This window comes from Streptosporangium sp. NPDC053982, from assembly GCF_055585205.1.
The window spans coordinates 240,037-297,707 of the sequence record NZ_JBVJKQ010000010.1 but is presented as its reverse complement, the minus strand read 5'-3'; the positions used below and the strand labels follow the sequence as shown (position 1 = coordinate 297,707).

The following is a 57,671-nucleotide window of genomic DNA, read 5'->3' as shown; positions in this document are numbered from 1 at the left end:
GCCTGCGTCTGCCCCTGCCTCGACGGAGCCTGCCCGCCTCGCTCCGGCCGCTCCGCGCGCCTCGACGCCGTCGGCCGTCCCAGCCGGCTGCGGTTCGTGGCCTCCCGCCCGGCGAACCGTCCCCGCCCCTTGCCCGCCGCCTCCTCGGAGGAGGACGCGTCCTCGCCCTGCGCCGGCGCGGCGGCCTGCCGCCCCGGTACGGCGTGCCGCCGCGCCGCGTCCCGCCGCTCGGCCGAGGCCCCGCCCCGCCGCTCGGAGAGGGTCTCACCCTGCCGTCCGGGGACCGCCCTGTCCTGCCGGAACCCGGCGTCGTCCCGTCGTGCGCCGGAGTCCCGCCGTACACCGGAGTCCCGCCGTACACCGGAGCCGCGGGCGCCGGGGTCGCGGGCGCTCGACCGCCGGACGCCGGGGCCGTGGACGCCGGGCGCCCGGACGCCGGTGACCGGATCCCCGGCAGTGGAGCCGGAGGCGAACCCGAAGGCGGACCCGGAGGTGTCCGCCTGGCAGACGCCCCCCGGCACGGCGAGGAGGGCGGTGCCCAGGGCGGCGAGCGAAAGCTTCGCCATTGTGCCCACCGAAGAACTCATAATTAGCCCTTTCCGGACATTTCATCCTATTAATGCGCCACACATCTTCTAAACCGCCGGTCACCAGATACCCGGTCACTTTCTGCGATAACGAGAAATAGTTAATCGTGGCATTTGATTTATGGATGGAGCCGGAAATTTACCGGTGGAATCAACGGCGATACCGCGCTGTGGCCGTCGCCCTCCGACGCCCAAGGCCGCGCAACGCGCCGGAAGCGGCCCGCCCAAGGCCGCACGGCACCACGGAGACGGCCCGTCCTTCGGCCTCCCCCTCGAAGGCGGCGTGCTTCAGCCCTTCAGCGCGGCGGGAAGCCGCTCCAGCAGGCCCTTCAGGTCGTTGGCGTGCTCCTCCTCCTGGGCGAGGAGGTCCTCGAAGACGCGGCGGGTCGTCACGTCTCGGTCGCCGAGCCACTGGACGATCTCGGTGTAGGAGGCGATGGCGACCCGCTCGGCCACCAGGTCCTCCTTGATCATCTCGACGAGGTCGAGGCTGTCGTCGTACTCGGCGTGCGAGCGCAGGGTCAGCGTCTCGGGGTTGAAGTCCGGTTCGCCGCCGAGCTGCGTGATGCGCTCGGCGAGGCGGTCGGCGTGCTCCTGCTCCTCCGCCGCGTGCTCCAGGAACTCCGCGGCCACCGGCTCCGCGTGGATCCCGGTGGCGGTGTAGTAGTGCCGCTTGTACCGGAGTACGCAGACCAGCTCCGTGGCCAGCGCCTCGTTGCACACCTGGATCACCCGCGGAAGGTCGGCGCCGTAGGCCGACGTGATCGGCCCCTTGTCGATCTCCTGGCGGGCCCGGGCGCGGATCTCCTTGATGTCGGTGAGAAATTCAGCCATGGGCTTCCTCTAACCGGTATCGCACCTTTCATTCGGATTTTTACTATTATCCGGGCGGCTCCTGACCCGGAACGGCGACCCCGCCCCGGCACCCGCGGCCCGGCATCCGAGCCGTGTTCCGGACACCGAAGCGACGGCCCGGACGTCCCGGGCGCCGGCCTCCGGCCCTCCCCGCGGGTTCCCCCGGCGGTGTCAGGACCGTTACCGGCGGGCCGGTTCGCCGTACGGCTCCCCGGGTAGTCGAACCCGACCATGGGAACAGCGACGGAAGTGCCGCAGACACGGAGCATGAGCGGTGAGGAACTGTCGGCCGACCACGCCTGGGTCACCCTGCGCAGGTACGGCCGCTGGCACCTCGTGCGCGACTCCTTCGCCAGGTTCAGGTACGGCGAGGGCATGACGAACTCACGGGCGCTGGCCTTCCAGGTCTGCCTGTCGATCATCCCCGGCGCCATCGCGCTGGTGGGCCTGAGCTCGGTGGTCAACCAGGAGCACCTCGGCCAGGTGCTGGAGCTCACCCTGAGCCGGATCGCACCCGGGGCCGGGGCGGACGCGGTCCGGGACGTGCTCGCCGACAGCCACCGGAAGGCCGGCCAGGCCGGGGGCACCCTGGCGCTGTGGCTCGGACTGGGCACCGCGCTGGTCTCGCTGACCAGCGCCATGGCCCAGGTGGAACGGGGCGCCAACCGCATCTACGGCGTGGAGCGCGACCGCCCGTTCTTCCGCAAGTACGGCAGGGCCCTGGTGATGGCGCTGACCGCGGGCGCCTTCATGACCGCGGGCTTCGTGGTGATGGTGGGCGGCGGCGCGATCGGCCGGGCGCTCGCCCAGGTCTACGGCTGGAGCGAGGCCGGGCTGGAGGCGTTCACGCTGGTGCGCTGGCCGGTGGGGTTCCTGCTGGCGGTCATGTCGGCCTCGGTGCTGTTCCGCGCCGCGCCGCGGCGCAGGCAGCCGGGCCACACCTGGCTCGCGTTCGGCGCGCTGGTCTCGATCGTCCTGTGGACCGCCCTGACGCTGCTGCTGGCGTTCTACGTCGAGGGCAGCGGCACCTTCGGCTCCACCTACGGCCCGCTCACCGCCGTCATGGCGCTGATGCTGTGGTCGTTCCTCAGCTCGATGGCGCTCTTCCTCGGGCTGGCCTTCGCCGCGCAGATGGAGGCGTGCCGGGCCGGGAACGCCCGGCCGACCGGGCCGGACCCCGGGCCCACGGCCGAGGAGGAGCGCGAGCCGCTGGTGGGCGCCGCCGGGACCGCCGTGGCGGACACCGTACGGCGGGTCACCGGGCTGCTGCGGGAGACCGTGGAGAGCGGGGCCCCGAAGAAGTCCGGGCGGCGCGCGTCCCGGGGATGAGACCCCGGACGCCCTCGGGCCGCACATGCCCCGGAGACGCCGGAGAACGGGACCCGGACCGCCCCGGACCGCGCCTCCCGGGGATGGGTCCACGGCTCAGCCGGGTCCCGCCGCGTCGTCCCCGCGCAGGAGCGACCACACCGTCTGAGGGGTGAGCGGGGTGGTGGCGACCCCGGCGGCGATCCCGGGCACGGCCGCCGCCACCGCGTTGCCGATCGCCGCGGGCGGGCCGATCGTGCCGGCCTCCCCCGCGCCCTTCATCCCGCCCGGCGTGATCGGCGAGGGCGTCTGGGTCAGGACGACCTCGATGTCCGGCACCTCCCGCGTCGTCGGCGGGAAGTAGTCGGCGGCCGGCTGCCCGTCGGCGGAGTACACGACCTCCTCGGTCAGCGCCATGCCGATCCCCTGGGCGATCGCGCCGCGCAGCTGGCCCTCGACGATCGCCGGGTTGACCAGCGTCCCGGAGTCGCCGACCGCCCAGTACCCCTCGACCTCGATCTCGCCGGTCTCCACGTCGACGGCCACCGCCGCCGCGTGCGCCCCGTAGGCGTAGGTGTAGTCGGCCGGGTCGTGGGTGACGCGCTCCTCCAGCCCCGGCGGCACGCCCTCGGGCAGGTCCCAGCCGCGCCACGCCGACAGGGCGATCTCCCGCAGGGTCAGGCGCGAGGCCGGGTCGCCCTTCACCCGGACGGCCCCGTCGGCGATCTCCAGGTCCTCGCCGGAGACCTCCAGCCGGTGGGCGGCGATGGCGACGATCCGGTCGCGCAGCAGCCGGGCGGCGCGGTTCAGGGCGCCGCCGCCGACCACCAGGGAGCGGCTGGCGATGGAGCCGATCGAGGAGTACGGCGTGGCCGCGGTGTCGCCGAGGACCACCTGGACCCGGTCCAGCGGCACGCCCACGCCGTCCGCGGCGAGCTGGGCCAGCGTCGTCTCGATGCCCTGCCCCATCCCCGCCACCCCGGCGTGCACGACGAGGGAGGCGTCGGGCTCCATCCGCACGATCGCGGTCTCGAACCCGCCCGCGGCCTGACCCGCCGCCTTGAGCCCCATGGACGGCCCCATGCCGGTGGCCTCCACGTGGCAGGAGAACCCGACGCCGCGCCTGCGCCCGTCGCGCGGCGACCCGACGCGCGCCAGCTCCCGCACCCGGCGCAGGGCGGCGGGGTAGTCGCCGCTGTCGTAGGTCTGCCAGGTGCGGGTGGCGGCGGGCAGCTCGCCGGGGCCGATCATGTTGCGCAGCCGCAGCTCGACGGGGTCCTCGCCCAGCAGCCGGGCCGCCTCGTCCACCAGCCGCTCCCTGGTCCAGGTCGCCTCGGGCTGGCCGAAGCCCCGGTAGGAGCCGGTCGGCGTGGTGGTGGTGACGGCGGCCCGCACCCTCGCGCCGGCCCGCTCGAACCGGTAGGGGCCGGGCAGCATGATGGCGGTCACGGCGAGCGGGCTGATCCCGACGTTCGACGGGTGGGCTCCCAGGTCGCCGAGGATGTCGCAGTGCAGGGCGACGAACCGGCCGTCCGCGGTGAACGCGAGGCGTCCCCGGTGGACGGCGTCGCGGGCCGGCAGGGTGGCGGACAGGTGCTCGGCACGCGTCTCCGACCACCGCACCGGGCGGCCGATCCGCAGGGCGGCCAGGCAGACGAGCGCCTCGTCGGGGTAGAGGTGCTCCTTGCCGCCGAACCCTCCCCCGACGTCGCAGCCGATCACCCGCACCGCGTTGAGGGGCAGTCCCAGGGCCTCTGCCGCGTGGTCGCGCACGTGGTGCGGGGCCTGCGTCGCGGCCCAGACCGTGAGCGTGCCGTCGGAGAAGCCGGCCACGATCCCACGCGGCTCGACCGGGCTCGGCGCGGCCCGGCCCAGGCGGAACGTCATCTCCACGACGTGGTCGGCGGCGGCGATCGCCTCCTCGCAGTCGGGGTCGCCGACCTCGAAATCGGTCACCACGTTGGTGCCCCAGCCGGGGTACAGCAGCGGGGCGCCGTCACGGGCGGCGTTCTCCACGCCGACCACGGCGGGCAGTTCCTCGAAGGTGAGGCGGATCAGGTCGGCGGCGTCCCCGGCCGCCTCCGGGGTCCGCGCCACGACGGCGGCGAGCGGCTGCCCGGCGTAGCGGATCTCCTCGTCCAGTACCGGGTAGGAGGACTCGCGCTGCCCCGGAGCGACCGTCACGCACGGCAGTCGCGCGCCCGCCGCGTCGGCGGGGACGATGACGTCGAGCACCCCCGCGGCGGAGCGGGCGGCTCCGGTGTCGCACCTGGTGAGCCGCCCGTGCGCGACGGGGCTGCGCACGATCACCGCGTGGGCGGCGTCCGGCGGACCGACGCCGCCGACGTACCTTCCGCGCCCGGTGAGCAGCCGCCCGTCCTCGCGGCGGGGGGCCCGCGCTCCGACGTAGGGATGACGATCGGTCATGGACCCGATTCTGCGCGCCGCCCGCCCCCTCGCCAAGACCGCCCTGCCGTACGGCGGCGCGTTCACCCTTCGGCGGCGGGACGTCCGGCGGTCAGCCGGCGGGACTGTCGGTCTGGCGGCCCACCTGCGTGGCCAGCTTCTCCAGGCTCTCGTCGAGGGCGCGGTCGATCTCCCCGGCGGGCGGGGCGTGCTCCTCGTCGAAGAACGACAGGTGGATGGTCACCTCGCTCCCCCCGGCACCGCTGTCGGCGACCTGGAGCCAGCCACTGTAGCTGGCGTCGTCGCGGGTGCCCCACTCCAGCCGGAGCTGCTCCGGGACGGCCCGGAACAGGCCCCGGGAGTCCTGCCCGGTGTCGTCCTCGTGGACCGTCACGGCCGGCGGCTCCTCAGCACGCACGTGCAGCTCGCGCGGCAGCCAGTCGTCGAGCCGGTCCAGGTCGCTCACCTGGTCGAACACGATCTCCGAGGTCGCGGGCATGGTGCGGGAACGCTCGTACTCACTCATCGCAATCGTCACTCCCTGTCACGGAAACATCGAACGGCCCTTACCCGTCGGCGGCCCGTCCATCCCTGGACCGCCCCTCCCCCGCGGTCTCCGTCCCAGGGGTCTCCGGGCCGCGCCGCCCGTCCGGGGCATGGCGCGCCGTGGGCGCCGGATCCCCGGGGTGGCGATCGGGAGCGGATACCGCGATCATGGGCCTTTCCGACGGCGCAGACGGCGAGGTTGACGATGACGGCGGAGCAGGCACCCCCCGGAGTGAATCCGCAGATCCCGAACGCGGCCCGGATGTACGACTACTTCCTCGGCGGGAAGGACAACTTCCAGGCCGACCGGGAACTCGCCGAGCTGGTCCTCTCGGTGCTGCCCGAGACCAGGCAGGGCACCAGGGAGAACCGGCTGCTGATCGGCCGGATCGTGGAGTACCTCGCCAAGCGGGGGATCACCCAGTTCCTCGACCTCGGCTCGGGGTTGCCGGCCCAGCAGAACGTGCACGAGGTGGCCCTGCGGTTCGCCCCGGACGCCCGGGTCGCCTACGTCGACAGCGACCCGGTGGTCTGCGCGCACGGCAATGCCCTGCTGGCCAAACACGACAACGTGATCATGGCGCGGGCGGACGCGACCGACCCGCGGAGCGTCCTCGCCGACCCGCGGATACGGAGGCTCATCGACTTCGACCGGCCGGTCGCGGTCCTGATGATGTTCTTCCTGCACCTGGTCCCCGAGGAGGCCGGCCCCCAGGGGTTCGTCGCGGCCTACCGCGACGCGCTGCCGTCCGGCGGTCACCTGGCGATCTCGCATGTCGCCGGGGACGCCGCCCCCGAACGCACCGCCCAGGTCGCCGAGCTGTACCGGCGGTCGAACGCGGCGTTCGTCCCCCGGTCGCGCGAGGAGGTCGCCCGGTTCTTCGGTGACTTCGAACTGGTCCCGCCCGGCCTGGCCGACGGCGTCAACGCGGTGGGCGTGTGGCCGTTCTCCGATCCGGACGTGCCGCCGTCGGCCTACGCCGACATGGCGGGCCTGGCGTACGTGGGCATCGGCCGCAAGCCCTGACGCACCCGGAACGCGTCCGGAATCGCGCCCGGAACGCGTTCTGAACTCGGGGGCGCGGGGCGTGTAACGGACGGCGCGGTCGCGGAACGGTACAGGTGCGGGCGGTACGGGCGGAGCCGGCGGGGCCTCGCCGGCTCCGTACCGGTCCCCGCGGCACCGGCGGGCGTCGTCCTCCGGCCGCGCCCGGCAGGTGTCGGCTCCGCCGGGGACGGGAATCCTCCTGTCCGGGTCGTTCGCTCTCTTCGGAAGAACGCCTCGGACGCCGGAGCGGGAGGAGAGGGTCGTGGAGTCCTTCGCGGACGGCGGGCTGCCTCCCGACGACGTGATGGTGGCGGCGCTGCGGGCCGGGGACGAGGCGATGTTCGCGGCGCTGCTGGACACCTGGTCACGCGGGATGCTGTGGCTGGCCCGCTCGCACGTGTCCACCAACGACTCGGCGCAGGAGGTCGTCCAGGACACCTGGCTGGCGGTCATCCGGGGCATCGACGCCTTCGAGGGCCGCTCGTCGGTCAAGACGTGGGTCTACCGGATCCTGGTCAACACGGCCAGGAAGCGCGGCGTCCGGGAGAACCGCGTGGTCCCGTGGAGCAGCGCGTTCGAGCACGAGAGCCCGACCGTCGAGCACGCGCGCTTCCAGGGCGCCGACGACCCCTTCCCCGGTTTCTGGAAGGAGGCCCCGGCTGCCTGGCCCACCCCCGAGGGCGAGGCCCTGGCCGCCGAGGTGCGCGGCCTGATCGGCAAGGCCCTGGCGGAGCTGCCTCCCCGGCAGCGGGTCGTGATCACCCTTCGCGACGTCGAGGGGTGCACCTCCGAGGAGGTGTGCGAGATCCTGGGGATCTCCCCCGCCAACCAGCGGGTCCTGTTGCACCGCGCCCGGGCGGCCGTGCGCGGGCGGCTGGAGGAGTATTTCGAGACGGCGGGACGGTCGGCGTAGTGAAAACGGTTCAGGTTCGAGACGGTGAGGCGGTCGGCGCTGTGAAGCGGTTCAGCTGCGACGAGGTGGTGGAACTCGTCACCGCCTACCTGGAGGGCGAGCTCGACGAGACCACTCGGAGCCTGTTCTCCGAGCACCTGTCCGGGTGCGAGGGCTGCACGCGCTACCTCGGCCAGATCCGCGCCACCGTGGGCGTCCTGGGCTCCCTCGGCGCCTCCGGTCCCGGCTCCGAGCCGCCCCGCGCGCCGTCCGACGGGCTTCCGGAGAGCACGCGCGAGCGGCTGCTGGCGGCCTTCCGCGAGCACCGGCGCCCCTGACTCCACGAACACCGGTGGATCCTCCGCGAGCGACGGCGTTCTGAGATTTTCCGCGTTCCCGGTGTAACGTCCGCGCCCCTGCCGGGTCTGTAGTCCCGTACCCGTCAGGCGGGAGGGGCGGCCGATGAACGGTGTGGTGACCGGGGAGACCCCGATCCGGGACGCCGCGGAGGTGGAGGACTTCGCGCGCCGATGCTTCGGCGCCGGCCCCGGCGACCGGCTGGGGATAGAGCTGGAGTTCCTGGTCTTCGACCTCCGGGACCCCGTACGCCAGGTCCCCCTGGACAGGGTCGCCGCCGCGTTGCCGCCGATGCCCGGCGGGAGCAGGGTGACGTTCGAGCCGGGCGGGCAGCTGGAGCTCTCCGGACCGGCGGGCCCGCTGCCGGAGGCCGTCGCCCGGGTGGCCGCGGACGTCGACGCGGCGCGCGGGGCGCTGCGGGAGGCCGGCCTGGTGCTGGCCGGGGCGGGCCTCGACCCGGTACGGCCCGCCCGGCGGCAGCTCCGCCTGCCCCGCTACGACGCGATGGCCGCGTTCTTCGGCTCGCCGTACGGGCCGCTGATGATGTGCTCGACGGCGTCGGTCCAGGTGAATGTGGACCTGGGCGAGCGGCCGGGGGAGCGCTGGCAGCGGGCGCACCTGCTGGGGCCGGTCCTGACGGCGTCCTTCGCCAACTCGCCGCTGCTGGAGGGCGGGCCGTGCGGGTGGATGTCGGGCCGCCAGGTGGTGTGGGAGCGCCTCGACCCGACGCGGACGGCACCCGTCCCCTGGCGGGGGGATCCGGTGGCGGCGTGGCGGGACTACCTCCTCGACGCCCGGGTCATGCTCGTCCGCGAGGAAGCCGGGGAAGGCGGGGAACGCGGGGACGGCGCGGAGGGCGGGGACGGCGGGCGGTGCCGCCCGGTCCACGACGGGTCGTCCCTGCGCGACTGGCTGGCCGCGGCCCCCGCCGTCCACGCCCGCCCGCCACTGGTCGCCCAGCCCCGTCCCGCGCCCGGGTCGCCGGGCCCGGCGCGTGACCTGCCCGCGCGCCCGCCCACCCTGGCGGACCTGGCCTACCACGCCACCACGGTCTTCCCCCCGGTCAGGCCGCGCGGCTGGCTGGAGATCCGCTACCTCGACGCGCAGCACCCGGCGTGGTGGCCGGTGTGCGCAGCGGTGACCCACGCGCTCGTGACGGACGACCGGGCGGCCGGCGCGGCGCTGGCCGCGGTGGAGCCGTACGCGGCGAGCTGGGCGCGGGCTGCGCGGCACGGCCTGGCGGACCCGGGGCTGCGCGCGGCGGCCGACGCCTGCTTCCGGGCCGCCCTCGGCGCGCTGCCCCGGCTGGGCGCGCCGCCCGCGCTGGTCCGCAGGACGGAGGCGTTCGCCGACCGGTACGTGACGCCCGGCAGGTCTCCGGCCGCCGACCTGCTCGACCTGTTCGGGGCGGCCGGTACGGCGGGCCGGGCGGTGGAGCCGGAGCGGCGCCTGGCGGCCTGGCTGGCCGGCCAGGAGGGGTAGGCGCGCGCACGGCATGACGGCCGGAGCCACGAGCGCGCACGGGCGGCGAAGGCCGCCGTACGGGCGGCCACGCGGCACGGACGGCGAGGAGGACGCGGAGTGACGAAGGGAATGAGCGGGTTGAGCGAGATGATCGTCGACGGGACCGGCGCGGACCGCCTCAAGGAGCGGATCGCCGCCGAGCTGATCGCGGTGCGGGGCCGGTCGCTGGCCTACACCGACGCCGAGGACGACCTCCTGGTGCGGCAGCACTCGCCGCTGATGTCGCCGCTGGTGTGGGACCTGGCGCACGTCGGCAACTACGAGGAGCTGTGGGTGCTGCGCGAGGCCGGCGGGATCACCCCGCTGCGGCCGGAGATCGACGACCTGTACGACGCGTTCAGGCATCCGCGCCGGGACCGGCCGTCCCTGCCGATCCTGGGGCCGGCCGAGGCGCGCCGCTACATCGAGGGCGTGCGCGGCCGGGTGCTGGACGTCCTGGACGGCTTCGACCCGCACGACCCCGACCCGCTGCGCCGCGACGGCTTCGTCTTCGGCCTGGTCATCCAGCACGAGCACCAGCACGACGAGACGATGCTCGCCACCCTCCAGCTCTCCGGCGAGCCGGGCCTGGTGCGCGACGCCGAGCTGCCGCCCGGCCGCGCCGGCGGGCCGCAGGAGGTGTTCGTGCCCGCGGGCCCCTTCCTGATGGGCACCTCCACGCTGCCGTGGGCCTACGACAACGAGCGGCCCGCCCACCCGGTGGACCTGCCCGCCTACTGGATCGACCGGTTCCCCGTCGGCAACGCCGCCTACGCCGCGTTCGTCGAGGACGGCGGCTACGACGACCCCCGGTGGTGGAGCGAGGAGGGCGTGCGCTGGCTGCGGGAGAGCCGGGCCCGCGCGCCGCTGTTCTGGGTCCGGGACGGCGGCGCCTGGTGGCGTACCCGCTTCGGCCGGACCGAGCCGGTCCCCATGGACGAGCCGGTGCAGCACGTGTGCTGGTACGAGGCCGAGGCGTACGCCCGCTGGGCCGGCAGGAGGCTGCCCACCGAGGCCGAGTGGGAGAAGGCGTGCGGGTGGGACCCGGCGGCCGGGCGGGCGCGGACCTACCCGTGGGGCGACGACGATCCGGGGCCCGGCCGGGCGAACCTGGGGCACCGGGCGGCGCGACCGGCGCCGCTGGGGGCCTACCCCGCGGGGGCGAGCGCGTACGGCGCCGAGCAGATGGTCGGGGACGTGTGGGAGTGGACCGCCTCGCACTTCCTGCCCTACCCGGGTTTCCGCAGCTTCCCCTACCGGGAGTACAGCGAGGTCTTCTTCGGTCCCGGCCACCGGGTGCTGCGCGGCGGCTCCTGGGCGGCCGACCCGGCGGCGGTCCGCACCACGTTCCGCAACTGGGATCTGCCGATCCGGCGGCAGATCTTCTCCGGGTTCCGCTGCGCCCGGTCGGCGTCCCCCGAGGAGTCCTGACATGGCTGCGCGAGTCCCCGGGGCGTCCCCGCCGCGAAGGAGTACTTACATGCCGGATATTTCGGCATACGTCCGCGGAGCGGGCCCGACCCGCCGGCCCACGGCCCTGGAGGACGCCTGATGTGCCGGCACGCGGCCTGGCTGGGCGCCCCCCGGTCCCTGGCCTCGCTGATCCACGAGCCGGAGCACGGGCTGCTCCGGCAGTCCTACGCGCCCCGCATGCAACGCCACGGCCGGGTCAACGCCGACGGCTTCGGAATGGGCTGGTACGACGGGTCCCTTCCCGAACCGGTCCGCTACCGCCGCGCCGTCCCGATGTGGACCGACGCCAACCTGCCCGCCCTGGCCCGGGCCGCCCGTTCGGGGTGCCTGCTGGCCGCGGTGCGCACGGCCACCGTGGGCATGCCGATCGAGGAGACCGCGACCGCGCCCTTCACCGACGGGCGGTGGCTGCTCAGCCACAACGGCCGCGTCGCCCGGGACGCCCTGCGGGACCTGGCCGACGACGCGCCGAGCTCCTGCGACTCCGCCTGGGTGGCCGCGGCGGTGTTCACCCGGAGGCGGGAGGGCCGGCCGCTCGGCGAGTCCCTCGCGGAGGTCGTCGTCCACGCCGGGGCCAAGGACCCCGGGGCCCGCCTGAACCTGCTGGCCTGCGACGGCGCCGTACTCGCCGCGACCACCTGGGGGGACACGCTCTTCCTGCGCACGGATCCGCCCGGCCCGGACCTCGCCGCCCCGGACTCGCCGCGGGCCCCCTCTCTCCCGGGTTCCCCGCGCGCCGGAGAGGGCTCCCCGCACGCCGGAGGGGGCGTGCTCGTGGCGAGCGAGCCGCTGGACGACCGCCCCGGCTGGCGGGCCGTGCCGGACCGGCACCTCCTCCTCGTCTCCGCCGGCGGCGTGGAACTCCAGCCGCTGTGACCGGCGTCCGGTACGGCCGGCACACCGGCCGGCCGCCGTAGCCGCGTCCCGGAGACCCGGCCGCCGTAGCCGCGTCCCGGAGACCCGGCCCCCGGCCCCGGACCCGGACCCCGAAGCCCGGAAACCCGGAACCCGACGACCGCCACCCCGTCCACCGAACCAGGGAGGTTCCCGTGACAGTCACCCGGCACGCCGTGGAGCTGATCGACCATCTCGACCGCGGCTACCTGCGCCAGTCCCTCGAGCACGACGTCCGCACCGGCCTGACGGCCTCGGCCAAGTGGCTGCCGCCCAAGTGGTTCTACGACGCGGCGGGCAGCGAGCTGTTCTCGCGCATCACCCGGCTGCCGGAGTACTACCCCACGCGCCGGGAGCTGGCCATCCTGCGTGGGCACGCCGACGAGATCGCCCGGCTGAGCGGGGCCGACACGCTGGTCGAGCTGGGCTCGGGCACCAGTGAGAAGACGGTCCTGCTGCTGGACGCCATGGAGCGGGCGGGCGCGCTGCGCGCCTACACGCCGGTGGACGTGGACGCCGTCACGCTGGGCGACGCCGCGCGCCGGCTCGCCACCCGCTACCCGGGGGTGACGGTGCGGCCGGTGCGCGCCGACTTCGAGCGGCACCTGGCGCTGCTGCCCAGGGCCGGGCGGCGGATGACGGCCTTCCTCGGCGGCACGATCGGCAACCTCGACCCGGTGGCGCGCGAGGCGTTCCTCACCGGGCTGCGCGCCACGCTGGCGCCGGGCGACACCCTGCTGCTCGGGGCCGACCTGGTCAAGGACGCCGGGAGGCTGGTGCGCGCCTACGACGACGCGGCCGGGGTGACGGCCGCCTTCAACCGCAACGTGCTGCACGTGCTCAACCGGGAGCTGGGGGCGGACTTCGACCCGGAGGCGTTCGCCCACGTCGCCCTCTACGACGCGCGCAACGACTGGATCGAGATGCGGCTGCGCGCGACCCGCGACATGCTGGTGCGGGTCGGCGACCTCGGCCTGTCGGTCCCCTTCACCGCGGGTGAGGAGACCCGCACCGAGATCAGCGCCAAGTTCCGCCCGGACGGCCTGCGCCGGGAGCTGTCCCGGGCCGGGTTCACGGTGACCCGCTTCCTGACCGACCCGGACGGGGACTTCGCCCTGGTGCTGGCCGGGGTCTGAGCCCCACGGCCGTACCGTCCCAGGCCTCGGGCCGTGCCGGCCTGAGCCTCATGACCGTACCGGCCCGAGCCTCACGGCCGTACCGGCCCGAGGCCGCGCGGCCGTACCGGCCGGGGCGGGTCTCGGCCGTCCCCCCGGAGCGGGGAGGCGGCTGGACACATCACCGCCCCGGCGTCCCCCGCCGGGCGAAACGTCCAGGGTGGGTTGCGTGAGCCCGGCGGAGCGGCACGATGCTGAGACGTGAACGACAGCGATCTCCTCAATCTCGACGGCCGCAGGTTCGTCATGGTCAGCTCGACGGCGAGCGAGGTGGACCCGGCCGGGCCCACCGAGTTCTCCTACCGGGAGTCCGGTGGGGTCATCTGGGGCGACTACACCGGTGACACGGTGGTCCACGGGCGGTTCGTCGGCACCCGGGACGGCGACCGGATCGAAATCTCCTACGTCCACCTGCTCAAGAGCGGGGAACGCGCCGGCGGGCGCAGCGGCAGCCGCATCGAGCCCCGCGAGGGCGGCCGCCTGCGCCTGGTGGAGGAGTTCACGTTCGCCGGGGAGGACACGGTGCACGTGAGCGTGTGCGACGAGGTCGTCTGACCGGTCAGCCGTCCTGCTGGAGCCGGCCGCGGCCCTCGGCCGCGCCCACGAAGCGCATCTTGCCCAGCGGCACCTCGCTTCCCGGACCCGCGGCGCTCCCGGAACCCGCGGAGACCCCGGAGCCCGCGGGCCCGGCCGGCTCCGGGGCCGCGCGGCGGGGGACGGCCCGCCCGCCCGCCCGGTCCCCCGGCAGCACATAGGGCCGCCTGATCACCTCGTCCAGGATGAAGACCGTCTCGGTCGCCTTGACCGCCGGGATGCCCGCCAGCCGTTCGGTCACCATGGCGTGCACGGCGGCGACGTCGGCCATCCGCACCTGGATCATGGCGTCGTGCTGGCCGGTGGTGATCGCGCAGTACTCCACCTCGGGCATCGCCGCGAGCTCGGCGCGGAACTGGCGCCACATCTGCTGCCGGACGGTCACGAAGATCAGCGCGGTGATGCCCAGCCCCGTGCGGACGTGGTCGATCTCGGCGGTGAACCGTCTGATCGCGCCGTCGGCGCGCAGCGCCTCGAACCGGGTGTAGGCGTTCGCCCGCGAGATGCCGACGCGCTCGGCGAGGGCCGCGACGGAGATCCTGCCGTTCTCCCGCAGCACCTCGAGGATCTTCAGGTGCGTGGCGTCGAGCTCCAGGCCGATGCCGATCCGTCCAGACTGGGCGCCTCCGCGAGCCGGATTGCTTGATGTTTCGGTCATGCCCATACCTCTCGGCCGAGATTCGTCTCGGCTTTCCGCCTCGTGCTGGACTTTCTGCCGGACAATACTGGACGATCGGCGACTAAACGTCCATATGGACCAATTTCGGAGGACATAAAATGGCGACCCGTTCTCGGCGCCCGGGGGCGAAGGCGGCCCTGCTGCCGGTGCTGCTCACCGGCGCCCTCGCCCTCGCCGCCTGCTCAGGCGGCGGCTCGTCTTCGGCCCCCGCGTCGGGAGGCGGCGGAGGCGCCGGTTCCAGGACGCTGGTGATCGACACCTCCTTCGACCTGAAGACGGCCGACCCCGGGCGCACCTACGAGCCCACCGGCCTGATCGTCGGCAAGGCGGCCTACGAGACCCTGCTCACCTTCGAGGGCTCCGACGTCACCAAGCCGGTGCCGGCCCTCGCGGAGTCGTTCGAACTGTCCGACGACGGCAGGACGCTCACCCTGAAGCTCCGCAAGGACGCCACGTTCGCCGACGGGTCCCCGGTGACCGCCGACGACGTCGTCTTCTCCCTGGACCGGGTGCGCGACATGAAGGGCACGCCGTCCTTCCTGCTCGACGGCGTCGAGGTCGCCAAGACCGACGACACGACGATCACCCTGACCTCGGAGAAGGCCAACCCGGCGCTGCCGTACATCCTGCCCAACCCCGCGCTGGGCATCCTCAACTCCAAGGTCGCCAAGGAGCACGGCGCCACCGCCGACCCGGGCGACAAGGCCGAGCAGTACCTCAACTCCGCGTCGGCGGGCTCCGGGCCGTACACCATCGAGTCGTTCAACGTCAGCAGCCAGGTGGTGCTGCGGGCCAACGCGAAGTACTGGGGCCAGGCCAAGCCGGTCTACGACAAGGTCGTGATCCGCAACGTCGAGGCGGCGACCCAGAAGCTCAACATCTCCCGCGGCGACAGCCAGGTGGCGCTGAACCTCTCCGGCGACCAGGTCGCCGGCATCACCGGCGACCTGCAGGTCACGAGGACGGCGTCGGCCAACGTCATCTTCCTGCTGGCCAACCGGGACCCCGCGGTCAGCAAGGTCACCTCCGACCCCAAGTTCGCCGAGGCCGTCCGCAAGGGCGTCGACTACGCGGGCCTGCTGGAGCTGGCCGGCGAGGGCTCGGTGCAGGCGCCCGGCGTCATCCCGTCGATGCTGCTCGGCGCGCTCCCGCCGGAGGCCGCCGCCGGCCGCGACGTGGAGGGCGCCAAGGCCGCCCTGAAGGAGAGCGGCCTGGCGAACCCGACGGTCAAGCTGGAGTACCCCAGCGAGCTGACCGTCAACGGCCTGTCCTTCCAGCCCTTCGCCGAGCGGATCCAGGCCAACCTCAAGGAGGTCGGCATCACGGTGGACCTGGCCCCCGCGCCGGTCACCACCGCCCTGGACAACTACCGCAACGGCAAGGAGGAGCTGGGCCTGTGGTACTGGGGCCCCGACTACCCCGACCCCAGCGACTACCTGTCGTTCCTGCCCGGCAAGCTGGTGGGCCTGCGGGCCGGATGGAAGGCGGGCGCCGACAAGGAGCTGGAGGCGGCGGGCGAGAAGGCCGCCGCCGCGACCGGCGACGACGCGCGCAAGCAGGCGTACTCCGACGTCCAGACGAAGCTGAACGCCTCCGGCCCGTTCATCCCGCTCATCCAGCCCGGTCAGAACATCGTGACGGCCGCCTCCGTCACCGGCCTGAAGTTCAACCCGGTGTGGACCGTCGACGTCGCCGGTCTCGGCGTCAAGTAGGGACCGTCAGTGCCGATCAAGCGTCCACCGGCGGCGGGCGACCGTCCGAGGGCGGCCCGGCGGGAGCCGGGCCGCCGCGGCGCCCGTAGCCCGCTGGCCCGCTTCCTGGTCCGCAGGGTGCTCACCGCGCTGCTGCTGGCGGTGGGCATCACGCTGGTCACCTTCGTGCTGACCAACCTGGTCCCCGGCGATCCCGTCGCGGCCAACCTCGGCCAGCGCGCCCTGGGCGACCCGGCGATCGTCGCCCAGTGGCGGGCCGAGCACGGGCTGGACAAGCCTCTCCCCGAGCAGTATCTGCTGCATCTCCAGGGGGTCGTCCAGGGCGATCTCGGGACGAGCCAGCAGAGCCACCGCCCGGTCATGGACGACCTGGCCGAGTCGGTGCCGGCCACGCTGGAGCTGGCCGGCGCCGCGATCCTGATCTCCATCGTCGTGGGCGTGGCGTTCGGCGTCGTCGCGGCGCTGCGCCGCGACCGGTTCTCCGACCACCTGCTGCGCGTCCTCAGCCTGTTCGGCATCTCGGTGCCCACGTTCTGGCTGGCGCTGACGGCGTTCTACGTCCTCTTCTACCGGCTGCGGATCGCCCCCGGCAGCGGCCGCATCGACCCGGGCCTGACCCCGCCGCCGCACGTCACCGGCCTCTACACCCTCGACGCCGCTCTGGCGGGCCAGTGGGACGTGTTCTCCTCTGCCGTCGGTCACCTCGCCACCCCGGCGCTGGTGCTCGCCCTGTACACGATCGGCCTGCTGACCCGGTTCACCCGGTCGGCCGTGCTGGAGGTGCTGGGCCAGGACCACGTGCGCGCCGGGCGGGCCAAGGGCCTGCCGCCGCGGGTGATCCTGTTCCGCTACGTGCTGCGCCCGGCGCTGGTGCCGGTCATCACGGTCGCGGGCCTGGCCTTCGGCAGCCTGCTGTCAGGCACCGTCCTGGTCGAGGCGATCTTCGCCTGGCCAGGCGTGGGGCAGTACGCCTACAAGAGCGCGACCACCCTGGACCTGCCCGCCGTGATGGGTGTCGGCCTGGTCGTGGGCGGGGTCTACCTCGTCATCAACCTGATCGTCGACGTCCTGTACGGCGTCATCGACCCCCGAGTGAGACTGTCGTGACCCCTTCCCTCTCCGGCGCCGTCTCCAGCGCCGTCCCCGGCGTCGCTCTCGACGGCCGGGGCGCCCCGCGGAGGCCGCGGTGAAGCTCCCCCGCGCGTGGCGGCAGCCGCTGGCGATCACCGGCGGGATCGTCGCGCTCGCCTGGTTCGTGATCGCGCTGTCCGCTCCGCTGCTGGCCCCGCACGACCCGCTCGCCCAGGAGCTGCCGCGGCTGGCGCCGCCGGGCCCCGGCCACTGGTTCGGCACCGACCAGCTCGGCCGCGACATCCTCAGCAGGGTCATGTACGGCGCGCGGCTGTCGATCCCCCTGACGCTGCTGCTGGTCGCGCTGTCGGTGCTGGTGGGCGGCCTCCTCGGCGCCGTTTCCGGATATTTCGGTAAATGGGTGGATGAGACGATCATGCGGTTCGCCGACCTCGTCTTCGCCTTCCCCACCGTCATCCTGGCCATGGTCGTCGCCGCCGCGCTCGGCGCGAGCCTCACCAACGCCGTGCTGGCCGTCCTCGTCGTCGCCTGGCCCGCCTACGCCCGCGTCACCCGCGGCCTGGTCCTGGGCGTACGGCAGCGCGAGTTCGTGCTGAGCGGGCGGCTGCTGGGATTCTCCGCCTGGCGCTCCCTGCGCGTGGACGTGCTGCCGAACGTCACCGGGCCGATCCTGGTGCTGGCGACCCTGGACATCGGCACCGCGCTGCTCCTGCTGTCCGGCCTGTCCTTCCTCGGGCTCGGAGCGAAGCCGCCGTCCCCCGAGTGGGGCGCCATGGTCGCCTCCGGCGTGGAGGTCTTCGACAGCTGGTGGGTGGCGGCCTTCCCCGGCCTGGCCATCCTGACCGTGGTGCTCGCCTTCAACTTCCTGGGCGACACGCTGCGCGACGCCCTCGACCCGCGGACCGCCCGGGCCATCAAGGAGCGTGCGCTGTGACCCTCGCGATCTCCGACCTGAAGGTGACCCTCGGCGGCGGGGAGATCCTGCGCGGCGTCGACCTCGAACTGCGCGCCGGCCGGGTGCACGGGCTGGCCGGCGAGAGCGGCTCGGGCAAGACGATGACGGGACTGGCCGTCCTCGGCCTGCTCCCGCACGGGGCCCGGGTGAGCGGCCGGATCGCCCTGGGCGAGCGCGACCTGCTCGCCATGACCCCCCGGCAGCTCAACGCGGTGCGCGGCGGCGAGGTCGCCATGGTCTTCCAGGACCCGGCGACCAGCCTGCACCCGATGCTCACGATCGGCCGCCAGCTCACCGAGCACATGCGCCACCACCTGCGCCTGGATCGGCGGCAGGCGCGGGCCAGGGCCGCCGACCTGCTGCGCCAGGTGCGCATCCCGGGCGTGGAGGAGGCCCTCGGCCGTTACCCGCACCAGTTCTCCGGGGGCATGCGCCAGCGCATCGCGATCGCGGTCGCGCTGGCCTGCTCGCCGAAGGTGCTCATCGCCGACGAGCCGACGACCGCGCTCGACGTGACCGTCCAGGCCGGGATCCTGCGGCTGCTGCGCGGCCTGTGCGACGACCTGGACCTGGCCGTGCTGCTCGTCACCCACGACCTCGGCGTGATGTCCGCGGTCGCCGACGAGGTGAGCGTGATGCGGGACGGCGTGGTCGTGGAGACCGGCCCGCGCGCGCAGGTGCTGCGCGACCCGGCCCACCCCTACACCCGCGCCCTGCTGGACTCGCTACCCGGGGAGACCTCATGACGCTGCTGAGCGTGAACGACCTCGTCGTCGAGCACCGCACCCCCGGCCGCCCCGTGGTGCGCGCCGTGGCGGGGGCCGGCCTGACCGTCGAGGCGGGCGAGGTCGTCGGCCTCGTCGGGGAGTCGGGATGCGGCAAGTCGACGCTGGCCCGCGCGGTGTGCGGGCTGGCCCCGGTGACCGAGGGGACGATCTCCTTCGACGGCCGTACGGTGACCCCGCTGGGCCTGCGCCGCAGGGACCGGTCGCTGACCGGGATCCAGATGGTCTTCCAGGACCCCTACTCCTCACTGAACCCGCGGCGGCGGGTGGGCGCGCAGATCGCCGACGGGCTGCGGGCGGCGGGCGACACCGCGACCACGCCCACCGACATGCTGGAGCGGGTGGGGCTGCCCGGCGACGTCGCCGGCCGTCACCCGCACGAGTTCTCCGGCGGGCAGCGGCAGCGGATCGCGATCGCCCGGGCGCTCGCCGCCCGGCCGTCGCTGCTGATCGGCGACGAGCCCATCTCGGCGCTCGACGCCTCCGCCCAGGCGCAGGTGGCCACGCTCATGCGGGACCTCGCGGTCTCCGCGGGCGCGGGGCTGCTGTTCATCAGCCACGACCTGTCGGTGGTGCGGCTGATCGCCGACCGGATCGCGGTGATGTACCTCGGGAAGATCGTGGAGGTGGGCCGGACCGCGGAGGTCTGGCGCGACCCCCGCCACCCCTACACCCGGGCGCTGCTGGGCGCGGTCCCGGCGCCCGACGGCGCGGGGGTGCTGCCCGCGGAGCTGCCCGGGGACGTGCCGGACCCGGCCGACCCTCCGTCCGGCTGCCGGTTCCACCCGCGCTGCCCGGTCGCGATGGACGTCTGCCGGGAACGCGAACCGGCGTTCGGCCCGGTCGCCTGCTGGCTGCACGAACCCCGATGATCGATGAGGTGCGCCGCCGGATGGCCGAGGAGGGGATCGACGCCCTGGTGCTGCGCTCCTCCCCCGACTTCCGCTATCTGGGCGGCCGGGACGACGGCCACGACGGGTACCTCGTCCTGACCGGCGAGGGCCCGCCCGCCGCCGCGGCCGGCCCGCGGGAGGCGGCGGCGCTCGTCCCGGCCGCCGCCCGCCGCATCGGGGTGGACCCCGAGATGCGGGCCCGGGAGCTGTTCTCGTTGCGGGTGGACGCCGAGCTGGTGCTGGCGTCGTCCGTGCTCGCCCCCTTACGGCTCCGCCGGGGGCCGGCGGAGGTCGCGGCGACCGGGCGGGCCGCCGCGGCGGCGGACGCGGTGCTGCTCGCGGCCCGCGGGCTGGCGTGGTTCGGCGCCACCGAACGCGTGATGGCGCGGCGGCTGCGGGCCGCGCTGGCCGAGGCCGGATGTGAGGAGACGCTGTCGGTGCTCGTCGCCGCGGGCGAGCACACCGCGCTCCCCCGGCATGCGGCGTGCGACCGTGTGATCAATCCCGGTGACGCGCTGCTGGTGTCGGTGTGCGGCAGATGGGACGGCCACTGCGCGGAGGTGGGCCGCGTGTTCGCGGTGGCCGAGCCGCCGGAGGACTTCGAGGCGATGTACTCGGTCGTCCTGTCCGCGCAGCGGGCCGCCCTGGACGCGGTACGGCCCGGCGTGACGGCCGCGGAGGTCGGCCGGGCCGCCCGGGAGGTGATCGACGGCAGCGGCTACGGCGAGTACGCCGGGCGGCGGCCGGGGCGTGGTGTGGGACGGAGCCACGAGGAGGGCCCGTGGCTGGTCCCCGGCGACGGGACGGTGCTCGAACCCGGCACGACGGTCTGCCTGGAACCGGCGATCTACCTGCCGGAGCTGTTCGGCGCACGGGTGGCCGACGTCGTCGTCTGCGCCCCGGAGGGCGGCCGGCGGCTCGGCTCGCTCCCCTGGGAGCTGTGCGTCCTCGACCACTGAGGAGCACCGGGAACGGCGGCGCCGGCCCGGACGAGTCCGGGGAACGGCGGTGCGGCCCGTGACGGGAGCCGGCGGCGTTCCCATGAGCACGGTCTCACGGTCTCTCCGGTGTCCCGGGGACGTCGTGCAGCAGGGCGGCCCCGAGATCGGTGATGGTGTGCAGGACCGCGCTGCCCACTCGGACGGTCGAGAGGAGTCCGGCGTCCCGCAGGACCTTCGTGTGCTGGCTCGCGGAGCCGAGGGAGACGCCGACCCGCCGCGCCAGGACGGTGGTCGTGACGGGGACGCGCACGCAGTCGAGGACCGCCGCCCTCGTACGGCCGAGCAGCGGGCCGAGGGGGTCCGCCGCCTCCGGGCGGATCGCCTCCCAGCGGTCCGCGGAGGGGACCGGGTAGATCAGCACGGCGGGCTCGCCGGGCCGCCGCACCAGGGTGGCCCCGGGTGCGAAGTACGACGGGAGCAGGATCAGCCCGTGTCCCCCCAGCGAGACATCGGCGTGGGTGACCGCCGGGACGCACAGCGTGGGCGGCCGCCAGGACCAGCCCGCGCCGAAGGACCTGAACAGGGCGGACACCCCGCCGCGAGACATCGCCTCCACACGGAGCGCGCGCTCGGCGGCGACGGTGGTCCGTATCCGCGGCCACAGCGATGTGAGGGAGGAGTCGAAGTACCCGCGCAGGTCCCGGACCAGGAGCCGTCGCGTCTCCGCGGCGCCGGCTTCGGGCTCCCGGCACCGGTTTCCCGCCCTCTGGGCGGGGGGCGGCGCCGCCGGGCCCGGAGCCCGCCGTGACGTCGGCGTCCGTCCGACCAGGTCGACCGCCGCGTCGAAATCGGCGACGTCGGGATGGAGAAGGAAGTCGGGGACCGGGCCCTCGTCTCGCGGAACGAGGGTGAGGAGCACTCCGGCGCGGTCCGCCAGCCCGTCGGCCGTCTCACGGCACCACCCGCTCAGCGCGGGCGGCGGGTCGATCCTGCCGGCGCGTGCGGCGTGGAGCCGGTGCACGCTCATCGCGGTCTCCAGCAGCCCGTTCGGAGCCGGGGCGATGGAGATCTTCTGGAGATCGGCGTCGTCGAAGCACAAACGGATCATGTTCCGCATTCTCAGACGCGCACCTTCACAGCATCTTTACATCACCTTCTTTCCATATTCAGCCATTCCGACAATTCCCCCTTAAGCCCACTTTCAGGACCTAAGGGCTCGTGACCGACGGGGCGCAGGCCGTGGGACGGACCGCGCCGCCCCGCAGCTCCCGCCGGAGGGCGCGGGCGTGGCACAGGTAGTCACGGGCCAGCCCGGTACGGCCCGCCGATCGATGCAGCTCCCCGAGCCGCTGGACCGCGGCGGCCTCCCCGCTGCGGTCGCCGAGCTGCTGGAAGATCTCCAGGGACCGCTGGAGCCGCTCCGAGGCGTGCGAGCGGTCGCCGCGCGCCACCTGCAGGCCGCCCAGGCTCTGCAGGGCGTAGGCGCCGCAGTGCCGGTCGCCGAGCCCCTCGAAGATGTCCAGGGCGTACCCCTGGAAGCGCATCGCCTCCTCGGCGTCGGCCGCCAGGTCGTGCAACCGCCCGAACTGCATCGACACGCACGCCTCCCGGTGCGGGTCGCCGATCTCCCTGGCCAGCCGCAGCGCCCCGCCCAGCCAGGCCGAGGCCCGGCCCAGATCGCGCAGGACCAGGCAGACTCGGCCGACCGCCTGCCGGACGTAGGCCTCGCCGCCACGGTCCTCCAGGGCGGTGAAGACCGCGAGCGCCCGCCGGAAGTGGCCGAGCGCCTCGACGTGACGGCCGCGGAAGTGGTTCACCGCCCCCAGCCCGCAGATGGAGGCCGCCTCCCCGCGCGCGTCGCCCAGTTCGTGGAAGATCGCCCGGGACCGGGTGAACATCTCCCCCGCCTCGGCGTAGCGGTCCTGGTAGAGACCGACCTGGGCCAGGCCGCGGAGCATGGCGGCCTCCCCGCCGCGGTCACCGGCCCGGTGGGCCGCCTCCAGCGCGGCCCGGTGCGTGCTCCGCCACTCGTCGAAGTGGCACCGCAGGTCGAAGTAGGGCACCAGGGCGGCGGCGAGGCCCCAGGCGGCCCCGGCGAGCCCGGCGTCGGCGGCCAGCCGTACGGCCTCAACCAGGGACTCCCGCTCGGCGTCGAACCACGGCAGCGGGTCGGCCGGCAGGCTCGCGGTGGTCTCACCGTCCGGCCGCCAGCGGGGCCCGCCCGCGGGGGCCAGGCTGAACAGGGTGGTCGGCAGCCGCTCCATGGCGCTCCCGGCCAGGGTCGTCCATCCGTCGAGCACCCGGGCGAGGGCGTCCGTGCCGTCCGGGCCGTCCCGGCCGCCGGCCAGCTCCCGGGCGCTGCACCGGGCGAGGCCGGGCAGCAGGTAGCGGGGCCGGCCGAGCGCGTCGGTCCCGGCGAGCCGCAGCAGGTTGGCGTCGACGAGGGCGTCGGTGACGTCGTCGGCCCGCTCCCGGCCGAGCACGGCCCCGACCACCCAGCCGGGCAGCGGCCTCGTCCCGAGGAGGCCGAGCGCCCCGAAGGCGCGGGCGGCGTCACCGGGCAGCGACCGGTAGCTGCGGTCGAAGCTGCCGCGCACCTCCAGGTCCCCGGCCCGCAGCTCGCCCAGGCGGTTCGTCTCATCCGCGAGCCGGCGCCGCAGCACGGCCAGCGGCCAGCCGGGCCGCGCGGCCAGCCGGGCCCCGGCGATCCTGACGGCGAGCGGCAGGTGGTCGCAGGACCGCAGGATCTCCGCGGCGGCCTCCCGTTCCCCGCGCACCCGGTCGGCGCCCGCGATCCTGCCCAGCAGTTCCTCGGCCTCCGCGGGGGTGAGGACGTCGAGGTCGACCTGGATCGCCCCGGGCAGCTCGGTGATGCGCCGGCGGCTCGTCACGACGACCGCGCAGCCGCTGCCGGGCAGCAGGGGCCGTACCTGCGCGGCGTCGGCGGCGTCGTCGAGCAGGACGAGCGCCTGCCGCCCGGCCAGCAGCGACCGGTACAGCGCCGAGCGCTCACGGGTGGTGGGCGGCAGGCCGGCCTCGCCGGTCCCCAGCGCGCGCAGCGCCTCGGCCAGCAGCTCGCCGGGGTCGGCGGGGCCGGACGCGGTGCCGCCGAGGTCGAGGTAGATCTGGCCCCCGGGGTAGGCGCGGCGTACGGCGTGCGCGCAGTGGACTGCCAGCGCCGTCTTGCCGGATCCGGGCGGACCGGCCACCACCGCGACGACCGGCGGCCCGTCCGGCAGCCCCTCCGGCGGTCCGTCCGGCGGCCTGCCCCCGCGGGTCAGCGCCCGCGTCAGGATCGAGACGGCTCCGTCCCGGCCGGTGAAGTCCGGGACGTCCGGGGGGAGCTGGCGGGGGACGGGGACCGGCGCATGGGAGGGGGGCGGAGCCGCCTCCGCCGCGGGCCGCCCGGCCAGGATCTCCATGTGCACCCGGCGCAGCTCCGCGCCGGGTTCGACGCCCAGCTCGGTGACCAGCTGCCGCCGGGCGGCGGCGTAGGCGTCCAGGGCCTCGGCCTGCCGTCCGCCGGCGTCCAGGGCGAGCATCAGCCGTCCCCAGAGATCCTCCCGGAAGGGGTGTTCCCTCAGCAGGCCGCGCAGCCCGGCGACCGCCTCGGCGTGCTGCCCGCGTTCCATCCGCAGGGCGGCCAGCCCCTCGGCGGCGGAGAGCCGGAGGCCGGCCAGCGACTCCAGCCGGGCGTCCCACAGGGGACTGCCGGGCAGGTCGGCCAGCGGCGCGCCGCGCCACAGCGCGAGCGCCCGGTCCAGCAGGCCGGCCGCGTCCTCCGCCCGGCCCGCCGTCTCCGGCCCGTCCCCCACCGCCGGCGCCGCGTCCCCGCGGGCCTCCGCGTGCTCCCCCGCCCGCGCCGCCGCCCGCGCCCCGGCCACGAAGTCCTCGAAGAGGAGGACGTCGAGCTGCCCGGCGGGCACCTCGAACAGGTAACCGGACGGCCGGGCCAGGATGCGGGCGCCGCCCGTCTCGCCGAGGACCATCCGCAGGGAGCTGACGTAGGTGCGGAGGTTGGCCAGGGCCGACCTCGGCCGGCTCGACGGCCACAGGATCTCGGCCAGGTGGTCCGCGGCGACCGCCCGGTTGGCGTCGAGCAGCAGCGACGCGAGCAGGATCCGGGACTTGGTGCCCGCGATGCGCAGGAGTCGTCCCGGGGGGCCGACCTCCAGGGGGCCGAGCACCCTGAACGCGGGCCGATCAACCGTCATGACCGCACCTACCTCTCGTGGGGAGGCGTCGCAACCATTCGTCGGCCGTATCTTCCCGAGCTCGACGGGTCTTTATAGGCATTTTGGATGTTTTATATGCGCCTCGTGCCGACGCTAGGTCCGCAGCGGGAGCCTTCCGGAAGATCCAACAGACAGTGCACGCCACCGGTCAAGGCTCTTCACCCCCCGCATCTCGCGGAAAGGATCGATATGCGACTCACAGGAGTGCTCAGCACGGGATTCGCCCTGCTGATCGGGTTCGCGGGCGCGACCGCGGCCGCGCCGGGCGCCGTCGCCGCGACGGGACTCACGTCCGTGACGGCCACCGCGGCCGTCACGAACGACGATCCGGAGCTCGAAGGAGCCGACCCGCCGAACGACCCGTCCGTCCAGCTGCCGCCGACGACGCTGGCGACGCCGAGCTTCCAGATGCCCTTCCCCTGCGGGCAGAGCTGGACCGGCAACTCCAGCGCGAGCAGCGCCCACCAGTCGTGGGAGATCGACTTCAACCGGGGTGGCACGGCCGACGCCGACAAGGGCGACACCGTCGTCGCCGCCGCCGCGGGCACCGTGGTGATCTCCGCCCACCAGGGATCGGCCAACGGCTACGGCAACCTGGTCAAGATCGACCACGGTGGCGGCTGGACCAGCTACTACGCGCACCTGGACACCCGGTCGGTCGGCGCGGGCGCCCAGGTCAGCCGGGGTCAGAAGATCGGCACGGTCGGCAACACCAGCAAGCCGGGCAACAACATCTCACCCCACCTGCACTACGAGGTGCGCCTCGGCACCAGCTACCCGTCCAATATCCAGAAGGCCGTCTTCAACGGCACCACGTTCGGCTACCCGGTCCAGACGCTGACGTCCAAGAACGGCTGCGGCGGGGCGACGAACCCGTACACCGCGCAGGAGGTCTGCGGCAGCGGCTACAGCGTGATCGACAGCGCCGCCCTCGGCACCGCCGGCACGGTCTACCTGCTCTACAACACCTCCAACGGCTACAACTGCGTGGCAACCCTCAAGAAGACCTCCCTGAGCACCGACACCGCGGTCAGCGCCTACCTGGAGGTCCAGGGCAAGACCCGCGTCACCGACTCCGGCAGCTACGGCTACTACGCCGGACCCGTACGGGCGGCCGCCGCCGGCAAGTGCGTCAAGTGGGGCGGCAAGGCAGGCTCCTCCACCTACGACAGCCCCTTCGAACACTGCGGCTGACGATCCTCCTCTGAGGGCCGGTCCGAGCCGGGAACGGCCCAGGACCGGAAGGCCCGGACGCCGCCGGGGAACCGGCGGCGCCGCCTGAGCCCCGGCGGGCCTCCACCCGGAACACCACCGGGACGCCGCGGGAGGACCGCCGGACGGACCGTCCCCGCCACCCGTGGCCGGGGGCGGTCCTTTCACGTCGCCGGGGACACGTCCCGGGCCCGCCGTCGCGCCCGGCTCAGCCGGGCGGGACCCGCAGGCAGTACTCGTGGACCGGCCGCTGCAGCGGGGACATGCGAGCCGAGGCGTCCCGGGCCGCCGGATGACCCGCGGCCCCCAGCTTCGCGAGGAAGGGGTCGTCCGTCTCGGCGAGGCGGGCGAACGCCCCGGCCCAGGCCGCGTAGTAGTCGTCGCCCAGGAACAGGACCGCCTCGGCGGCCGTGACCCGCGCGCACGCCGAGCCCGCATCACGGGTCCCCGGCGGCCCGGGAGGCGGCACGGCCGAGGCGGAACTCGTGAGAGGACGGTTCTCCAGCCCGGGAGCACGACCGGTCTCGGCCAGCCACACCTGGACCATCACCGCCGCCCAGGCCACGGCGCACACGGCGGCGAGCAGCGAGGCGGACCGCCGGGCCCAGGCGGCCGCCGGACGGCCGGGCCGCGCCGCCCGCCGCCGGACCAGGGCGCGCACCCCGCCGGCCATCAGGGACGCGACGGCTCCGGCGGCAGTGCCGCCCGCGGTCACCGCCAGCAGCACGGTGCCGGCGCCGCGGAGCATGACCAGGGGGTCGCAGTCCGGTGACCCCGGCACGCACGGCGGGGCCGGCCGCCCGGGGGCGCCGAAGGCCAGGACGGCGACGAGGACCGTGCCGGCGATCCCGGTCGCCAGCGCGGCGAGCATGCCGTGGGCGAGGCCGATGCCCGTTCCGCCGCCGCCGGCCAGGGCCGCCACCACGAGCGCCGCCAGGAACTGGGCCGCCCAGAAGAGGACCAGCAGCGCCGCGACCTGCGCCAGGAGGACGTCGAAGGCGTCTCCGCGCACGGTTCCGCCCACCCGGAGGAGGCCGCCGGCGAGGAACCGGTCGAGATGGAGGAGACCGTTCACCGCGCCGAGGGCGAGCACCGCCGCGGCGGGCGCCAGGGCGAGCAGAGGCCGGATCCGCACGGGCGGCAGCGCCATCGCCTCACCGGCTCCCGGACGGATGTCCCGTCCGGGTCTCCTGTGCCGCAGCCACGCCCCCAGCGGGTGGAGCAGGGCCACCCAGAGGACGGTGAGCAGCGCCGCGTCGAAGAGGTGGGCGCCCAGCATGTAGAGCCCCGCGGGGAGGTCACCGGTCTCCAGGGCGACGGACGACGCGATGACCCAGGCGCCGAGCCATGGCCCGAAGGCCGACGCGGCCGGGACGACGCCTCCGGCGAGAACGGGCAGCCACGTCCTCCCCCGGGCGACGGGCAGCCACGCCGCCGCGGCCACCGGGAGCCATCGGGTGAACGCCACGCACATCAGCAGCAGGACGGCCCCCGTCCCCGCGGCGGCGAACGGTTCCCGCACCACGGCCGCGGCCCAGGAGACGCGCATGGGAGACGGGGAGATCAGCCGGCCGAGCAGGATTCCCGCCGCCAGCGCCGCACCCTGGAGCGTTCCACGCGGACCGCGGTCCCCGGTGAGGAGCGTGAGGAGCGTCGCCCGGTAGGCGCCGGCCCCGACGACGGCCGCGGTCAGCAGCCCGTAGGGCAGCGCGGCGACGGGCAGGGCGTATCGCGAGTCGCCGCCCAGCCCCGGCCCGATGATCATCTGAAGGTGGGAGAGCCCGAGGCCGGTCACGATTCCCGCCCCCAACGCCTCCCCCGCCGCCCACCGCAGCAGGATGCCGGGGTTCCGGACGACCTCCGCCCGCCGGGAGTCGTCCGGGTGCATCGGCAGCAGTCTCTGGAGCGGCCCGGTACGGCCGCGGTCCCGGGTGACGGGCCCCCCGCCCGCGGCCGCGGCCCGCACGTCGGCGTAGTGTTCGCGCGACCTGAGCACGGCGGCCGCCAGCACCGCGATCAGCGCCGTGGCGATGAGCATCCGCAGGCCGGTGTCGAGGAGCCGTCCCGGGGCGTGCACGAGGGTGAACAGCAGCGAGGGCACGGCCACCGCGACGGGGAAGACCCACACGGCGGCCAGGGTGAGCCCGGTCAGGTCGACGTCGCGGTTCCTCAGGTGGGCCAGCTCGTGCAGGACGACCGACTCGACCGCGCCTCTCCCGACGCCCTCATGCTCCTCCCCCGGGACCGCGACCTCCCGTGCGCGGGTCTCCTCACGGCCCGCCTGGAGGACCCCGATGTTGAGCCGCAGGTGGTAGCGGGGGTAGCAGCCGAAGGCCCATCCGTCGGGCAGCTTGCGGTTGGCGTCGATCAGGATCCGCGGGACGCGCCGCAGCCCCTCGGCTCCGGCGAGCCGCCGTACGGTCTCGTGGAGGTCGGCGTGGCGGACGGGATCGGCCGGCACCAGCCCCTGGCGTCCGATGGTCAGCCGGGGCCGTACGGCGTGCAGCGCGACGATCAGGCAGCCCACGGCGGCCATGGCCACGACGCCGCCGAGCATCCGGCCCCCGCCGACGTCGTCCACGCAGCGCAGGTAGTCGGCGGCCAGGGGACCGGCGGGCAGCCGCCGGGCCGCCGCGGCGGCTGCCCGGTCGCAGCCCAGGTACGCCTCCCGCCATCCGGAGGGGCCGCCCGCCACCAGATCCCAGGTGAACCCGGTGGCGGAGAGGGTGACCGCGATCAGCAGGACGAACCGGGAGGTCGTCGCGGCGGGCAGGAGGAAGGGGCCGACCCGTCCGGCGGTCATCCCGGCGGGGTCCAGTCGCGCCGTCCCCACCTGTCGACGAACCGTTCCGCGACGGCCTCGGCCGGCGGGGACCCCGCCGGGCCCGGCCCGCGGAGTTCGCGGAGGTCGTGGGCGATCCGCTCCCGGGCGGCCGCCTCACCGCCGGGTGGCAGCTCCGGCAGGGGATCGCCGGGACCGGCCACCGGCTTCCGGCGTCGCCGCCGCAGGCGGAACCATCCCTGACGGACCGACAGGACGACCAGCTCCGTGGTGAGCCCGGCGACCACCCCCCACATGAGGTTGGTGAACGTCGGATCGCCCGGGTCGGGGAGCGCGCCGCCCGGCTGGTCACGGGGTCTGCGCGCCCGGCGGGCCGCGCCGGGCGAGGCGAAGTACGCCTCCGTCATGAGGTCGAAGTCGGGCAGCTCTTCGGGGGCGAACTCGGCGACCAGGGCGCGCACCAGCGCGCGCCGATCGCCGTCCGCGGGGAACGTCACCGGCACCTCCGGACAGGAACGGAATCGTCCCCCGAGGCGTCCCGATGATACGCCGTGAGACCCCGCCCACCCAGGGGTGAGCCCGGATCGGAGCCTGGTTTCCGGGAAATCCCTGAAATCTCCCCGCGACGATCAGCCGCCATTTCAGATATTTCCGGATATATGGATATTCGGGGTGGTCAGGCGTCCCGGTCCGGGATGCGGCCGTTCTGCAGGGCGTTGGGCGCCGCCCTGGCCACCAGGTCCGGGATCACCGCGCCCAGCTCGGCCGGCTCCCAGCGCGACCCCTTGTCCACCCCGGGCCCGGCGTGCCAGCCCTCGGCCACGCTGATCGAGCCGCCGCGCACGTTGAAGACCCGGCCGGTGACACCCGACGCCTCCGCACAGGCCAGCCACACGGCCAGCGGCGCGATGTCCTCCGGGTCCAGGTCGCCGAAGCTCTGGGTGGCGCCGCCGCCCCGGCCGGGCGCGAGGTTCTCGGTCATCCGGGTCAGCGCCGTGGGGGCGAGGGCGTTGACGGTCACGCCGTACCGGTCCAGCTCCTGGGCGGCGATGACGGTCAGCGCCGCGATGCCGGCCTTGGCGGCGCCGTAGTTGGCCTGCCCGGGGTTGCCGTAGATGCCCGACGAGGACGTGGTGTTGATGACGCGGCCGTGGACCGGGGAGCCGGACTTGGCGAGTCCGCGCCAGTGGGCGGCGGCGTGCCGCAGCGGGGCGAACGTGCCGCGCAGGTGGACCCGGACCACGGCGTCCCACTCGTCGGCGGTCATGTTGACCAGCATCCGGTCACGCAGGATGCCGGCGTTGTTGACCAGGACGTTCAGGTCGCCGAAGTGCTCGACGGCGGCCCGGACGAGCCTGCCCGCCCCGTCGAAGTCGGAGACGTCCTCGCCGTTGACGATCGCCTCGCCGCCCAGGGCGCGGATCTCCTCGGCGACCTCGTGGGCCGGTCCGGCCGACGCGCCGGTGCCGTCCACCCCGGCGCCGAGGTCGTTGACGACCACCCTGGCGCCCTCGCGGGCGAACGCGAGCGCGTGCCCGCGCCCGATGCCCCGGGCCGCCCCGGTGACGACGACCACCAGTCCCTCGACGATGCCGCTCATCCGTCCTCCGCTCGCGGAACCGCGTCCCGGCCGGTCCGGGAGGCACGTCCCGATGGGAGGGTTCCGGCGGGCGCCGCCGTTGTCAACGACGCCGGCCGGGGCGCCTGTGCCCGCCCTCCCCGGGACCGGCGGAATCACCGGCCCCATGCCGCCCGTGCCGGTGAATGTCACGATTTCGATATCACATCCGGGTCGCCCGCCCGTATCGGGTCGGTCACCGTATCCGCCATCGTCTTGATCATCCGTTTCCCCGCCGGGAGCGTGCGTACATGGGGAGGGGGCCGGTCCGGACGGGGGCCCGGACCGGCCCCGCGGGTCAGGCGGCCGAGCGGGCGGCCAGCTCGACCGTCGCCCGGCGGGTGACGCCGTTGACGGTGACCGCGACGACGACCTGCCCGGACCGCAGCGCGGTGAGCGTGCCGGTCGCCGGGTCGAGCACCGCGACGTGCCAGGGCTTGACGCCGGCGCGGGAGCCGACGTGCAGGTTCGGCGAGCCGGACCAGTCGGCCGAGACCGGGTGGGCGACGGGCACCTTCCGCCCGGCCTGCGTCACGGCCGCCGACACCTCGGCGGGACGGCCGACCTGCACCGAGGCGGGGACGGTGAGGGTCAGCTCGTCGACGTGCGGGCGGACCTGCGCGCCGATCCACTCCGGCGCGTCGGCGAACCAGTTGCGCCGCACGTGCTCGGCCTCCTTCTCCGTCACCGGGTCGACGCCCCACAGCGACCAGCCGGTGAAGCCTCCGTCATCGGCTGCGGTGGCCGGGTTCTTGCCGGAGTTGCCGTTGATGAAGTACGGCACGGCGTCGACGCGCGAGGCGTGGAAGGTGCCGACGTGCCCGCCGACGAACGCGGCCCCCTTGCCGGTGACGCGCTGGAAGTCGGCCAGCCAGCCCTCCACCAGCGCGGCCTCCTTGCGGTCGCCGAGCTGGCTGCCCTTGCCGGGCGTCGGGTCGCGCGGCGGCACGTGGAACAGCACGGTCACCGAGCCGATCGAGGGGTCCTTCGCGGCCGCGTCGAGCCGCTCGCGGAACATCGCCATCTGGTCGAACCCGCCGCCGCGCAGGTTCAGGCGCGAGGTGTCGAGGGTGATGAACCGGGTGCCCTTGTGGTCGAAGGAGGCGTGGGTGTCGCCGAAGACGGCCCTGAAGTTGTCGATCTTCCCGCCCATCACCTCGTGGTTGCCGGGCACGTAGCGGTACGGCAGCTCGCCGCCGAGCTCCTCGTCCAGGATCCGCTTGGCCAGCGCGAAGTCCTCCGGCGACGCCTCGTCCACGAGGTCGCCGTCGATGACGAGGAAGTCGGGCTTCGCCGCCTTCACCTCGCGCAGGGTGCGGCGGACGTTCGCCACGATGTCGCTGTCGGGGGACCGTCCCACGAACTGCCCGTCCGACATGACGGCGAACCGCCACGGCATCGCGGCCACCTCGGCGCCGGTGCGGACGACCGGGTCGGCGACCTTGGGGGCCGCCGGGGCGGTCACCTCCGGCGTGACCTTGGCGACGAGCCCGTCGACGGTGATCTCGCCCTTGTAGCTGTGGTCGGCCGCGGTCTCGGCGACGTAGAAGCGGCGGAGCTTCAGCGGATAGTTGACGCCGGGCGGGACGGTGAACTCGACGTACTTCCAGCCGGTCCAGGTGAGGTACGGCCCGCGCAGGATCTGCGACTGGCCCTGGGCGTCGTAGAACTCCAGGCTCGGCCACTCCCCGTTCCCCGCCGAGTTGATCCACATGCCGAACGCCTGCGGCTGGCCCGGCACGGTGATCTGCGCGGGCGGGCTCGCGTAGGCGGCGCGCGTCGCGGTGGACTGGGTGAAGTCGTAGCTCAACTTCAGCCCGCCGCCGTCGTGGCCGGGCGCCGCCGACAGCGACCCGGTGGCGCGGGCGGCGGCGAACGTCCAGGAGGCGGCGTCGTCGAAGGCGGCCACCGGGACGTCCCGGTAGCCGACGGTCACCGGCACCGCCGCGCTGATCTTGCCGACCCGTACGGTGACCAGGCCGGAGCCGGTCTCCTTCTTCGCCTTCACGGTGAACAGGCCGTTCTCGGCGGGGGTGACGTCGAACAGGGCGGTGTCGTAGTCGAGGCGCACGTCGGCGGGCTCGATGGGCGCGGAGTTGCCGTTGCGGTCGTAGCCGACCACGCCGAAGGCGCCCGTGGCCCCCTCGCCGGCGAGGCCGACCCGGTCGGCGGTGGCGCCGAGCCGAGTCAGGGGCTGCAGGACGGTGAGCCCGATCTTCCCGGTGGCGCCGCCGCGCGAGGCGGTGACGGTCGTCTGTCCGGGCACCAGGGCGTGGAAGACGCCGTCACGGCCGACGAGGCCGTGCAGGGCCGGCGTGGCCCGCCATGCCGGGTCCCCCTCGGCGGGGCCGTACGTCTCGTCGTAGCCGGCGGCGGTGAGCACGCGGGTGAGGCCGGGGAAGACGCGCTCGGTGTGGCCGCCCGCGACCGGGCCGGTGCCGGGGGCCCTGGCGGGGTCGGCGGCGGTCTCCACCCAGAAGCCCTTGAGCTTCCCGCTGCCCTCGGGGGCGTAGAGGGCCAGGCCGTTGGGGACGTGGCGCTCCTCGCCGTCGGAGGGGCTGTTCTCCACCTGGGCGTCGGCGGAGCCGGGCTCGCGGGCGAGCATCGTGGAGGAGCCGCCGCCGTCGAAGTTGATCGCGTCGTGCGCGCCGAGCTCGGTCATCATCGCGGCGAGCTCGTCGAGGGTGACGCCCCGGCTGTCGGCCTGGCGGCCGTCCACGGTGAGCAGGTACATCTTCCGGCCGTCGGCGGAGAACCCGACGGCGGTGCGGGGATGGGCGGTGTTGTCGGAGGAGTGCTGGACGACGCCGTCCCTGATGAGGATCGCGCCGCCGCCGACGGCGGTCCGCACGGCCTTGCCGTCGGACGCCTTGGGCTGGTAGCGGACGTCGACGCGGTCGCCCGGCTTCAGCGCGGCCAGCGCCGCCGCCCCGGCGTCGCGGCCGAGCAGGATCGAGGTGCCGGCCGGGATCGGGCCGCTCCCGGCGGCGGGGCGGACCTCGGCGACGGCGCCGTCGCGCAGCACGACCTCGGTGACCGAGGTGGCGCTCCCGACCGCGCGGCCGCGGTCGTAGGAGCCCCACAGCGGGGTGAACAGGCCGACGCCGCCGGTCTGGACGAGCTGGTTGAACTGGGTCAGGGTGATCGGAACGCCGCCGGCCGGGGTGGCGGTGCCGTCGAAGTTCATCTGCAGCACGCGGCCGATGCCGTCGGGGGTGACCGCGACGGCGTTGGGGTGGCCGGAGATCGGCGACTGGACCAGCTCGCCGTCGCGGACGCCGGCGCCCTGGGCCGCCCCGGTGTTGTTGATGTCGAAGAAGTCGCCGTTGACGGCGGCGACGGCGCGGGTGCGCCGTACCGGCCCGGACAGCGGCTCGGTCTTCGACACCTCCCCGGAGGAGACGTAGCCGACGCGCGCGCCGCCGGTGAGGTCGGCGGTGATCGCGTCGGCGCGCAGCCAGCCGGCGGCGTCGTAGGTGTCGAAGGAGGTCAGCGTGACGCCCGGCGCGACGGGCCTGGTCTTCCTGTCGGTCTCCAGCCGCTGCGCGCCGGGGGCGACGAGCAGGGTGGAGGTCTCCCGGGCGGAGGAGGCGGGGGGCGCGTCCTCGACGAGGGCGGGCTGCGGGGGCCGGGGGCCGGCCTGGGCGGGTCCGGGGACGCCGAACGCCAGCAGGGGGGCGATGAGGGCCACGGCCGTGAGGCGGGGGTGGTGACGTGGAGGCACGATCGAACTCAACCGTGTCATGGTTACAAGTTTCAAGACTTCAAAGTGTCTTAAAAGAAAATTTCACGATCTCCACGGCGGCGCGACCGTCCCGGACCCGCTCCCGCCTCGGGCCCGCCACCGGGCCATACGGGTCGTACAGCGAGGCGGGCAGGACGGAAGGGCGGACGGCGGAGCGAGCAGGACGGCACCGTCGGGTGACGCCGCGGAGCCGGAGCCCCCACTCCGGCGCCCTGCCCTCCACATCTCGGCACTCCGGCACTCCGGCGCTCCGGCACTCCGGCACTCCGGCACTCCGGCACTCCGCAGTCGGCACCGGTGCCGGGAACCGGCGGCCCGCGCCCATCCGGTAGCCGGCACCCCACACCGAGCACCCGAGCACCCGAGATAGCCGGATTTATCATCCTCGAACCGGCTTAACTCGCTTTTCCTGGCGACACTCATCGCACTCCCCAGACCTTTTATAGGGCCAATTTCACCGTTTTTCAGACGATGTCCCAAAGTCGTCGATGAACGCGCCGAAGGCGATTCATATCCCGGAAATCCGGCTGGACGCGGATATCCTCCGGAAGAGCCCGTGATCATCGTCCAGGATACCCGGGAGGTGATCAATTCAGTAACGCCCAGGAAAAGGAGCAGCGCGTGAAACGCTCCATCAAGTTCACACTATTGACCGCGATAGCGGGCATTTCCCTGATAACGCCCGTCGTACCGGTGGCCGCACACACCGTTCCCGGTCAGCCGCCCGTCCCCACCCCCGAGGACCCGGGCACGTCGGCGGACCGCTTCGTCCAGACGCAGCCGCCCGCCCTCCTCGCGGCCCCCACCGACCAGTTCTACCGGCAGGAGGACTTCGTGGGCGTGGGGGGCCTGCACTACATCCCCTACACCCGCACCCACGACGGCCTGCCCGTCTTCGGCGGCGACTTCGTCGTCGTCACCAACAACCAGGGCGGCCTGCTGAGCACCTCCATCGCCCAAGCCCAGCCGCTCACCCTCGACACCGTGCCGGAGATCACCCCGGCCCAGGCCGCGGCGATCTCCCGGCGGCAGATCACCGACCCCCGCCAGGTCTCCGCCCCGCGGCTGGTCGTGCTCGCCAAGGGCTCCGGACGTCTGGCCTACGAGACCGTCGTGACCGGCAGGGACCGTACCCAGGGCTTCGTCCCCACCCTGCGCAGCAAGATCCCGAGCAAGATGCACGTCTTCGTCGACGCCAAGACCGGCGAGGTCATCTTCAAGGACGACGAGGTCAAGACCGGGGACACCGTACGGCCCACCGCGAAGACCGCAGGCACCGCCGCAGGGACCGCGGGACCCACGGGCACCCCCCGGGGACCGCGCCGGGCCACGCCCGGCGACGGGACCGGCTTCTACAACGGCCCGGTCACCATCGGCACCTCCAAGTCCGGCACGACGTACTCGATGACCGACCCCACCCGCTCGGGCGTCAAATGCGGCGGCCAGAACGGCTCCGCCTACACCAAGGCCACCGACACCTGGGGCAACGGCTCGGGCACCAGCCTGGAGACCGCCTGCGTGGACAGCCTGTACGCGGTGAACAGGGAATGGGACATGCTCAGGTCCTGGCTGGGCCGCAACGGCATCAACGGCACCGGCGGCGGCTACCCGGTCCGGGTCGGCCTGAGCGACGTCAACGCCTACTGGACCGGCGACTACGCCAACTTCGGCCACACGCAGGACAACCAGCGTCAGACGACGTCGATCGACGTGGTCGCCCACGAGTTCGGGCACGCGCTCTTCCAGACCACTCCCGGCGGCTCGATCGGCGAGAACGAGAAGGGCATCCTCAACGAGTCCGCCGGCGACATCTACGCCGCGCTGACGGAGTTCTACGCCGACGGCAAGCCCCCCTACGACACACCGGACTACAGCGTCGGCGAGAAGGTGGACCTCGTCGGAGGCGGCCCGATCCGCTACATGCACAAGCCGTCGCTGATCTCCGGCAACCCCGACTGCTACTCCTCCTCGGTGCCCGACCAGGAGGTGCACGCCGGGGCCGGGGTGCAGAACCACTGGTTCTACCTCCTCGCCGAGGGCACCAACCCGACCAACGGCCAGCCGGTCAGCCCGACCTGCAACAACACCACGCTGACCGGCATCGGCATCCAGAAGGCCGGCCAGATCTTCATGAGCGCGCTGAACCGCAAGACCGACACCTGGACACACCAGCTGGTCCGCAAGGCCACCCTGCAGGCCGCGCTGGAGCTGTTCCCGAACTCCTGCACCGAGTTCAACGCGGTCAAGGCCGCCTGGAACGCCGTCAGCGTCCCGGCCGCCTCCGGTGAGCCCGCCACCTGCACGGGCGGCGGGGGCGGCAACGACTTCTCGCTGACGCTCAGTCCGCAGACGGTGAGCGTGCAACCGGGGCAGAAGACGACGGTCACGGCGAGCACGCAGACGACCTCGGGCAGCGCGCAGACCGTGACGTTCTCCGTCGCGGACCTGCCGCCGGGCGCGACGGCGTCCTTCAGCCCGGCATCGGTGACCTCGGGCGGCTCCTCCACCATGACGGTCTCGGTCCCCGCGACCACCTCCGCCGGCAGCTACAAGGCGATCGTCACCGGTGACGGCACCGCCGTGGACCGTACGGCCCCCCTCGTGGTGACGGGCGGCGTCGTCTTCGACGACACCTTCGAGACGTCCCTGGGCTGGACCGCGAACCCGAGCGGCACTGACACCGCGACCACCGGCCGGTGGGAGCGCGGCATCCCGCAGCCCACCTCCTACGGCCAGACCCCGTTGCAGCTCACCGCCTTCGCGGGTCAGAACGACCTGGTCACCGGCCGCCTGGCGGGCACCTCAGCGGGCGACTACGACGTGGACGGCGGGGTGACGTCCATCCGCTCACCGCAGATCACGCTGCCGTCCGGGAAGCTGACGCTGACGTTCTCCTGGTATCTCGCCAATCTGGACAACGCCACCAGCGCGGACTTCTTCCGGGTCCGGGTGCAGTCCGGGACGTCCAGCACGCTGGTGTTCCAGCAGCTCGGCGCGCCGGCCGTACGGCCCGGCTCCTGGCAGACCGCGACGGTCGACCTGTCCGCCTACGCCGGCAAGCCCGTCCGGCTGCTGTTCGAGGCCGCCGACAACGCGACGCCGAGCCTCATCGAGGCCGCCGTCGACAACGTGCGGATCACCAGGTCCTGAGAGGACCGGTTCCGTCCCGGCTCCTCTCCGCGGGGGCCGGGGCGGAACGCGGAGCCGCCGTCCTCCGATCCCCGTCCCGGTCGTCGCCCGAGAAGTCCTCCGCTCCCGTCCGGGCCGTCACCCGAGAAAAGGGAACCGATGAAACGCATCGCCATATCCGCGGCGGCCGTCCTGCTGGTGACGCTGCCCGCGGCCCCGGCCCGGCCTGCGGGGCAGCCCGTCCCCCCTCCCACCGGTGACGTCCCCCTGGTGGCCGCCGAGCGCCTGGTCGACGCCCGGCCGGAGGTGCTGCACGCCTCGGAGAAGGACGCCTTCTTCCACAAGGAGGCCACCGTCGGCCTGAACGGCATCCACTACATCCCCTACGAGCGCACCTACGACGGCCTGCCGGTGTACGGCGGCGACTTCGTCGTGGTCACCAACGCCAGCGGCGGCGTGCTGAGCACCTCCATCGCCCAGACCGAGACGCTGGACATCTCCACCGTGCCCAAACTCACCCGCCTCCGGGCCTCCCGGATCGCCCGCGCCCAGCTGCCCGGGGCCACCGCCGCCGGCCCCCCGAAGCTGCTCGTGATGGCCCGCGGCCCCGGGATCCTCGCCTACGAGGTCGTCGTGACCGGCCGGCGGGGAGGGCGGCCGGTCAGGCTGCACGTCTTCGTCGACGCCCGCACCGGCCAGGTCGTGGAGAAGTCCGACGAGGTCGTGGAGACCGCTCCGCCGGGGGCGGGCCCGAGAGGACGGGTCTCCCGGCCGGACCCGGCACCCGGCTGCTACTCCCCCGCGATACTCGGCCTGGAGCCGCGCGCCGCCGCCGAGGTGCAGGACCACTGGCTCCATCTCCTCACCGAGGGCGGCGGTCCCACCGGTGAGCAGCCGCGTGACCGCACCTGCAACGGCAGCCGCGTCACCGGCATCGGCACCGGCAGAGCCGGGCGGATCCTCGCTGCCACGCTGGACCGCCGGACCGTCGTCTGGACCTATCCGCTCGCCCGCAAGGCCGCCCTGGAGGCCGCCCTCCAGCTCTTCCCCGGCTCCTGCGCCGAGTTCGGCACCGTCAGGGCCGCCTGGGACGCCGTCGGCGTCCCCGCCGCGCGGGAGGAGCCCGCCACCTGCCGGCCCAGCACCGACTTCGTGCCGGCGATCGACCCGGCGGTGCTGATCCTGGACCCGGGTGAGCGGGCGGCCGTCACGATCGGCACCCGGACGCTCTCCGGCCCCCCGCAGCCGGTGACCTTCTCCGTCTACGGCCTGCCGCCCAGCGCGACCGCCTCCTTCGACCCCCCGTCGGTCGTCTCCGGCGGGTCCACTCGGCTGGCGGTCCATCTCGCGCCCGGCACCCCGTCCGGCTCCTACAGCACGCAGATCCTCGGCCACGGCAGCGGCGTCGACCGGACGGTCACGCTCGTCCTCACCGTCGGCGCGCCGAGCGGCGTCGTCTACGCCGAGCCCTTCAACATCGAACGCGGCTGGGCCCGGAACGCGGACGGCACCGACACCGCCACCTCCGGGCTGTGGGAGCGCGGCGCCCCGGAGGCCACCCGCGTGGGACGGGTGCCGATGCAGCTCGGCTCCCCCGTCGAGGGAAGGAACGACCTGTCCACCGGCCGGCTGGCGGGCGGCGGCGCGGGCGCCAACGACATCGACGGCGGGGCCACCGCCATCCGCTCACGCGAGATCAGGCTCCCTGACGGAAAGCTGACGCTGACGTTCTCCTGGTATTTCGCCCACCTGGCCAACTCCAGCGAGGACGACTTCCTCCGGGCCCGCGTGATCCTCCCCGAGGGGGAGCCCGTGGTGTTCCAGGTGCTCGGCTCCCCGACCGTACGGCCCGGCGTCTGGCGGACCGCGACGGTCGATCTGTCGGAGTTCGCCGGTCGGACGATCCGCCTGCGGTTCCGGGCCGCCGACAACGCGGCGCCCAGTCTGGTCGAGGCCGGCGTCGACAACATCCTGATCACCCGGTCATGACCGGTGGACGCCACCGCGACCCCGGCGACCCCGGCGGCCCGGGATCCGGGTCGCAGCCCGGGACGCCGTCCCGGGAAACGGCCGCCCGAGAAGCCGTCATCTGAGAACCCAAGAAAAGGAAACACGATGAGACGCTCTCTCATATCCATGTCCACCGGCCTCCTGGTCGCCCTGTCCGCCGCGCCGGCCGTACCGGCGGCTCCGGCGCTCGCCGACCCGGGTCCGAAGTCCGTCTCCGTCCGGCCCGCCTCCGACCAGCCGCTGGTCGCCGCCGAGCGCCTTATCGAGGCCCGGCCGGAGGTGCTGCACGCCTCGGAGAAGGACGAGTTCTTCCACAAGGAGGTCATCGCCGGCCTGAACAACACCTTCTACGTGCCCCACCAGCGCACCTACAACGGCCTGCCGGTCGTCGGCGGCGACTTCGTCGTCGTCACCAACGCCAGCGGCGGCGTGCTGAGCACCTCCATCGCCCAGACCGAGACGCTGAACGTCTCCACCGTGCCCAAACTCACCCGCCTCCGGGCCTCCCGGATCGCCCGCGCCCAGCTTCCCAAGGTGACGTCGTCCACCGTCCCGAAACTGGTGGTGCTGGCCCGGGGCACCGGGATCCTCGCCTATGAGGTCGTCGTCACCGGGCAGCAGTACAGGGAGGGCTTCACCGGCGCCCGCACCCTGGTCCCCAGCCGGCTGAACGTCCTCGTCGACGCCCGCACCGGCGAGGTGCTGCAGAAGTCCGACGAGGTCAGGACCGAGGTCTCGGTCCGGCCGGGCCCCCGTCCCCGGTCCGGCCCGGCTCCCACGCCCGCACCGGCGCCCACGATGCCCGTACCCATCAGCGGGACCATCCCGGCGCCCGTCCCGTTCCTCTTCGGAGTGGGGACCAGCTTCTACAACGGCCCCGTCACCGTCAGCAGCAAGCGGCTCAACACGACGTACTCGCTGACGGACGCCGTCCGCGCGGGGGTGAGCTGCGGCGGCCAGAACGGCTCCGCCTTCGTCGGCGCCGACGACAGCTGGGGCGACGGCTCGGGCACCAACCTGGAGACCGCCTGCGTGGACGCCCTGTACGCCATAGGCAAGCAGTGGGACATGCTGGGCGCCTGGCTGGGCCGCAACGGGTACAACGGCGCCGGCGGCGGCTACCCGGCCCGGGTCGGCCTGAACGAGGTCAACGCCTACTGGGCCGGCAACTACGCCAACTTCGGCCGTTCGGAGGACGGCCGGCGCCAGGCCACGTCGCTGGACATCGTGGCCCACGAGTTCGGCCACTCCGTCTTCCAGAACACCCCCGGCGGCTCGACCGGGAGCAACGAGAAGGCGATGCTCAACGAGTCCGCCGGCGACATCTTCGCCACGCTGACGAAGTTCTACGCCGACCAGCCGCCGCCCTACGACGTGCCGAAATACGTCATCGGCGAGAAGGCCGACCTGCTGGGCACCGGAGCCGTCCGCTACCTGTACAAGCCGTCGCTGATCGCCGGCCACCCCGACTGCTTCTCCCCCTCGGTGCCCGATCTGGAGTCGCACGCCGGGGCCGGGGTGCAGAACCACTGGTTCTACCTCCTCGCCGAGGGCAGCAACCCCACCGACGGCCAGCCGCCCAGCCCCACCTGCGACGGAAGCCGGGTCACCGGCATCGGCATCCAGAAGGCCGGGCAGATCTTCATGGCCTCGCTGCTGCGCAAGACCGACACCTGGACCCACCAGCTCGCCCGTAAGTCCACCCTGCAGGCCGCACTGGAACTGTTCCCCGACTCCTGCGTCGAGTTCAACGCGGTCAGGGACGCCTGGGACGCGGTGAACGTCCCGGCCGCGCCGGGCGAACCCGCCCAGTGCGTGTCGGGCAACGACTTCGACCTGTCCGTCGATCCCGCGTCGGTCGGCGTGGATCCCGGGCAGCGGGCGACCACGACGGTCACGACCCGGACCACGGCCGGCAAGCCGCAGGCCGTGGCGTTCGCGATCTCCGGGCTGCCGGAGGCGGCGACCGCCGTCTTCACCCCGCAGAAGATCACCACGGGCGAGTCCTCGACGCTGAGCGTCCTGATCCCGGTCGGCACGCCGTCCGGCTCCTACAGCGCGCAGATCCTCGCCGACGGCGTCAACGTCGACCGGACGGTCACGCTCACGCTCACCGTCGACTCCGGCAGCAACGCCGTCTTCCTCGATGACTTCTCGACCGAGCTGGGGTGGACGACGAACCCGAACGGCACCGACACCGCGACCACCGGCCGGTGGGAGCGCGGCGTTCCGCAGCCCACCTTCGCCGGAAGGATCCCGATCCAGCTCGCGCCCTTCGTGGGCAAGAACGACCTGGTCACCGGGCGGCTGGCGGGCGACCGGGTGGGCGCGAACGACGTCGACGGCGGCGTGACGACCATCCGCTCCCGGGAGATCGCGCTTCCCCCCGGCACGCTGACCATGACGTTCGCGTGGTACTTCGCCCATCTGGCCAACTCCAGCGCCAAGGACTACTTCCGGGTCCGGGTGGTCAGCCCCACCGCCAACACCGTGGTGCTCCAGCAGTTCGGGGACCCCACCGTCCGGCCCGGCGAGTGGCGGACCGCGACGGTGAACCTGTCGGAGTTCGCCGGGCAGCCGATCCGCATCGTGGTGGAGGCCGCTGACGACTCGCCCGACAGCCTCGTCGAGGCGGGGATAGACGACGTGAGGATCACCAGGTCCTGACCCGGTGAGGCGCGGCCCCGGTCCCCTCGGTGAGCGAGGGGACCGGGGCCGCGCCGCGTCCGGGACGGCGGGAAGGGGTCAGCTCACCGCCCGCAGCGCGTCGACGACGCCGTAGCCGAAGAAGCCGTTGCGGATCGAGGTGCCCTCGCACACCTGGGTCGTGGTGATCTCCCCGCCGCCGGCCAGCCGCCGGACGTAGGTGTAGGCGGGCGGGACGGGGCAGGACCGCCGGGTGGCGGTCGTCCTGAGCCTCCGCTCCACGACGTCCGGGGCGAGCGTCTTGCCGCCGTGGACCGGGTCGGGCACGCCGTACCGGCTGACGATCAGCGCCGCCACCCCGGCGGCGTGCGGGGAGGCCATGGAGGTGCCCTGGAGGTATTCGTAGTAGCCGCAGACGTGGCCCCGGCAGCTGCGCACGATGTCGGCGATCCTGGGTGTGCCGTCGGGGTTCAGCTCGCCCCGCTTCTCGGCCACCGACTTCGGGTAGGCGGCGAGCACCGCCCGGGTGATGTTCTGGGTCTTGGTCGGCGTGTCGTAGACGTCGCCGCCGGGGGCGGCCGCGAAGACGTAGCCGTCGCCGTAGTCGGAGTAGTACGCCTTGCGCCCGCTGATGCCGGTGGCCGAGATCGCGAGCACGTGGTCGCCCTCGCTCGGCAGGGACAGGCAGGACGGCGGGACGAGCCGGTTGCGGGTCCGCTGCCCGGCCACCCGGGCGAAGTCGGGACTCGAGGTGTCGAGGATCTGCTTGGTGTAGTCGCCGGCGCCGTTGCCCACGGCGGAGATCAGGGTGACGTTCCGGTCGTGGGCGTAGTCGAGGGCCCGCTGGACGGCCGTGATGACCGTCTGCTGGTCCCGGCGCTCCTCGGGGCTGTCGGCGGGGTTGTCGGTGCAGTTGAACAGCCAGGGGTCGACGTAGTAGCTCATGTTGACCACGTCGACGCCGTTGTCGGCGGCGTAGGTCAGCGCGTCCACGGTGGGCTGGAGGAAGAAGTAGCCGCTGTCCTGGCCGACCCGCAGGCTGACGATCGAGGCGCCGGGCGCGACGCCCGCGACGCCCAGCCCGTTGATCGGGGAGGCGATCGTGGACGCCACGTGCGTGCCGTGGCCGTTCTCGTCGACGGTGGCCGGGTCGGTGCAGGACTTGTCCGGTTCCTGGTCGCACGGGCCGTCGAGTTCCTTGCCGTTGGCGTCGACCGGCATGTCGACGGTGAAGTTGCGGCTCAGCCCGGCGTTGTAGTTGGCCTCGATGTCGGGGTGGGTGGCGTCCACGCCGGTGTCGAGGATGCCGACGAGCACGGCGTGGGTGCCCCGCGACCGCCGGTAGGAGCCGGTGACGGTGGCGTGGATCTGCCGCATGTCCCACTGCCGGACGGCCAGCGGCTCGGGCCGGAGCACGGACGCGCCGGAGTCCGCCGCGTCGGGATCGTCCGTCCGGGCCGCACCGGCGGGGGCGGGGAGCGCGGCGCGCGGTTCGGAGGCGGAGGCGGTTCCGACGCGAGGGGTAGGGGCGGACAGCAGCCCGCCCGTCCCGGCGGCCCCTGCGGACCCGGCGTGCCCCGGCGCGCTCCGCTGCGGGACCCGGCCGATGACCATGTCGCGGGCGACGCCCTCGATCCGGGGGTCGGCCCGGAGCGCGTCGGCGAACGCGGGACCGGTCGCGGTGACGGTGGCGACGCCGACGGCGGCGTTCTCCCTGGTGACGGTGCCGCCCGCCGCCAGGACGGCCCGCCGGGCGTCGGCGGCGCTCACGCCCCGCCGGTACAGGACCACGTACCCGCCGCCGCGCCCCTCCCCCGGCGCTGTGTCCGGCCTCCGCGCCTGCGCCGGGACCGCCAGTGTGGCCGCGGTGAGGGCGGCAGCGGCGGCGATGACGATGACGCGCTTCACGCATACCTCCGTGTCGGATTCTCCTCCCGCCGGTGCGAATTCACCGGCGGGGCGATGCATAGGCCAGGGAATTGCACCCCGGCACGGCGAAGCAAGGACCGGCGGCTTTCCGCGCCGTGTCCGGACGTTAAGCGTGCCGGAGCGTTAACCGCGCCGCCGCGCCACCACCAGCATGTTCCTTTTTCGGAAATGTTCCTCTAACGTATGGAATTCCATTGTCCGTATGGGTTCGGAGGAACGGCCGCGGGCCGGTGCGCCGGCCGTACGGTCCTTTTCCGAGGACCGCCCCGCATTCGGAAGGTGAGAAGTGAGAGCGTTCGTCATCACCGAACCGCGCCGGTGTTCGGTGCTGGACGTCGAGCCGCCGGTCCCGATGGCGGGCCAGGTCGTCGTGGACGTGGAACGGGCCGGGCTGTGCGGCACCGACGTCGAGTTCTTCACCGGCGAGATGGCCTACCTCCACCAGGGCCACGCGCGCTACCCGGTGCGTGTCGGGCACGAGTGGTGCGGGACCGTCGCCTCCGTGGGCGAGGGCGTGGACGAGCGCTGGATCGGCCGGCGCGTCACCGGCGACACCATGCTCGGCTGCGGCCGGTGCCGCCGCTGCCGCGCGGGGCGGCCGCACGTGTGCGACGCCCGCCACGAGATCGGCATCCGCGGCGGGTGGCCGGGCGCCCTGGCCGAGCAGGTGGCGGTGCCGATCACGGCGCTGCACCCGCTGCCGGATGAGGTCGACGCGGTGGCCGGGGCCATGGTGGAGCCGGGCGGCAACGCGTTGCGGGCCGTACGGGCGGCGGAGGTGGAGCCGGGCGACCGGGTGCTGGTGGCCGGCCCCGGCGCGATCGGGCTGCTCGCGGCCTCGTTCGCGCTGATCCAGGGGGCGGAGGTGCACGTCCTGGGCGTCTCGGAGCGGTCGCTGACGTTCGCCCGCGCGCTCGGGGCGCACGGGGCCTGGACGGCCGAGCGGCTGCCCGCGGCGCCGTTCGACGCGGTGATCGACGCCTCCACCTCCCCCGCCCTGCCGGCGCGGGCCCTGGACCTGGTGGAGCCGGGCGGACGGGTGGTCTGCGTCGGCCTGGCGCCGGAGCCCAGCACGGTCGACACCCGGGCGATGGTCCTCAAGGACGTGACGATGACCGGGGTGCTGAGCGGCTCCGGCGGGCTCGCCGAGACGATCGAGCACTACGCCTCCGGGGAGGTGGATCCACGCCCGCTGGTGGCCGCCACGGTCGGCCTGGAGGAGGCGGCCGGTGTGCTGGCGGGCTCGCGCCCGGCCGGTGCGGGCCAGGGCCCGAAGATCCACGTCGACCCGCGGCGGTGAGCGGCGGGCCGCCGGTTCCCGCGCCGGCGCCCCGCCCGTACGGCGGGGCGGCGGAGCGCTCCGGAGGGGCGGCGCGTCAGAGGCGCAGTGCTCCCTGGGCGGAACCGCGCCACTCCACGAGCAGGACGGTGGCGTCGTCCTTCAACGTGTGGTCGTGGTAGTCGAGCAGCTGGCGGATGAGACGTCGCAGGGTCTCCGAGATCGGCAGCCCGGCGGCGTTCTGGCGGGTGACGAAGTCGACGAAGCGCTCCAATCCGAACTCCCGCCCCTCGTCGTCGCGGGCCTCGATGATGCCGTCGGTGTAGAACAGCAGCCGGTCGCCGGGTTCCAGCTGTTCCGTGCAGATGGTCACCGGCAGGCCGAGATCGAGGCCCATGGGGTGCGCGGGAGGGCAGTTCAGGGTGCCGACCCAGCGGCCGTCCCTGATCAGCACCGGCGGGTGGTGCCCGCGGTTGATCCACGTCAGCTCGCCGGTCGAGGTGTCGAGGTGGGCCAGGATCGCGGTGGCGAACCGGTTGGCCCGGCCGAACTGCTCGACCAGGGCCCGCTCGATGTTCTCGCTCGTCCTGACCAGGTCGGCTCCCCGGCGGCGGCTGTGGCGGCAGGCGGAGACCGCGAGGCTGGCGGTGATCCCGGCGGCGGTGTCGTGCCCCATGGCGTCGAAGATCGCCAGATGCACCATGTCGCCGAAGACGGCGTAGTCGAAGGCGTCCCCACCCACCTCGTAGGCCGGCTCCTGGGCGGCGCTGACCGCCACGTCCTGGTTGGCGAACGTGTTCAGCGGCATGAGGTTCTGCTGCATCTCGGCCGCGACGTTCATCGAGCGGGTGCGCACCAGCCGGGCGTAGGAGTCGCTGGGACCGCGCTTGCTCTCGACGAGCAGGGCGACCAGCGACGCGAGGGCCTTGGCGTCGGAGAGGGCCTGGTCGTCCGTGACCCGGGCGCTGACGCGGATGACGCCGAGGCGTTCGGCACCGTCCAGCAGCGGCACCCACCACCACTCCACCTCGTCGTCGTCGCCGATCTTCGGCAGGATCCGCACCTCCTGGAAGGCCCGGCCGGCGAGGGTGCTGTCGACGCGCAGCTCCCCCGGCTCGGAGCCCTCGTTGTGCGCCGTGTCGAGGCTGTGACCGGTCATCAGGCGCAGGACCTGCTGCTGGAGATCGACGATGTAGATCTGCACGTCGAACAGGCCGGCGCGGGCGGCGTGCTCGTTGACGATGGTGGGCAGCCGTTCGAGCGCGACGAGGTGGCTGGCGGCCAGCAGGCCGGTCAGCATCCGGGCGGTGTCTCTGGGAGAGTCGGTCATCTGGCTCCCGTCTGGCGTGGGCGGTCCGCGCGTCCGCGGCCTCTCTCCGGGAGGTCGCGGCCCCGCCGACGGGCGGGTGGACGGAACACCTGACGCGAAGCTGCCCCGAAACCAGCGGGCTATGTGAAGTTCTCCTCTACCTGAAAAATAGCCGAAATCATGACATGTTTCCTCATTGGCGACATCTCACCTGGAGTCCGTCCGGAGGCGGACCCGGTGGACCCGGTGGACCCGGCCGGGAGCCCATAACACGGCGATAGGGGATTTTTGGCAGATCCCGCCGGGGCGCTCCGGCCAATACTTTGACAGCACCCCTCACAAGGAGTGCTGATGTTCAGTCGACGTACCCTCCTGACCGGAGCCACCGCCGCCCTGGCCCTCGCGGCCACCCTGTCGCCCACCGCGGCACAGGCCGCCCCCGCACCCCTCCCCCCGGCCGCCATGGACGCCCTCCAGCGCGACCTGGGCATCACCGCCGAGCAGGCCGTTCAGCGGCTCGCCAACGAGTCCCGCGCCATGGGCGTGCAGGCCAACCTGACCAAGGCGCTCGGCGCCAAGTACGCGGGGGCGTGGTTCAACGCCGACGCCTCGCAGTTCATCGTCGCCACCAGCGACGCCGCCCAGGCCCCCACCATCAAGGCCCAGGGCGCCCAGCCCGTCGTCGTCGGCCGCTCGCTGGCCGACCTCGACGCGGTCAAGGCCAAGCTCGACCAGGCCCCCGAGGCCGCCAAGGCCAAGGCCGCCCTGTGGTACGTCGACGTCCAGGCCAACAGCGTCGTGGTCCAGGCCGCCGACCAGGCCGCCGGAGAGGCCCTCGTCGCCGCGGCCGGCCTGAACCGGGACGCGGTCCAGGTCAAGGTCAGCGCCGAGCAGCCCCAGACGTTCATGGACCTCATCGGCGGCAGCGCGTACTACATCAACGGCACCAGCCGCTGCAGCATCGGCTTCGCCGTCACCCGGTCGGGCAGCCCCGGCTTCGTCAGCGCGGGCCACTGCGGCCGGACCGGCTCCACCACCACCAACCCGTCCGGCACCTTCGCCGGCTCGTCGTTCCCCGGCAACGACTACTCCTACGTCTCCACCCCGGGTCACAACCCCACGCCGTACGTGCGCGGCTCCGGCGGTTCCCTGGTCACCGTCCGCGGCTCGTCCGTGGCGGCGATCGGCGCCTCGGTCTGCCGCTCCGGCTCCACCACCGGCTGGCACTGCGGCACGATCCAGCAGTACAACTCGACCGTGAACTACGCGCAGGGCACGGTCTACGGCCTGACCCGCACCAACGTGTGCGCCGAGCCCGGTGACTCCGGCGGTTCCTTCATCTCGGGCAACCAGGCCCAGGGCATGACCTCCGGCGGCTCGGGCAACTGCTCCTCCGGCGGCACGACCTACTTCCAGCCCGTCAACGAGGTCCTCGGCGCCTACGGCCTGACCCTCAGGACCGGCTGACAGTAATACTGCGACGCTGGCGCGTCGCGGCTCGGGGGCTGGTAACCGGTGCCTTCCCTCGTCACTCCGCCGCTTCGCGGCTGCGTTCCTCAGTCCAGACACCGGCGCCCCCGAGCAGCTCATGGCGACGCTGGCGCGTCGCGGCTCGGGGGCTCTTGACCCGGTGTCTTCCCTCGTCACTCCGTCGCTTCGCTCCTCCGCTCCTCAGTCCAGACACCGGCGCCCCCTCGCGGGGCCCGGACACCGGCGCCCCCTCGCGGGGTCCGGGCAACGGCACCCCTCGTAAGTCCCCCGTCAGGGTGAGGTTTCCTCGCCCTGACGGGCACCCCCCAACGGCCGAGGAGGCCTCCCAGATGTCCAGGATCATCCGCACCCTCGCCGCCCTCCTGGTAGGGCTCGCCGCCCTGGTGGCGATCTCACCCGCCTCGTCCGCGTCATCCGCCTCGTTCGCGCGGGCGGCCGGGGCGGACGCCCGGCAGACGGTGGCCGTGCGCGTGCTGCGCTACGACGCGAGCCGGGCCGCCGAGTTCCGCTCGGCGGTCGACCAGGCCGCGCAGATCTGGAACTCCAGCGTGTCCAACGTGCGCCTGGTGGCCGGTACCCCTGCGGACTTCGTCGTCCTGGCCGACGACGGATGGCCCCGCACCCAGCCGGTCAGCCTGGGCCGGGGGACCATTTGGATGGGCAGGCAGGCCACCGCGGAGGGCCACAACCCGCTGCGGATCGCCGCCCACGAGATCGGTCACATCCTGGGCCTGCCGGACCGGCGCACCGGTCTGTGCACGGACCTGATGTCCGGCGCGAGCGCGGGCACGAGCTGCACCAACCCCTACCCGAACTCGACCGAGAAGGCCCAGGTCAACCGGAACTTCGCCGGCTTCGCCCCGGCGATCCGCTTCGGCGAGATCTACGTCGACAGCCCTGAGGCCGCCCTGAGGTAACCCTTCTCAGCCCTTCTCGGCGGCGACCCGGCATCCCCTCCCGGCGGCCGGCCCGGACGACCTGTTCGTCCGGGCCGGCCGTTCGCATGTCCGCACCCGGGAGCGCTTCGAGGCCCTCGCGGCCGTGAGCGCCTTCGGGACCTGCGACGTCCGGGCCCAGGGGATCGACATCGAGGTCCGGCTGACCAGACGCGCCGCCTGACTCATCCGGCGAGCGGCGACTAGGCCGACATATGGGTATAAACCCCCTCGAAAGCATCGACCGACATCTCGGGGGGCCTCGATGAGCACAGCGGAAACCGGCAAGAAGGCTCGGGACGTGATGCACCAGGGCTGCAAATGCGTCGGTGAGCACGAGAACCTGCGCACGGCCGCGCGGATGATGCGCGACATGGGCGTCGGCGCGTTGCCGATCTGCGGCGACGACGACCGGCTCAAGGGGATCATCACCGACCGCGACATCGTGGTGAAGTGCTGCGCCGAGGGCAGGGACCTCGAACGGACCACGGCCGGCGAACTGGCCCGCGGACTGGTGTGGGTGGACGCCGACACCAGCGTCGAGGAGGCGCTGAGCAAGATGGAGGAGCACCAGATCAAGCGGCTGCCGGTGATCGAGGACCATCGCATCATCGGCATGATCAGCGAGGCCGACCTGGCCAAGGAGCTGCCCGACGGCAAGCTGGCCGAGTTCGTCCACAGTATCTACGCACGTGCCTGACCGGGCCGCCCGGCAGGCGCGCGAGGGACCCCGGCCGGCCGGGGTCCCTCCTCGCGAGGACCACGAAGACCGGGCGAACCGGGAGATCTGACAGGTCCGGGAGATCCATGCGGACCGGATGGTGCGGGATCGGCGAGGAGAGGAAAGGGATCGCACATGCCCGAGACGAGCTCCGGGGGACTTCGCCCCGCCGGAGGTGTCCCCCGATGACCGACGGCGGCATCGGCGTGTCCGTGGAGGCCGACGCCCACCCCGAGCGGGTGTTCGCCGTACTGACCGACTGGCCGCGCCACCGGGAGTGGATGGTCCTCACCCGGGCCCGGGTGACCGGCGGCGACGGCCGGAGCGCCGGAAGCCGTCTGGCGGCCTTCACCGGCATCGGCCGTCTCGGCTTCCTCGACACCATGGAGATCACCGAGTGGGACCCGCCGCGGACCGTCGCGGTCCGGCACACGGGCGGGCTGGTGCGCGGCACCGGGGTCTTCCGGGTGCTGCCCCGCGACGGCGGGGGCAGCACGATCGTCTGGGAGGAGAAACTGGACCTGCCGCTCGGCGCGGCCGGGCGGCTGGGCTGGGCCCTGCTCAGGCCGCTGAACGCGGTGCTGTTCCGGCTCTCGCTGCGCCGCCTGGCCGCACTCAGCCGCCGATGAGGCCGCGGCGCGAGTCGCGGGCCGGGCCGGGCCGGGCGCTTCCGCCGATCCCGGCTCGGCCCGCGTCCGCCGGGTTCAGCCGCCGGTGAGGTCGCGGCGCGAGTCGCGGACCGGGCCGGGGCCCGGCTCGTCGCGGATCACCTCTCCGTGGATCACCGGGCCGGAGCCGCCCGGACCACCCGGGCCGCGCGTCCCGCCGAACGGCGAGTCCGCGCCCGTACCGAACGGTGAACCCGCGCCGAACGGCGAGCCGAGGACCGGCCCGGCGGCCGACCGGGCGAGGGTGCTGCGGACCCGGCGGGCGAAGAACCAGGCGCCCAGGCGGCGGACCAGCGGCCGGGTGAGGGGCAGCAGGCACAGGAAGCCCGCGATGTCGGTGAGGAAGCCCGGGGTGAGCAGCAGCATGCCGCCGGTGACGACCATGGCGCCGTCGGCGAGCTCACGCTCGGGCATCCGGCCGTCGCGCAGCGACTCCTGCAGGCCGCGCCACGCCCTGCGGCCCTCGCGGCGGACGATCCAGGCGCCGAGGAGGCTGTCCGCCAGCAGGAGGGCCACCGTGGGCCAGCCGCCGATGACCTGCCCCGCCTGGATCAGGACCCAGATCTCCAGGATCGGGACCACCAGGAAGAGCAGGAACAGCACTAAGCGCATCTTTTCCTCAACTCATGTGACAGCCGTACGACTGTGACAACGCGCCGGGGCGTCGCCGCGTTCCGCCGCGTTCCCCGGAGATCCTCCCGGGTCGTTCCGGGGGCCTCCCGGGGTTCCCCCGGAGTCCGGACAGGAGCGCCCGGCACCCGGCGTTCGACACTCGGCGTTCAGCGCGAGCGGCGCAGGCGGCCGGGCAGCCCGGCCAGGCCCCACTGCATGATCCGCCAGAACGCCTCGATCATGATGCCCCGGCTCATCTTGCTGACCCCGGCGGTGCGCTCCACGAACACGATGGGCACCTCGGCGACGCGCAGGCCGTGGCGGACCGTGCGCAGTGTCAGGTCCACCTGGAAGCAGTAGCCCTGCGACTCCACGTCGTCCAGGCCGATCTTCTCCAGGGTGGCGGCGCGGTAGGCGCGGAAGCCCGCGGTGGCGTCGCGGACCGGGATGCCGAGCATCATCCGGGCGTAGACGTTGGCGCCGCGCGAGAGGAACTCGCGGGAGGCGGGCCAGTTGACCACCTCGCCGCCGGGCACCCATCGCGAGCCGATCACCAGGTCGGCCCCGCCGGCCAGCCGCTCCAGCAGCTTGGGCAGTTCCTCGGGCTGGTGGGAGCCGTCGGCGTCCATCTCCACCAGGACGTCGAAGCCCTCGGCCACGCCCCAGCGGAACCCGGCGATGTAGGCGGCTCCCAGTCCCTGCTTGCCGGGCCGGTGCAGCACGTGGACGTGGTCGTCGCCGGCCGCCAGCTCGTCGGCGACCGCCCCGGTGCCGTCGGGACTGGAGTCGTCGGCCACCAGCACATGCGCCTCGGGCACCGCGGCGCGCACCCTGCCCACGATGGCCGGGAGGTTCTCCCGCTCGTTGTAGGTCGGCACGACGACGAGCACCCGGCCCGGCATCCGCTCCATCACGCGTCTCCCACCTGCTGCTCGTCCCTCCCGCCCGCGGAGTGGGCAAGGTTGCGGATCCGGCGCGCCGCGACGGCGGCCACCGCGCCCGCACCCATAAGTATCAAGACCCATTCGGGCAACGCGCCAGCCCTGGTTGCGATGGTCTGTTCACTTCTGACCGGAACAGTCAGTACGTCCATCGCGGGGACCAGCTCGCCGGTGCGCCAGGTGACCTCGCCGTCCGGGGTCACGAGGGCGGAGATCCCGGTGATCGCCGAGGTCACCACCGCCCGGTTGTGCTCGACCGCCCGCAGCTGCGACATGGCGAGCTGCTGGGGCGGCAGGTTCGTCAGCGCGTAGGTCGCGTTGTTGGTCTGCACCACCAGGGGGGTCGCCCCGGTCCTCGCGGTGTCGCCGACGACGCCGTCGTAGGCGACCTCGTAGCAGTTGATCGCCCCGACGGTCACCGGCCCCACCCGGAGGTCGCCGTCGCGGGTGCCGGGCACCGACTGCTTGCCGACCAGGGCGGCCCGCTCGAACAGGGCGAACATGAGGTCCTTGAGCGGGGTGTACTCCCCGAACGGGACCAGCTTCTGCTTGTCGTAGTACGCCCCGGGCCCGCTGACCGGGTCCCACACGATGCTGCGGGTCGCCCGGCCGTCCTCACCGATCCCGACCACCGCGCCGACCAGCACGGGCACCCCGATGTCCCTGACGGCGTCGCCGATCTGACGGCGGGCGGACTCACTGCGGTAGGGGTCGATGTCGGTGGAGTTCTCCGGCAGCACGACCAGGTCGGGTCTCGGCGTCCGGCCCTCCCGTACGGCACGGGCCATCTCGTGGAGCATCCGGGTGTGGTTGCCCAGCACCACCGCGGGCTCGTCACCCAGGAAGCCCATGCCGCGGCCGGGGACGTCGCCCTGGATGACGCCGATCCGGACCGTCCGGCCCTCGTCGCCGTGGCGGGGCACGGCGAACGCCGCGGCCGGCACGGCCAGCGCCCCGGCGAGCGCCAGCGCCAGCGGCGCCCGGACCCGGCGCCCTTCCGGCCCCTGATCAGCCTTCGGTCCCGGCCGCGTCTCCGGATCCCGTTCCGCCGGGGCGCCCCGCTCCCGGGTGCGCCCCTCCCGCGACGCCGGCCGCCACGCCGCCCGCAGCCGCAGCGCGGACAGCGCGAGCAGCCCGCCGCACAGCGCCACCGCGAAGCTCACCAGCGGCGCCCCGCCGACGGCCGCGTACGGGGTGAGGACCGACTCCCCCTGGCTGAAGGCCAGCCGTACCCAGGGGAACCCGCCGAACGGGAACGAGCCGCGGGCCTTCTCCATCGCCACCCACAGCGCGGCGCTCCACAGGGGCCACAGGGGCAGCCGGGACACCAGTGCCGACCCGGCGGCCCAGGCCGCGTAGAAGAGGCTCTCCATGGCCGTCAGGCCCAGCCAGGCGTCGGTCCCGATCGGGCTCACCCAGTGCAGCGCGGGCAGCAGGAAGGCGAGGCCGAGCAACAGGCCCGGCCACACGGCGCGGCGGGCGCGCAGGCCGTGCGCCGCGAGTACGGCGAGCGCCACGCCGAAGGGAGCCAGGAACCACAGCCCGAGCGGCGGGAAGGACAGGAACAGCAGCAGGCCGCCCGCGACGGCCGCCGCGGCGCGGCCGGACACCGGGCGGGCGAGGAGCGCGGCCCACCGGCGGGGCGGCTCCCCCGGCTCCCCCGGCGCGGCCGCCGGCGGAACGGCCGTCTTCTCCTGCACCACGGGCGCGGCTCTCCTTCGGGGCGTCGTGCGGGCACCGGACGCCCGGCCCCTCCGACCGGCCCGTCCGGCCCTTTTCCTAGCCCGAACGGTACCGCCACGGGAGCACGGCGAGGAAACCACGGTCCGGGAAACGGCCCGGAAGGTCAAAAAGGCCCGAAAGGCCCGGGACGCCTCCGGAAACGGCAACGGGGTGATCCCCGGGCGGACGGAGGCCCGCGGGATCACCCCGGCGCTTGCGACGCTCGCACGGGAGCGGGAAGAGGGCCCGGGCCGCCCTTCGGACCGGTTCCGTCCCGTCGGCGGCGGGCGCGGATTGCCGTTGTCTACTGGGTGCCCGGACCCCTCCTGGGTCCAACCCCCCGCCCGGAAGGGGTGCCCCGCCTCGACGGAACGCCGAACCTGCGCCTGGCTGTACGGACGGGGTCTCCCCCGTCACGGGCGCAGGAGGCGGCGATGTCGAAAGGCGGCCAACCGGTCAGTCCCGTGCTGGACTGGGCAGCAAACTACCGACCCCAGCGCAGATGTCAACCGTGTCCCTAACAGCGGAAACATCAAGTTTCCGCAGCTGGGACAGGATCGGCGAGAGCCGTCAATGGTCTCATGTGATCCGATGTACCTCAAGTCGAGAGAGCGCCCCGGGCAGCGGACCGTCGTGGACGACGCCAAGGCGGCGGGTCGCCCTGGTCAGCGCGACGTAAAGATCGCTGGCCCCGCGTGGCGACTCCCCCAGGATCGTCTCCGGATCCACCACGACGACCGTGTCGAACTCCAGGCCCTTGGCCTCGGCGACGGTCAGGACGGCCGCCGGGGCGTCCAGTGCGGCGGCCCCGGGCGTGGTGGCCGCGCCCGGGACCGCCCCCGTGACGAGCTCGCCGTACTTCTCCCGGCCGGTCTCCGGGACGATCACCACCGTGCGGCCCCCCTCCGCGACCTCCGCGGCGACCAGGCCGGGCAGGCGGTCCGCCGGGGAGGCGGCCCAGGGCCGGGCGCCGGTCTCGCGGACCGAGTCGGGCGCGCTCAGGCCGGGGCCGACCAGGGCGAGCACGTCCGCCGCCACGGCCATCAGCTCGGCCGGGGTGCGGTAGTTGACCGTGAGGGTCTCCTGCCGCCAGCGGTCGGCGACGTACGGGCCGAGGACGTCGCCCCAGGAGCGGGCGCCCGCCGAGGAGCCCGTCTGCGCGAGGTCGCCGACGATCGTCATCGACCGGCTGGGGACGCGGCGCATCACCATGCGCCAGTCCATCGCCGACAGCTCCTGGGCCTCGTCCACGATGACGTGGCCGAACGCCCAGGTCCGGTCGGCCGCGGCGCGCTCGGCGGTGGTGAGGTACACCTCGTCGCCCAGGTGGCGGGCGGCGAACCTCTCGGCGTCCATGACCTCCGCCAGGCCGGTCAGCTCCAGCACCTCTTTGGCGTAGGTGAGCTGGTGCTGCCGCTCGTCCTGGGCGGCGGCCCGCGCCAGGGCCTGCTCCTCCTCGGCGAACCACGCCCCGGCCCGCAGCACCGCCGGGTCGATGTCGCCGAGCAACTCGGCGGCCTCGTCCAGCAGCGGCACGTCGGAGGGGGCCCACCAGTCCTCGCCGCGCCGGGGCGGCTCGCGCAGCAGCAGCTCGCGCTCGGCGGCGTCCAGCAGCCCGCCCGCGGCGTACTCCAGCCGCTCACGCGAGGTGAACAGCCCGACCAGGAGCTGGCGGGGGGTGGTGTAGGGCCACAGCCTGTTCAGCGCGGCCTTGACGGGCTTCTCGGTGCGCAGGTCCTCGCGGATGCCGGCCAGCTCGTCGTCGTCGATCACGCCCTTGCCGAGCTGCTTGGCCATCTGCCGGGCGAGGATGTTGAGCAGGTGGCGGACGAACACTGCGCGGGCCTCGTTGTGCGGCCTGCCCGAGCGGGCGGCCCGGTTGCGCGCCGCCTCCAGGGCCCGGCCGTCGAGCCTGAGGACACGGCCGTCGAGGCGGATCTCGACCGGTTTGCGCGGCACCCGCTGCCGCTCCCGTACGGCCCGCGCCACCACCTGGACCATGCGCGCGTCGCCCTTGACCTCGGCGGTCTCCGGGCGCTCCCGGACGGTGGGGACGAGCCCGGGGTACAGCCCGGCGACCGTGGACAGCAGCACGTCGGTCTCGCCCAGCGAGGGGAGCACCTGGTCGATGTAGCGCATGAAGGTGGAGTTGGGGCCCAGGATGAGCACGCCCCGGCGGGCGAGCCGCTCCCGGTGGGTGTAGAGGAGGTAGGCCGCCCGGTGCAGGGCGACGACCGTCTTGCCGGTGCCGGGGCCGCCCTGCACGACCAGCACGCCGTCCAGATCGGAGCGGATGATGCGGTCCTGCTCGGACTGGATGGTCGCCACGATGTCGCGCATCCGCCCGGTCCGCCGGGCGCCGAGGGAGGCCAGCAGCGCCGCCTCGCCGTTGAGGGTGGCGACGTCCTCGTCGGTGAGGCCGTCGAGGTCGAGCAGGTCGTCGTCCACCCCGACCACCGTGCGCCCCTTGGTCTGCAGGTGGCGGCGGCGGGTGACGCCCATCGACGCGGCGGGGGTGGCGCCGTAGAACGGCTGGGCCACCGGCGCCCGCCAGTCGATCAGCAGCCGGCGCTGGTCGTCGTCGGCCAGGCCGATGCGCCCGATGTAGAGGGTGCTCTGGTCGCTCTTGTCGAGCCGCCCGAAGCACAGGCCGTTCTCGACGCCCCACAGGCGGCCCAGGCGTTCGGCGTACATCCCGGCGAAGCTGTCGCGCTCGGAGCGGTTCTGGTGCGTGCCGCCGCTCCCGCCCTGCGCGAGCACCTCGTCCAGCTGCCGCTGGGTGCGCTCGCGGAGCACGTCGAGCCGCTCGTAGAGAGCGGAGACGTATTCCTGCTCCCGAGCGACCTCGTGTTGACGGACGGTCGCCGATCCATTATTGTTGATGCTAATGGGATGCTCCGGGCTCATTTGGCTTTTGTGTGACTATTGTGACAGCCAGCCATCTTAGCAGCATCGTTGAGGAACCCGCCTCCACACAGCGATCACAGCTTGGTCTCGCCACCTCCACCCGTTCTCACGGCACGGCTCGCCGCGCCTTCCTCACCGCACACGCGGGAAGGACCGTGAGCCCGTGAAGGACGGAGAAGGACCATGAGGACCGCGAAGGACCGCGAAGGACCGCGAAGGACACGGTGAGCCGTACGAGGCTCCGTGAGACCCTGCAGGCTCCCGTGAGGCCCGGCCGGACCCGTGGAGCGCCATGGGGCCCGGCGGGGCCGAGGCGAGGCTGAGCGGCCACACGGAGCCCGACGGACGGGCCGGATCAGGCGCCCCCGGCGCCCCCGGCGGTCCCGCCGCCCGGCGGCTGCGGGGTCCGGTGCTCGTACGGCGTGCTCAGCACGACCGTCGTCCGGGTCGAGACGTTGGCGGCGGTGCGGATCTGGCTGAGCAGTTCCTCCAGCGCCGTCGGCGACGCCACCCTGACCTTGAGGATGTAGCTCTCGTCACCGGCGACACTGTGGCACGCCTCGATCGCGGCCAGGTGGGCCAGCCGGTCGGGAGCGTCGTCGGCGGCGGCCGGGTCGATCGGCTTGATGGACACGAACGCGGTCAGCGGGAGCCCGATCGCCTCGTAGTCGACCAGCGCGGCGTATCCCCGCACCACCCCGCGTTTCTCCAGCCGGCGCACCCGCTGGTGCACCGCCGACACCGACAACCCGGTCTCCTTGGCGAGGTCGGTGAAACTCATCCGGCCGTCACTCGCCAGCAATGTCACGATTCGGCGGTCGATCTCCTCCACCCGATCAACGGTATCGGCACCCGGCACTCTTCCGCGCCGCCCCCTGGCCATGCCATGGTCCCGACGCCGCCCGCGCCTCAGCCGGTCTCGGCTCGCGCGCCTTCGGCGTTCTCCGGATCACGCGGGCCGTCCGGGCCCTCTGGGCCTTCCGGGCCGGCGGCTTCCGCCCGCGCCGCCTTCCCGTCCACCGCGGTCCCGACGGAGGGCTTCGCGGTCTCATCGGGGGACGCCGGAGTCCCCTCAGAGGCCGGGG

43 protein-coding genes (2 of these 43 only partly in view) are annotated in these 57,671 nt (G+C 73.7%); 24 read left to right on the top strand and 19 right to left on the bottom strand.

Going from position 1 to position 57,671, the window contains the following annotated elements:
• Together ACZ6W9_RS20315 and ACZ6W9_RS20310 are read right to left on the bottom strand one after the other, a co-directional pair.
• A protein-coding gene (locus tag ACZ6W9_RS20315) for a hypothetical protein (protein ID WP_389968015.1) crosses the window boundary here: on the bottom strand, window positions 1–566 show its 5' portion. It extends 277 nt beyond the left edge of the window; only the first 566 of its 843 coding nucleotides appear in the window; it begins with the start codon at window positions 564–566; its stop codon lies off the left edge, out of view.
• Window positions 567–875: 309 nt separating this feature from the next.
• Window positions 876–1,421 carry a ferritin-like domain-containing protein gene (locus ACZ6W9_RS20310; RefSeq protein ID WP_389968013.1) on the bottom strand — a complete coding sequence of 182 codons (546 nt, stop codon included), beginning with the start codon at window positions 1,419–1,421 and terminating at the stop codon, window positions 876–878.
• Between the two features lie 288 nt (window positions 1,422–1,709).
• Between ACZ6W9_RS20310 and ACZ6W9_RS20305 the strand changes: the two genes are divergently transcribed.
• Window positions 1,710–2,771, top strand: coding sequence for a YihY/virulence factor BrkB family protein (locus ACZ6W9_RS20305; RefSeq protein WP_389968011.1), 1,062 nt, complete (start codon window positions 1,710–1,712; stop codon window positions 2,769–2,771).
• 96 nt (window positions 2,772–2,867) lie between these two features.
• Here the strand turns inward: ACZ6W9_RS20305 and ACZ6W9_RS20300 are convergent, their stop codons facing one another.
• Both ACZ6W9_RS20300 and ACZ6W9_RS20295 read right to left on the bottom strand, forming a co-directional pair.
• On the bottom strand, window positions 2,868–5,177 hold the full coding sequence (locus ACZ6W9_RS20300; RefSeq protein WP_470119047.1) for a xanthine dehydrogenase family protein molybdopterin-binding subunit: 2,310 nt from the start codon (window positions 5,175–5,177) through the stop codon (window positions 2,868–2,870).
• A 91-nt stretch (window positions 5,178–5,268) separates the two neighbouring features.
• On the bottom strand, window positions 5,269–5,682 hold the full coding sequence (locus ACZ6W9_RS20295; RefSeq protein ID WP_362938530.1) for an SRPBCC family protein: 414 nt from the start codon (window positions 5,680–5,682) through the stop codon (window positions 5,269–5,271).
• A gap of 252 nt (window positions 5,683–5,934) precedes the next feature.
• Between ACZ6W9_RS20295 and ACZ6W9_RS20290 the strand changes: the two genes are divergently transcribed.
• The 8 genes from ACZ6W9_RS20290 to ACZ6W9_RS20255 all read left to right on the top strand — a co-directional run bounded on the left by ACZ6W9_RS20290 (window position 5,935) and on the right by ACZ6W9_RS20255 (window position 13,599).
• The gene (locus tag ACZ6W9_RS20290) at window positions 5,935–6,729 is read left to right on the top strand and encodes an SAM-dependent methyltransferase (RefSeq protein WP_470119045.1); all 795 of its coding nucleotides are present in this window, start codon (window positions 5,935–5,937) and stop codon (window positions 6,727–6,729) included.
• 283 nt (window positions 6,730–7,012) lie between these two features.
• On the top strand, window positions 7,013–7,663 hold the full coding sequence (locus ACZ6W9_RS20285; RefSeq protein ID WP_362938536.1) for an RNA polymerase sigma factor: 651 nt from the start codon (window positions 7,013–7,015) through the stop codon (window positions 7,661–7,663).
• Window positions 7,664–7,704: 41 nt separating this feature from the next.
• Window positions 7,705–7,980, top strand: a complete 276-nt coding sequence (locus ACZ6W9_RS20280; protein ID WP_389968005.1) for an anti-sigma factor family protein — start codon at window positions 7,705–7,707, stop codon at window positions 7,978–7,980.
• 124 nt (window positions 7,981–8,104) lie between these two features.
• A complete protein-coding gene (locus ACZ6W9_RS20275) occupies window positions 8,105–9,481 on the top strand; it encodes a glutamate-cysteine ligase family protein (protein WP_470119042.1) in 1,377 nt (458 codons plus the stop codon).
• A 129-nt stretch (window positions 9,482–9,610) separates the two neighbouring features.
• Window positions 9,611–10,933, top strand: a complete 1,323-nt coding sequence (egtB, locus tag ACZ6W9_RS20270) for an ergothioneine biosynthesis protein EgtB (RefSeq protein WP_470119110.1) — start codon at window positions 9,611–9,613, stop codon at window positions 10,931–10,933.
• Between the two features lie 120 nt (window positions 10,934–11,053).
• Window positions 11,054–11,851: an ergothioneine biosynthesis protein EgtC gene (gene egtC / locus ACZ6W9_RS20265; RefSeq protein ID WP_389968001.1), complete on the top strand. Its 798-nt coding sequence runs from the start codon at window positions 11,054–11,056 to the stop codon at window positions 11,849–11,851.
• A 173-nt stretch (window positions 11,852–12,024) separates the two neighbouring features.
• Complete coding sequence (gene egtD / locus ACZ6W9_RS20260; protein WP_389967999.1) at window positions 12,025–13,005, top strand: L-histidine N(alpha)-methyltransferase; 981 nt, start codon at window positions 12,025–12,027, stop codon at window positions 13,003–13,005.
• Between the two features lie 240 nt (window positions 13,006–13,245).
• A complete protein-coding gene (locus tag ACZ6W9_RS20255; RefSeq protein WP_389967997.1) occupies window positions 13,246–13,599 on the top strand; it encodes an avidin-fold protein in 354 nt (117 codons plus the stop codon).
• A 4-nt stretch (window positions 13,600–13,603) separates the two neighbouring features.
• On the opposite strand, the gene ACZ6W9_RS20250 is transcribed toward ACZ6W9_RS20255, so the two are convergent.
• Window positions 13,604–14,296, bottom strand: a complete 693-nt coding sequence (locus ACZ6W9_RS20250; protein WP_389967995.1) for an Lrp/AsnC family transcriptional regulator — start codon at window positions 14,294–14,296, stop codon at window positions 13,604–13,606.
• A 119-nt stretch (window positions 14,297–14,415) separates the two neighbouring features.
• Between ACZ6W9_RS20250 and ACZ6W9_RS20245 the strand changes: the two genes are divergently transcribed.
• The 6 genes from ACZ6W9_RS20245 (at window position 14,416) to ACZ6W9_RS20220 (ending at window position 20,713) form a co-directional block, all read left to right on the top strand.
• Window positions 14,416–16,029: an ABC transporter substrate-binding protein gene (locus ACZ6W9_RS20245; protein ID WP_470119039.1), complete on the top strand. Its 1,614-nt coding sequence runs from the start codon at window positions 14,416–14,418 to the stop codon at window positions 16,027–16,029.
• Window positions 16,030–16,038: 9 nt separating this feature from the next.
• Window positions 16,039–17,136 (top strand): ABC transporter permease, encoded by a 1,098-nt coding sequence (locus tag ACZ6W9_RS20240; protein WP_389967991.1) that lies wholly within the window; start codon window positions 16,039–16,041, stop codon window positions 17,134–17,136.
• A 79-nt stretch (window positions 17,137–17,215) separates the two neighbouring features.
• Entirely contained in the window at window positions 17,216–18,055 is an 840-nt protein-coding gene (locus ACZ6W9_RS20235; protein ID WP_389967989.1) for an ABC transporter permease, read from the top strand.
• The gene (locus tag ACZ6W9_RS20230; RefSeq protein ID WP_470119036.1) at window positions 18,052–18,822 is read left to right on the top strand and encodes an ABC transporter ATP-binding protein; all 771 of its coding nucleotides are present in this window, start codon (window positions 18,052–18,054) and stop codon (window positions 18,820–18,822) included. The genes ACZ6W9_RS20235 and ACZ6W9_RS20230 overlap by 4 nt, the downstream gene beginning before the upstream one ends.
• Window positions 18,819–19,733 carry an ABC transporter ATP-binding protein gene (locus ACZ6W9_RS20225; protein WP_362938571.1) on the top strand — a complete coding sequence of 305 codons (915 nt, stop codon included), beginning with the start codon at window positions 18,819–18,821 and terminating at the stop codon, window positions 19,731–19,733. Before ACZ6W9_RS20230 ends, ACZ6W9_RS20225 begins: the two co-directional genes overlap by 4 nt.
• On the top strand, window positions 19,730–20,713 hold the full coding sequence (locus ACZ6W9_RS20220) for a M24 family metallopeptidase (RefSeq protein ID WP_470119034.1): 984 nt from the start codon (window positions 19,730–19,732) through the stop codon (window positions 20,711–20,713). The genes ACZ6W9_RS20225 and ACZ6W9_RS20220 overlap by 4 nt, the downstream gene beginning before the upstream one ends.
• Window positions 20,714–20,807: 94 nt before the next feature.
• Here the strand turns inward: ACZ6W9_RS20220 and ACZ6W9_RS20215 are convergent, their stop codons facing one another.
• Window positions 20,808–21,803 (bottom strand): ArsR/SmtB family transcription factor, encoded by a 996-nt coding sequence (locus ACZ6W9_RS20215; protein ID WP_389967982.1) that lies wholly within the window; start codon window positions 21,801–21,803, stop codon window positions 20,808–20,810.
• Between the two features lie 100 nt (window positions 21,804–21,903).
• Complete coding sequence (locus ACZ6W9_RS20210) at window positions 21,904–24,909, bottom strand: AfsR/SARP family transcriptional regulator (protein ID WP_389967980.1); 3,006 nt, start codon at window positions 24,907–24,909, stop codon at window positions 21,904–21,906.
• A gap of 210 nt (window positions 24,910–25,119) precedes the next feature.
• Between ACZ6W9_RS20210 and ACZ6W9_RS20205 the strand changes: the two genes are divergently transcribed.
• Window positions 25,120–26,124, top strand: coding sequence for a M23 family metallopeptidase (locus ACZ6W9_RS20205; protein ID WP_470119031.1), 1,005 nt, complete (start codon window positions 25,120–25,122; stop codon window positions 26,122–26,124).
• Between the two features lie 226 nt (window positions 26,125–26,350).
• On the opposite strand, the gene ACZ6W9_RS20200 is transcribed toward ACZ6W9_RS20205, so the two are convergent.
• The 4 genes from ACZ6W9_RS20200 to ACZ6W9_RS20185 all read right to left on the bottom strand — a co-directional run bounded on the left by ACZ6W9_RS20200 (window position 26,351) and on the right by ACZ6W9_RS20185 (window position 34,287).
• Window positions 26,351–28,975, bottom strand: coding sequence for a M48 family metalloprotease (locus tag ACZ6W9_RS20200; RefSeq protein WP_470119029.1), 2,625 nt, complete (start codon window positions 28,973–28,975; stop codon window positions 26,351–26,353).
• A complete protein-coding gene (locus tag ACZ6W9_RS20195) occupies window positions 28,942–29,421 on the bottom strand; it encodes a hypothetical protein (RefSeq protein WP_389967974.1) in 480 nt (159 codons plus the stop codon). The genes ACZ6W9_RS20200 and ACZ6W9_RS20195 overlap by 34 nt, the downstream gene beginning before the upstream one ends.
• A 179-nt stretch (window positions 29,422–29,600) precedes the next feature.
• Window positions 29,601–30,524: an SDR family oxidoreductase gene (locus tag ACZ6W9_RS20190; RefSeq protein ID WP_389967972.1), complete on the bottom strand. Its 924-nt coding sequence runs from the start codon at window positions 30,522–30,524 to the stop codon at window positions 29,601–29,603.
• Between the two features lie 316 nt (window positions 30,525–30,840).
• On the bottom strand, window positions 30,841–34,287 hold the full coding sequence (locus ACZ6W9_RS20185) for a phosphodiester glycosidase family protein (protein WP_470119026.1): 3,447 nt from the start codon (window positions 34,285–34,287) through the stop codon (window positions 30,841–30,843).
• Between the two features lie 621 nt (window positions 34,288–34,908).
• On the opposite strand from ACZ6W9_RS20185, the gene ACZ6W9_RS20180 reads away from it, so the two are divergent.
• The 3 genes from ACZ6W9_RS20180 (at window position 34,909) to ACZ6W9_RS20170 (ending at window position 42,093) form a co-directional block, all read left to right on the top strand.
• A complete protein-coding gene (locus ACZ6W9_RS20180) occupies window positions 34,909–37,437 on the top strand; it encodes a M4 family metallopeptidase (protein WP_470119024.1) in 2,529 nt (842 codons plus the stop codon).
• Window positions 37,438–37,575: 138 nt separating this feature from the next.
• Window positions 37,576–39,405 carry a PepSY domain-containing protein gene (locus tag ACZ6W9_RS20175; RefSeq protein ID WP_470119022.1) on the top strand — a complete coding sequence of 610 codons (1,830 nt, stop codon included), beginning with the start codon at window positions 37,576–37,578 and terminating at the stop codon, window positions 39,403–39,405.
• A 126-nt stretch (window positions 39,406–39,531) separates the two neighbouring features.
• A complete protein-coding gene (locus ACZ6W9_RS20170) occupies window positions 39,532–42,093 on the top strand; it encodes a M4 family metallopeptidase (RefSeq protein WP_470119020.1) in 2,562 nt (853 codons plus the stop codon).
• Window positions 42,094–42,171: 78 nt separating this feature from the next.
• On the opposite strand, the gene ACZ6W9_RS20165 is transcribed toward ACZ6W9_RS20170, so the two are convergent.
• On the bottom strand, window positions 42,172–43,980 hold the full coding sequence (locus tag ACZ6W9_RS20165) for a S8 family serine peptidase (protein WP_470119018.1): 1,809 nt from the start codon (window positions 43,978–43,980) through the stop codon (window positions 42,172–42,174).
• A 307-nt stretch (window positions 43,981–44,287) separates the two neighbouring features.
• Here ACZ6W9_RS20165 and ACZ6W9_RS20160 point away from each other — a divergent pair, with 307 nt between their 5' ends.
• A complete protein-coding gene (locus ACZ6W9_RS20160) occupies window positions 44,288–45,301 on the top strand; it encodes a zinc-dependent alcohol dehydrogenase (RefSeq protein WP_470119016.1) in 1,014 nt (337 codons plus the stop codon).
• A gap of 76 nt (window positions 45,302–45,377) precedes the next feature.
• Here ACZ6W9_RS20160 and ACZ6W9_RS20155 read toward each other — a convergent pair whose 3' ends face one another.
• Entirely contained in the window at window positions 45,378–46,610 is a 1,233-nt protein-coding gene (locus ACZ6W9_RS20155) for a PP2C family protein-serine/threonine phosphatase (protein WP_470119014.1), read from the bottom strand.
• A gap of 330 nt (window positions 46,611–46,940) precedes the next feature.
• Between ACZ6W9_RS20155 and ACZ6W9_RS20150 the strand changes: the two genes are divergently transcribed.
• The 4 genes from ACZ6W9_RS20150 (at window position 46,941) to ACZ6W9_RS20135 (ending at window position 50,365) form a co-directional block, all read left to right on the top strand.
• Window positions 46,941–48,056, top strand: coding sequence for a S1 family peptidase (locus ACZ6W9_RS20150; protein ID WP_389967957.1), 1,116 nt, complete (start codon window positions 46,941–46,943; stop codon window positions 48,054–48,056).
• Window positions 48,057–48,409: 353 nt separating this feature from the next.
• Complete coding sequence (locus ACZ6W9_RS20145; RefSeq protein ID WP_470119012.1) at window positions 48,410–48,997, top strand: snapalysin family zinc-dependent metalloprotease; 588 nt, start codon at window positions 48,410–48,412, stop codon at window positions 48,995–48,997.
• 283 nt (window positions 48,998–49,280) lie between these two features.
• The gene (locus ACZ6W9_RS20140) at window positions 49,281–49,715 is read left to right on the top strand and encodes a CBS domain-containing protein (RefSeq protein ID WP_389967949.1); all 435 of its coding nucleotides are present in this window, start codon (window positions 49,281–49,283) and stop codon (window positions 49,713–49,715) included.
• A gap of 206 nt (window positions 49,716–49,921) precedes the next feature.
• Entirely contained in the window at window positions 49,922–50,365 is a 444-nt protein-coding gene (locus ACZ6W9_RS20135) for an SRPBCC family protein (RefSeq protein ID WP_389967947.1), read from the top strand.
• Between the two features lie 75 nt (window positions 50,366–50,440).
• Here the strand turns inward: ACZ6W9_RS20135 and ACZ6W9_RS20130 are convergent, their stop codons facing one another.
• The 6 genes from ACZ6W9_RS20130 to ACZ6W9_RS20105 all read right to left on the bottom strand — a co-directional run.
• On the bottom strand, window positions 50,441–51,016 hold the full coding sequence (locus tag ACZ6W9_RS20130; protein WP_389967945.1) for an FxsA family protein: 576 nt from the start codon (window positions 51,014–51,016) through the stop codon (window positions 50,441–50,443).
• Window positions 51,017–51,183: 167 nt separating this feature from the next.
• Entirely contained in the window at window positions 51,184–51,927 is a 744-nt protein-coding gene (locus ACZ6W9_RS20125; protein WP_362937411.1) for a polyprenol monophosphomannose synthase, read from the bottom strand.
• Complete coding sequence (lnt, locus tag ACZ6W9_RS20120) at window positions 51,927–53,660, bottom strand: apolipoprotein N-acyltransferase (protein ID WP_470119009.1); 1,734 nt, start codon at window positions 53,658–53,660, stop codon at window positions 51,927–51,929. Before lnt ends, ACZ6W9_RS20125 begins: the two co-directional genes overlap by 1 nt.
• Before the next feature lie 598 nt (window positions 53,661–54,258).
• Window positions 54,259–56,586, bottom strand: coding sequence for a HelD family protein (locus tag ACZ6W9_RS20115; protein WP_389967939.1), 2,328 nt, complete (start codon window positions 56,584–56,586; stop codon window positions 54,259–54,261).
• A 355-nt stretch (window positions 56,587–56,941) separates the two neighbouring features.
• Complete coding sequence (locus ACZ6W9_RS20110) at window positions 56,942–57,418, bottom strand: Lrp/AsnC family transcriptional regulator (protein ID WP_389967937.1); 477 nt, start codon at window positions 57,416–57,418, stop codon at window positions 56,942–56,944.
• A 77-nt stretch (window positions 57,419–57,495) separates the two neighbouring features.
• On the bottom strand, window positions 57,496–57,671 hold the 3' end of the coding sequence (locus tag ACZ6W9_RS20105) for a sensor histidine kinase (RefSeq protein WP_470119006.1). Its footprint extends 1,639 nt past the window's final position; the window shows 176 of its 1,815 coding nt (coding positions 1,640–1,815); its start codon lies beyond the right edge, outside the window; the stop codon is at window positions 57,496–57,498.

What these genes read in the sequence shown, in the direction of transcription:
- ACZ6W9_RS20170 (WP_470119020.1), top strand. Translation starts at nt 39,532, where the DNA reads ATGAGACGCTCTCTCATATCCATGTCCACCGGCCTCCTGGTCGCCCTG.
- egtC (WP_389968001.1), top strand. Translation starts at nt 11,054, where the DNA reads ATGTGCCGGCACGCGGCCTGGCTGGGCGCCCCCCGGTCCCTGGCCTCG.
- ACZ6W9_RS20190 (WP_389967972.1), bottom strand. Translation starts at nt 30,524, where the DNA reads ATGAGCGGCATCGTCGAGGGACTGGTGGTCGTCGTCACCGGGGCGGCC.
- ACZ6W9_RS20135 (WP_389967947.1), top strand. Translation starts at nt 49,922, where the DNA reads ATGACCGACGGCGGCATCGGCGTGTCCGTGGAGGCCGACGCCCACCCC.
- ACZ6W9_RS20300 (WP_470119047.1), bottom strand. Translation starts at nt 5,177, where the DNA reads ATGACCGATCGTCATCCCTACGTCGGAGCGCGGGCCCCCCGCCGCGAG.
- ACZ6W9_RS20310 (WP_389968013.1), bottom strand. Translation starts at nt 1,421, where the DNA reads ATGGCTGAATTTCTCACCGACATCAAGGAGATCCGCGCCCGGGCCCGC.
- ACZ6W9_RS20220 (WP_470119034.1), top strand. Translation starts at nt 19,730, where the DNA reads ATGATCGATGAGGTGCGCCGCCGGATGGCCGAGGAGGGGATCGACGCC.
- ACZ6W9_RS20245 (WP_470119039.1), top strand. Translation starts at nt 14,416, where the DNA reads ATGGCGACCCGTTCTCGGCGCCCGGGGGCGAAGGCGGCCCTGCTGCCG.
- ACZ6W9_RS20215 (WP_389967982.1), bottom strand. Translation starts at nt 21,803, where the DNA reads ATGATCCGTTTGTGCTTCGACGACGCCGATCTCCAGAAGATCTCCATC.
- ACZ6W9_RS20205 (WP_470119031.1), top strand. Translation starts at nt 25,120, where the DNA reads ATGCGACTCACAGGAGTGCTCAGCACGGGATTCGCCCTGCTGATCGGG.
- ACZ6W9_RS20145 (WP_470119012.1), top strand. Translation starts at nt 48,410, where the DNA reads ATGTCCAGGATCATCCGCACCCTCGCCGCCCTCCTGGTAGGGCTCGCC.
- ACZ6W9_RS20225 (WP_362938571.1), top strand. Translation starts at nt 18,819, where the DNA reads ATGACGCTGCTGAGCGTGAACGACCTCGTCGTCGAGCACCGCACCCCC.
- ACZ6W9_RS20250 (WP_389967995.1), bottom strand. Translation starts at nt 14,296, where the DNA reads ATGACCGAAACATCAAGCAATCCGGCTCGCGGAGGCGCCCAGTCTGGA.
- ACZ6W9_RS20140 (WP_389967949.1), top strand. Translation starts at nt 49,281, where the DNA reads ATGAGCACAGCGGAAACCGGCAAGAAGGCTCGGGACGTGATGCACCAG.
- ACZ6W9_RS20305 (WP_389968011.1), top strand. Translation starts at nt 1,710, where the DNA reads ATGAGCGGTGAGGAACTGTCGGCCGACCACGCCTGGGTCACCCTGCGC.
- ACZ6W9_RS20275 (WP_470119042.1), top strand. Translation starts at nt 8,105, where the DNA reads ATGAACGGTGTGGTGACCGGGGAGACCCCGATCCGGGACGCCGCGGAG.
- ACZ6W9_RS20150 (WP_389967957.1), top strand. Translation starts at nt 46,941, where the DNA reads ATGTTCAGTCGACGTACCCTCCTGACCGGAGCCACCGCCGCCCTGGCC.
- ACZ6W9_RS20115 (WP_389967939.1), bottom strand. Translation starts at nt 56,586, where the DNA reads ATGAGCCCGGAGCATCCCATTAGCATCAACAATAATGGATCGGCGACC.
- ACZ6W9_RS20185 (WP_470119026.1), bottom strand. Translation starts at nt 34,287, where the DNA reads ATGACACGGTTGAGTTCGATCGTGCCTCCACGTCACCACCCCCGCCTC.
- ACZ6W9_RS20210 (WP_389967980.1), bottom strand. Translation starts at nt 24,909, where the DNA reads ATGACGGTTGATCGGCCCGCGTTCAGGGTGCTCGGCCCCCTGGAGGTC.
- ACZ6W9_RS20175 (WP_470119022.1), top strand. Translation starts at nt 37,576, where the DNA reads ATGAAACGCATCGCCATATCCGCGGCGGCCGTCCTGCTGGTGACGCTG.
- ACZ6W9_RS20125 (WP_362937411.1), bottom strand. Translation starts at nt 51,927, where the DNA reads ATGGAGCGGATGCCGGGCCGGGTGCTCGTCGTCGTGCCGACCTACAAC.
- egtB (WP_470119110.1), top strand. Translation starts at nt 9,611, where the DNA reads ATGATCGTCGACGGGACCGGCGCGGACCGCCTCAAGGAGCGGATCGCC.
- ACZ6W9_RS20130 (WP_389967945.1), bottom strand. Translation starts at nt 51,016, where the DNA reads ATGCGCTTAGTGCTGTTCCTGCTCTTCCTGGTGGTCCCGATCCTGGAG.
- ACZ6W9_RS20155 (WP_470119014.1), bottom strand. Translation starts at nt 46,610, where the DNA reads ATGACCGACTCTCCCAGAGACACCGCCCGGATGCTGACCGGCCTGCTG.
- ACZ6W9_RS20295 (WP_362938530.1), bottom strand. Translation starts at nt 5,682, where the DNA reads ATGAGTGAGTACGAGCGTTCCCGCACCATGCCCGCGACCTCGGAGATC.